The organism is Prosthecobacter vanneervenii, from assembly GCF_014203095.1.
In the GTDB taxonomy this organism is placed as follows: domain Bacteria; phylum Verrucomicrobiota; class Verrucomicrobiia; order Verrucomicrobiales; family Verrucomicrobiaceae; genus Prosthecobacter; species Prosthecobacter vanneervenii.
Genome location: NZ_JACHIG010000008.1, coordinates 1 through 57,671, shown reverse-complemented (window position 1 = coordinate 57,671; position 57,671 = coordinate 1). Strand labels below are relative to the sequence as shown.

The following is a 57,671-nucleotide window of genomic DNA, read 5'->3' as shown; positions in this document are numbered from 1 at the left end:
GGCCCTGTCCTGCACGCATGTGGGCATTTCCTCCATCCGTGTGGAGCCCACATGGATGATCCTCGGGCAGAGTGCGGGCATCGCCGCTGCGCTGACTGCGAAGCAGGGGCTCACGGTGCAAAGGCTGCCCTATCCTGCGCTGCGTGAGCGGCTGCTGGCGCAGAAGCAGGTGCTGGATCTGCCGGTGCTGCCTGAGGTGAGGCCGGAGCCGCAGGGCGCGATGAGCATCGATCCCAAAACTCTGCCGGGCATCGTGCTCGATGACACGCAGGCCGAACTCCAGGGCCAGTGGAGCCATTCCTCGGGATTCAAGCCGCACATCGGCACCGGCTATCTGCATGACGAGAAACGTGGCGACGGTCAATCGGCAGCCATCTTCCGCTGCAAGGTGCCCAAGGCCGGGCGCTATGAGCTGCGCATGGCCTATTCACCCCATGAGACGCGTGCCACGAAGGTGCCCGTGACGGTAGAGTGTGGTGGGCGTAAGACCGAGCTGACTGTGGACCAGACTCAGCCGCTGGCAGCAGGCGAGGCGTTCCGCAGCATCGGCCATGTGGAACTGGATACTGCGGCTGAAACGGTCATTACCATCCGCAATGCACGCACCGATGGGTTCGTGATTCTGGATGCACTGCAACTTATCGACGCTAACAAATGACCCACCAGCCATGAAGTCACTCTTTCTCACCCTTTTGCTCTGTTCCGCTCATGTCAGCGCGGCGGATTCCATCACCTCTGACATCGTGGTTTACAGCGGTGTTCCCTGCGGTATTGCCGCCTCCATCATGGCGGCGCGGGAAGGCGCGAAGGTGGTCCTCATTGAGCCGACGAAACACGTCGGCGGCCTGAGCACCAGCGGAATCAACACCGCCGAGAGCGAGCACATGCTGAAATGGACCATCGGCGGCTTCGCGGATGAATTTTACCGTCGCCTGGGAGCCGTCTATCAGATCGACGGGCCGGAATATTTCTTTGAATCCAGCGTGGCTGAAAAAATCTATCTCGACATGCTGCGTGAAGCGGGCGTGCAAGTGCGCTTTAGCGCTTCGGTGGATGCGGTGGCCAAAGACGGCGCACGCATCACTTCAATAACGCTCACCGATGGCACCCAGTTGAAGGCGAAAGTGTTTATTGATGCAGGCTATGAGGGGGACCTGATGGCGCGTGCCGGAGTGAAATATGCCGTGGGGAGGGAGTCGAAGGCGGAATTTGGAGAAGAGGCTGCGGGAGTGCGCTTTGACAAAACACCGCGTCAGGCACGGACAGTGGATGAGGCCGGCAAGCTGCTGCCCGGCATCAGCGCGTGGGCCAAGGATTTGCATGAGGGCGACGCTCATCGTGCTCCGATGAACTACAATTTCCGTCTTACCGTGGCTAAGGACCCCAAGCTGCAGGTGCCCATTCCCGCACCGCGGCATTACGGCGCAAAACGTTATGCTCTTCTCGCAGGTTGGTTTCGCGATCAGGCACAGCAGAAAAAGCCGGTGAAGCTCGCGGACATTCTGGACCTCTACAAACGGCGCAATGGCAAATTCGAGCTGAACAACAAGCAATCCGCCATTTACTCCCTGGGACATTTCGGCGGTCAGTTTGACTGGCCCGATGCCAGCTACGCACAGCGCGCGCTCATTTATCAGGACCACATGGATTACACACTCGGCCTGCTGCACTTCCTGGCTTCAGACGAAGCCGTGCCGGCGAATGTGAGGGACGAAATGAAAGCCCTGGGGCTGCACAAAGAGGAATTCGCCGACAACGGCAACCTGCCTTATCAGCTCTACGTGCGTGAAGCACGGCGGATGCGCGGCGAGTATGTCGTGACACAGCAGGATGTGCAGGATGACCGTCGCAAGCCGGACAGCATTGGCATGAGCAGCCACTTTATCGACTGCCATCATGTGCAGCGCATGGCCTTGAATGAAAACGAGTTCGTCAATGAAGGGCGCATCTGGCGCATGGGCCATGCTTACCAGATACCTTATCGTGCGCTCACACCCAAGGCCGCCGAGTGCACGAACCTGCTGGTGCCTGGTGCAGCGAGCTACAGCCATGTGGCCTTCTGCACCCTGCGGCTGGAGAGCGTGTGGATGATCACCGGGCACGCGGCGGGTGTCGCCGCTGTGATGGCTCTGAAGGCCGATGCCGAGGTTCAGAAAGTGCCGCTGGCTCCTTTGCAGGACAAACTGCGCAGTCAGAAGCAGGTGGTCGATTTCGTTCCCGGCATGCCGGAAAAGTGCGAACACCTGAACGGCCCGCCGGAGTTTTGATATCTCCCCGATCTTTAAAAGTAAAACCGACCGACCCATCACCCCATGACCACACGCCGCCACTTCATCTCCTCCATCACCGCCGCGCTTGGCGGTTCTGTTTTTGCCGCAGACGGCAGGCCCAAGACCATTTTGCTGCAGTCAGCCTGGGACACGGTGAACATCGGAGACATCGGCCACACGCCAGGGACGCTGCGAGTTATTGAAGAGCACCTGCCGGAGGTGAAGGTGGTGCTGTGGGCCATGAAGCTGGACGAACGCGTTACCGCCATGCTCAAGAAGCGGTTCCCTAAAGTGGAGATTCTGCAAGGCAGCCTGACGGGCAAAGGTGAAAGAGATGAGACCTTGCGACAGGCGATTTCAAACTGCGACCTCTACATCCGCAATTCGGGCATGGGGCAGGACATCAGCTTCATGCAGTTCTGCCAGAAAGCGGGCAAGCCCTACGGTCTCTTTGGCCAGTCGTATTTTGCCAGCATGGTGGAGGGCAAGGGGGCGGAAGAACGCACCGCCCTGCTGAACAACGCCTCATTTATCTACACCCGAGAAACAAAGACGCTGAATATCCTAAAAAGCCATGGCATCAAGACGCCCGTGCTCGAGTTCGGTCCGGACGGCTGCTTTGGCATCGACGTGCGCGATGACGAGCGCGGGCTGGCGACCATGAAAAAGCTTGGGCTTGAGGAGCGCAAGTTCATCACGATCCAACTGCGCACCAACACCGCCAAGCTCCCCGGTGTGGACGATACCCGCACACCCAAGCTCAATCCGCTGCATCCCACACCCGAGCAGGTCGCTGATGATGAGCGGCGCGCGGCGAAGTATCGGGAACTCGTGACGATGTGGGTCAAGAAGACCGGGCACAAGGTCCTCATCGCTCCTGAAGTGAAGAAGGAAATGGGGCACAACAAGCGGCTTATCCATGATCTGCTGCCTCCTGAGATTCAAAAGCATGTGGTGAATCTGGAGGAGTTCTGGAACGCCGATGAGGCTGCCTCCATTTTTGCCCGGGCACACACCATTGTCTGTCACGAGCCGCACTCACCCATCATCGCGCTGGCCAATGGCACTCCGATCATCCACACCTACTCCGAGTTTCATTCCCCCAAATGCTGGATGTTCAAAGACATCGGCCTCGGAGACTGGCTGCTGGAGATGGACGAGACGCCGGTGGAGAAGATGGCCGAGACGCTGTTTGCCATTGATGCCGACTACCCCGCCGCGCAGGCCAAGGTGAAGAAGGCCATGGCTTATGTGAATGAATGCTTTGGCAAATCCATGCAGCATGTGAAGGGCGTTTTGGCCAAAGCTAGATGAATAGGGCGGCAAAAAGGAAAAGCAGCAGCCGTTTACACGCCATGTCTTCGATTTCCCGCCGTGTCTTCATCCAGCGCAGCACCCTGTGCCTCGCCGGCTTCGGGGGTGGCAGACTTCTCGCTGCTGATGCCGAAGCCAGGCCGCTGTTCCGTGCGGGCCTGATGACAGATCTGCATTATGCGGACAAAGAGCCCACCAAAACCCGCTTTTACCGCGAGGCCCTGGCCAAGCTGGATGAAGCGGTGGATTTCATGAATCGCGAAAGACCTGCGCTGGTGGTGGAGCTGGGCGATTTCATTGATCAGGCGGACTCGGTGGAACGTGAAATCGAGTGGCTGAAAACGATGGAGTCACATTTCGCGAAGCTGACCATGCCCAGGCATTATGTGCTGGGAAATCACTGCGTCGGCACATTGACGAAGCAGGAGTTTGCCGCCAACACGAAAGCGTCCGGGGGGCATGCGGCTTTTGAAGAAAAGGGCGTGACCTTTCTGATCCTCGATGCCTGCTTTCGTGAAGACGGCACTCCGTATGGAAGAAAGAACTTCAACTGGCAGGATGCCAATCTCCCCAAGGCTGAGCTTGAGTGGCTGGACAGCGCGCTGAAAAAAGCTGGCGGCCCGGTGGTGGTCTTTGCCCATCAACGGCTCGACTTGGACAAGGCGCACGCCGTGCGCAATGCCGCCGAAGTGCGTGCACTGCTAGAGAAGTCCGGCAAGGTGCTCGCGGTCTTTCAAGGGCACTCGCACAAAAATGACTACCAGCAGATCGCTGGAATCCACTACACCACGCTCGTGGCCATGGTGGAGGGCAGCGGCTTGGAAAACAGCGGCTATTCCCTGCTCGATGTCATGGCTGACGGGTCGCTCCGTTTGAATGGATATCGCAGGCAGGCAAACCGCACCTTGAACCACGCATGAAGCACCTCTTCTTTTTTCTACTGCTCACCAGCATCGCTTCTGCAGTGGAGCCCGGCTTTGAATCCCTCTTTGACGGGAAGACGCTCAACGGCTGGAAAAATGACGGCAACTGGGCGGTGGAGAACGGCGAGATCGCGCGTGTGAAGCGCGGCGGCCCGCTCACGTATGAGAAAGCCACGGTGCCGGATGATTTTGAGCTGCGCTTTGACTGGAAAGTCTCCAAAGGCTGCAACAGCGGCGTGTATTACCGGCCAGGTCAGTATGAGTATCAGCTGCTGGACAATGCCAACAGCTCCTATGGCGAGAATCCGCGTTCATGTGCGGCGGCGCTGTACTTCTGCATGGCTCCGACCAAGGATGTGGTGAAGCCTTTCGAGCAGTGGAACGAGGCTCGCATCATCTGCAAGGGCAGCGTCATTCAGCACTGGCTGAACGGCGAGAAGGTGGTGGATTTTGACTATGCCGATCCGCGTTGGAGCGAGGCGGTCAAGCTGGTGAGCTATCGCGGCACCGACCTGACCAAGCGAGGCGGTCATCTCTGGCTGCAGGACCACGGCGCGCCGGTTTGGTTTCGCAACCTGCGCTGGCGTGCCATTCCTGCCGATGAGCCGCTCGTCAGTGAGAATCTGACTCCCATGCCCGTGCCTGAAGCTGCGCTGAGAAAAGAGCAGGCGCGCATTCAGGAGCTGCTGAATGCGAAGGCAAAGCAGGCATGGAAGCATGAGGAGCTGAAACGTTTCAAGGCCGAGGAGGCGCATCAGGGCGTGGCGGTGGATGACACGCATTTTTATGCGATCACGAATTCAGCCATTGGCAAATACCGCAAAGACAACGGCGAGCGTGTCGGCGGATGGCAGGAGGAGAAAGGCGGACACCTCAAGCATCTGAACGCAGGCGTCGTGCTGGATGGCAGGCTCTACTCCGCGCATTCAAACTATCCTGAGATGCCCATGAAAAGCTCCGTGGAAGTCTGGGATCCCAAGACGATGCAGCATCTGGAGTCGATCGATCTCACGACCGCACACGGTTCTCTGACCTGGGTGGATCGTCGGGATGGCGTGTGGTATGCCTGCTTTGCGCAATATGCGAAAACCGGTGATCCCGCAAAAACGAAAGTCGTTACCTTTGACGCTCAGTGGAAGAAGCTCGGCGAGCTGAGGTTCCCACGCCCGTTGGTGCTGAAGTTTGGCAAAAACAGCAGCTCAGGCGGAAGCTTTGGCCCGCAGGGCCATCTCTTCATCACAGGCCATGACGCTCAGGAGCTCTACGTGCTGGATCTGCCAGCCCAGGGCGATGTGCTGGGCTGGCAGACCGCCATCCCGATCAGCGCCCACGGGCAGGCCTTTGCCTGGGATCGCAGCCAGGAGGGCGTGCTGTATTCCATCGACCGCAAGACTCACGAGGTGATCGTGTCGCAAGTACGCTAACGCTTGCACATTCAGTCCTGCGGCTTCGCCCCTGGGAACCATTCGGTGTGCTGATCTCCCTGCCTACCGTAATAGGTCACACGCCGTCCGCGCAGAAATGCGATGTAGCCCTGCACTCCCGCCTGCATGGCACGAATGCTGAAGTCGCGGTAGTGCTGGTTCTTCTGCTGGCTGTCGAGAATGTTGGCGCGGAGTGCCGGGGCATCAAAATCTTCCGACACCGCAGGAAGAGCTTCATAAGAAAGAGGCGTGGTGAAGACGCCGCCGGAACCGTCGTGGAAGCTTTTTTGCAGGGCCAGGTAATCGACATGGTAGGATTCGACCCCGGCCTCCACGAGCATGGCAACGATTTGAGGAAACGGAGTGCCTCCAGCGAGGGTGGCGTTGGCGGCGGCGCTGATGAGAGTGGTGTTCATGAGGATAGATGTGGTTTTGTACCGCCCACAAAACATGGGCGTCCTCTTGTCTGACAGCGCTGGCGACGAGCTGTGACAGTTCGCCGCCATTCTTTTCACTCAACGCTAAAACCGGACTGCTGCACAAGGCTTCGCAGTCTCGCGGCCAGATCGGGGCCGGTCAGCATGGGCTGCGCCCGGTAGAGTTCCGCATGCTCGCGGTCCATGCCCTCAAGTTCGCTCAGGAGAGCAGCGCTTTGCTGCCGCACTGAATGGATGCGGTCCTTGGTAAACTGGAGGTTGGCCGGGTCCAGCCATCCTGCACGCATGAAGCCGCTGGCTTTGCGCGCACAGCGGCAGGGGTTGGCGCGGTTCACCAGTCCGCACTTGTCGTGCATGAACTGATATAAATCCTGCCGGGCACGTGAAAGAAGCTGGCGGAAATTGGCTGGCGTCACCTCCAAGGCTGCCGCCGCAGTCTCGCTGGATTCGCCAAAGACCTCTCCCAGGATGAAGGCCAGCCGCTGTCGGCGCTCCAGGCACATCAGCATGGCGGTGATGCACCCCAGCCTGGCCTCCTCCACCAGCAGATGCGTCTCGACCGGCAAAGCTTTGGAGTCCGGCAGTTCTTCATCCTGGACGCCCTCCAGAGAGGCCGCCATGTCGGTGAAAGTCATCGACTTCTCCTCCATCTCTGATTTTCGCACATTGAGCAGGTGATTGACCGCGATGCGATGCAGCCAGGTGCTGAACTTGCTCCGTCCCTCAAAGCTGCCGAGGTGGGTCACGGCCTTGATTAAAATCTCCTGGGCGGCATCCTCGGCCACGTCGCGACGCCACACCATGCGCAGGGCTAGATTGAAAACCCAGGACTGGTGATTGCGCACCAGGGTGTCCAGCGCTGTCATGTCTCCATTCTGGGCCCGCAAAACCAGCGTCTCATCATTTTCCACCATCATGAAGTATGAGGTGCGAACGCGGCGCTTTTCAAGGCCGCTTCATCACGCCGGCTGTAGCAGGGCCTGCGTTCCTTCTTCCCAGGCCAGTGCCCAGTCTCGCAGAGACTTCAGCACAGGGCGGAGTGCCAGGCCTTTGTCAGTGAGTTCATAGGCCATGCGCTTGCCCCCATCCGAGGCCGGCACCTGGCGGATGATGTCTGCGGTCAGCAGTCGCTCCAGGCGCTCGCTGAGGATGTTGGTGGGGATGCCCTCGGGAGAGCTGATGAAGTCTTTGAAGCGGTTACGGCCCAGAATGAGATCGCGGATGACCAGCAGCGTCCAGCGGTCGCCCAACAGGTCCAGTGCGCAGGACACCGGGCAGGGAGAGCGGCGGGAAGAAGGCGGAGCTTTGCTGGGCGGGCCTTTATGCATGCAGAAGGATGCTTTCAAAAGCTTGCATTTCAAAAGTAAAATACTTGCATAATGCAAGCAAAGTGAAATCATGACCGCGCATGACCTCATCTGTACAACCTGAACTGGCCCCACCCGGCGCGGGACTGCCTCTGCCCGAACTCTGGATCGCGAGGCTGCTGTTCGCCATGAGACGACTGCGAGGCAGCCGCGAAACCTTCCTAACCAAGTTTGAGCAGGAGCGGGCTGCGATCCGTGCGCTGGTGGCCTCGTGTACTGAGGGAATGCGTGGCAGGCAGGTGCTCATTGAGCGCCCTCGCGGGTTGGAGGATAGCAGCCGCAACTGGTCGGTGTGGATGACATTGGACCATCTGCGCATCACCAACACGGCTCTCATCCGTGTCATCACGGCGCTGACTCAAGGCCAGGTGCCGCCTGGCAAGGCGAGCACGGCGGCGGTCAAGCCCTCCATCACAGTGACAGCAGCCGTGGAGGCAGAGTTTGAACGCTCCTGCGATGGCGTCCTGGCCGTGATCGCCGGAGCATCCGATTTGAAAACGGCGGTGTGTTTTGCCCATCCGTGGTTCGGCCCGCTGGATGCCTTTGGCTGGGCGGCCATGGCGGGCACTCATATGGGTGTTCATCGGGTGCAGATGCAAAACATCGTGGCAGAGTTGAACCGATGAAGCAGCCGCTCTCGCTCACCACCGATCCCATTCCACATCTTGTCTGGCGCATCGCGCTGCCCATGAGCGTGGGCATGTTTTTCAACACCATGTTCAACGTGGTGGACACCCTGTGCGCAGGCTGGCTGGGCACGGAGTCACTGGCTGCGCTGTCGCTTTCTTTTCCGCTCTACTTCGTGGTGTTTGCCACCGGCAGCGGCATCAGCCAGGGGACCACCGCGCTGCTGGCAAACGCGTTGGGAGCTGGAGGCAAGGCCGAGGCCCGGCAGGTGTTTGCACAGTCGCTGCTGTTTGCCACGACTGCGGGGCTGCTGCTTTCCTCCATTGGCTGGCTGGTGGCTCCCTCGCTGTTCCGCCTGCTCGGTGCGGAGGGGGCCTATCTGCACACGGTGCTGGCCTACATGAATGTCATCCTCGGCGGCGGAGTGTTCTTTCTGCTGCCCATGATCCTGAACTCTGCTCTGTCCGCACAGGGCACCACGTGGGTGTATCGCAATTTCTTGATCGCGGGCTTTGCGGCCAATGTCGTGCTCAACCCCGTGCTGATGTGGGGCTGGGGCGGGCTGCCAGCCATGGGGGTGGCGGGCATCGCGCTGGCCACGGTGCTGGTGCAGATGGGTGGTGCGGTCTTTCTGTGGTCGCATGCCAGCAGGACAGATTTCGGCCACGGGTTGAAACTGCACGACTTCAGACCAGACGCGCGCACGCTGAGGCGGATCGCCGGGCAGGCGGTGCCTGCGGCACTGAACATGCTGACCATCGCAATGGGTGTGTTTGTCATCACCTGGTTTGTGAAACACTTTGGCAAGGAGGCGGTGGCGGCGGTGGGCATCGCCACACGCATCGAGCAGATCGTGCTCATGCCGGCCATCGGCCTGAATGCCGCGGTGCTGAGCATCGTGGGCCAGAGCCACGGGGCAGGGCTGCCGCAGCGCGTGCGCGAGGCCTGGATGACGAATGTCAAAATCGGCGCAGGCCTCATGCTCGTGGGCGGATTCCTCGTCTGGCTGCTGCGCGGGTACGCCATGCGGCTCTTCACCCAGGATGAAATCGTCATCGGCCACGGACGCGACTACCTGCTCGCGGCATCGCTTACGCTTGCGGCCTATCCGATCCTGTTTGTCACCGTGTTTGCCATGCAGGGCATCAAGCGGCCGTCTTATGGACTGTGGATGGGCATCTACCGTCAGTTTGCGGCGCCGGTGCTGGTGTTCCACACCCTCGCCTTTGCGCTGAGCTGGGGGCTGTGGGGAGTCTGGTGGGGCATCTGCATCGTCAACTGGAGTGGCGCATTGTTTGCGCTCGCATGGGGTGCAAAAAAGTTTTGAGGCATTTCTGTCGCAGCAGTTTATCAGCCCCGGATTGACAAATTCCCGCCACCGGCGACGCATCTGGCATGTCCGCCAAACCTGATCCCGCCACGCTACCCTGCAGTCCTCTCGAGGAAACCGCCGGCCTGAAATACTTCCCGCGCATGTTGGGCAAGATCCGCCTGCACGCCGCCGGTAGACTGTGGGAGGATCTCCATGCCAATCTAGGAAAGGGAAGTGACGGCACCTGCTGTGGATTTCTGCACGTGGACTATGATGCCCTGAAAGCCCGTGTGCTGGAAGGTGGCACAGATGCGGAAATTCTGGAATGGTGCGAGCAACATGGGCGTCAGCTTAATGACACCGACAAGCTCGTGTGGAGCCATTATGTGCTGAAGCTCGGCATCAATGATCACATCACTCCTATTCTCGCGAAGCGGAAAGCCGATGGTGGACTGGGGGATCGTGACGACATTCAGACCATCACGCACTACATCGATGTGGATGAAGGAAGGCTGCCCTGAATGAGCGGAGAGTCTTCACCGTCAGTGTCATTTTGGCAGAGCGTGCGGCAGTCGCTGCGCGGAGAGGAGCACGACTACACCGCGCTGCCGCTGAATCGTGCCGTCATCCTGCTGGCGGTGCCCATGGTGCTGGAGATGATCATGGAGTCCCTCTTCGCCGTGGCGGATGTTTACTGGGTCTCACGGATCGGGAAGGAGGCTGTGGCCGTGGTAGGCCTCACCGAATCGGTGATGACACTCATCTATGCTGTGGCTATTGGCATTTCCATCGCGGCCACCGCTATTGTGTCGCGCCGCATCGGTGAAAAGGAGCCGGAGCTCGCCTCACAGGCGGCAGGGCAGATCGTTCTGCTGGGCGTGCTGCTGGCGGCCGCGCTGGGCATGGCGCTCGGCTTTTTCGCCCCGGAAATTCTGAGGCTGATGGGAGCGGAAGATGACATCGTGACACTCGGATCAGGCTTTGCCCGCATGATGCTGGGCGGCAATGCCACCGTATTTTTGATCTTCCTCATCAATGCCATCTTCCGTGGCGCGGGAGATGCCGTCATCGCCATGCGCACGCTGTGGCTGGCGAATGCGCTGAACATCGTCCTGGGTCCGTGCTTCATCTTTGGCTGGGGGCCTTTTCCAGAGTTGGGCGTCACTGGCGCGGCAGTGGCCACCAACATCGGCCGCGGCATCGGTGTGCTGTATCAGCTCTGGCATCTGGCGGGGCATCACAGCCGGGTGAAAGTGCGATGGGCACATTTCAAGCCGGAGCGGGAGGTGATCAGCTCAGTGCTGCGCAAGTCCGGCAGCGGCATTGTACAGCTTCTCATCAGCACCACGAGCTGGCTGGGTCTCTTTAAAATCCTCGCGCTTTTTGGCAGCGCCGCCCTGGCGGGTTACACGATCGCCATCCGCATCGTGATCTTTGCTCTCATGCCGGCCTGGGGTCTCGCAAACGCTGGCTCCACGCTGGTGGGTCAGAATCTCGGCGCTGGCAAGCCGGAGCGTGCCGAGGCGGCGGTCTGGATCGCCGTGAAGTTCGATGCCCTCGTCCTGAGCGTGATCGGTCTGGGTTTCGTTTTGTGCGCCAATCCGCTGATCCGGCTGTTCACCCTGGATCCTGAAGTGATGGCGTATGGCACCCAGGCTTTGTGGATCGTGAGCCTTGCCTTCCCGCTCTACGCCTGCGGCATGTGCTTTGAGGCTGCGTTCAATGGCTCCGGGGACACCTGGACCCCCGCGGGGCTGAATTTCCTGTGCCTGTGGCTCGGGCAGATTCCGATCGCCTGGGGCTTGGCAAAGTCCTTTGGCTGCGGTCCAGTGGGGGCTTTCATCGCTGTGCCGGTGGCTTACTCGCTTCTTGCTCTCAGCAGCTGGGGCCTCTTCAAACGCGGAAAGTGGAAGACACAGAAAGTCTGACCACCGCACGCCCATCCCGCTTTATGAAATCACTTCTTCTCAGTCTGTTTTCTCTGATCTCTGCGGCGGCCGCTGCTGCCGAACTGCAAACCACCGGAGCCGGCATCGAAATCTCAGCGGGCAGTCTCGGCAGTTTTGTGCTGACGTATCCGGAGTTCGATCCCGGCAGCAAGCAGATCGAAGTCAAAGCCGCAGGTGCGGGCGCGACGGTGCGCTATGACAGCGGTGCGGAGTGCTCAGTGAAGATCAATCAAGGTGAAATCGACCTCGCTTTCAAAGGCGTGCCTTCAGGCGTGAAGTCATGGAAGATGTCCGTGCTGATCGACATCGGCTTTGCCAAAGGCGGCGCCTGGAAGATCGCGGACAAGGAAGGCGCGTTCCCAGCGGAGAAGTCCACGCCGCCGCAGTTCGCCAGCCTGAACGCCACCAGCTTCCTGCTGAAAAACGCCCAGGGCCAGAGCCTCAGCTTCACCACGCCGGACTTCGCTTTTCAGCAGCTCACCGACAACCGCGAGTGGAACTGGGCCATCTACAACTGGTTCTTCATGGTGCCTTTTAATGCAGACAATCCATCAGCCAAAATCCGCGTCACCTCGGATCTCGCCTCAGTGACCAAGCTGATCGACTCGTTCGGACAGAGCATCAAAGACACCTTTCCCAACAAGCTCAAAAGCTTGGAAGAACTCAAGGCCGACGTGGCTTCTGACAAGGCCTACTACAACAGCATCGAAACACCCAGGCTGGATCGCTTCGGCGGCCTTCCCGGCAGCGGTGATACGCTGGGACTGAAGAAGACCGGCTTCTTCCATGTGGAGCAGAAGCAGGGGAAATCCTGGCTCGTGGATCCAGATGGCAATGCCTTCTTCCACCTCGGCATCTGCGGCTTTGCGCCCAGCGATGACTACACCTATGTCAAAGGACGCGAGGGCATCTACGAGTGGCTGCCGAAGGCGGAGGGCGAGTATGCCAGCGCCTTCCGTGCCGGGGATGGAGATGCTCATTTCTCCTTCTATCTCGCCAACACGATCCGCAAATTCGGCGTTCCCTACGATTACGAAACGCACGCCACACGCATGATCGAGCGCGTGCGCAAATGGGGCTTCAACTCCATCGGAGCCTTTAGCCCCACGCCGGACAAAGCGCATGTGAAGGCTGATTTTCCGTATGTGACCAGCCTGCCGATCAACGCCTGGGAAGGCGTGCCCCGCATCCCGGGAGCGCATGAGGTGTGGGACCCGTATGATGCCGGCACAGCGCAGAAGATCGCGGAAAACATGGCGCGTGAACTGCCCGCACATGCCGGCGATCCGCTGCTCATTGGCTACTTCATCGTGAATGAGCCGCGCTACGATGAGCTACCACGCGTGATTCCCTCACTGACTGGCGGCCAGGCCTGCAAGCTGCGCTTGGTGGAGGCCCTGAAGAGCAAGTATCAAACTATCGAAGCCTATAACGTCGCGTGGCAGGCCAAGGCGGCCACGTTTGATGAACTGACTGGCATCGGGCTTGCCGTGGCCACAGATGCCGCCAAGGCGGACGTGAAAGCCTTTGTCGGCGAGTTCATCGAGACCTACTTCGCGCAGATCGAAAAGATCTTCCGCCAGCATGATGCAAACCACATGCTGATCGGAAGCCGCCTGCAGCCCGTGACGATCAATGACGAGCAGCTCTGCCGCATCATGGGCAGGCACCTCGATGTGGTGTCCTACAACTACTACACCTTCGGCGTGGACACCGCCGCGCTGAAACGCTTTCACGAATGGACGGGCAATAAGCCGATGATGCTCAGCGAATTCTTCTGGGCTTCGCCGAAAGACAGCGGACTCATTGGAGGACGCGAGGTCAGCAGTCAGCAAGAGCGCGGACTGGCGTATCGAAACTACGTCGAGCAGAGCGCCGCGCTTGGCTTCGTCATCGGCATCGAATGGTTCACGCTCATTGATCAGGCCACGACGGGCCGCTGGTTTAGCAAATATAACGGCGAGAGCTACAACACCGGCCTCGTCAGCGTGGCGGACCGCCCCTGGAAGGACATGCTGGCGGAGATGATGAAGACGAACCACACGATCTACGATCTCCTGCTCGGGAAGCGCCCGCCCTATGCCTGGGATGATCCGCGGTTTCACGTGCAGGAAAAGTAAAGGCCTCAGGTCAAGGATGGTCATCCAGGTGCCAAGGATGCGCATCCGGCCTGGGTTGTCAGTTGAGCTGGTGCTCGGCCAGTCTGTTGGATAGGATTTATTTTATGCCTGCCCAACCCAAAATCGTCCAGCTCGTGGCCAGCGGTGACCTGCGCCTTTCCGCCAATCAAACCTGCTGGCCCGCTCAGGCCGCCATGGAGAAAGCCCTGGCGGCTGCTCTGAAAGCCGAAGGCTGGAAGATCAAGCGTGCGCATGCGTTGGATCCCGTGAAGAAGCACGGCTTCATCGACTCTCAGCGCATGGGCATCGAGGTGTTTCGCTGCATTGATCCCGACGCCCCGCTGATCGTGGCGGAGGCCGTGTGGCAGTACTCGCATCATGTCCTGGCCGGGCTGACCACGCATCGCGGTCCGATTTTGACCGTCGCCAACTGGAGCGGCCAGTGGCCCGGTCTGGTGGGCATGCTGAACCTGAACGGCTCCCTGACCAAGGCAGGCGTGAAATACTCCACGCTCTGGAGCGAGGACTTCACCGATGCGTTTTTCAAAACGAAGCTGAAGCAGTGGCTGAAGACCGGTCGCATCGCGCACGACCTCAGCCATGCCCGCAAGCTGGAGAAAGTGAAGATGCCCGCAAAGCCAACAGCCCTCGGCAAAAAACTGGCCGCCACGCTCCGTGCCGAGAAGGCCATCATGGGCATCTTTGACGAGGGCTGCATGGGCATGTTCAACGCCATCATCCCTGACCACGCGTTGCATGCCTGCGGTGTGTTCAAGGAGCGGCTGAGCCAGTCGGCGCTCTATCATGAGACGCTTCAGGTGAGCGATGCCGATGCCCTGGCTATCCACACGTGGCTGGAAAAGAAAGGCATGACCTTCCATCTGGGCAGAGATCATACCACGCAGCTCACCCGCGAGCAGGTGCGTCTGCAGTGCAAGATGTACGCGGCGGCACTTCGCATCGCGGATGATTTTGGCTGTGACTCCGTCGGCATCCAGTATCAGCAGGGTCTGAAGGACCTGCTGCCAGCGAGCGATCTCGTCGAAGGCATGCTCAACAACGCAGACCGTCCGCCAGTCAAATCTCGCGATGGTAGGCGCACCCTCTGGGCCGGCCAGCCGCTGCTGCATTTCAATGAGGTGGACGAATGCGCCGGACTGGACGGCATGCTGACGCAGCGCGTGCACCGTGCGCTGCAGCAGCCCGTGGAAAACACCCTCCACGATGTGCGCTGGGGCGAGGCTTTTGGCGGCGACTATGTCTGGGTCTTTCTCATCAGCGGCGCGGCACCACCCGCGCATTTTGTGGGAGGGTGGAAAGGCGCCGAAGGCTTCCGCCAGCCCGCCATGTATTTCCCCAATGGCGGATCCACCCTGCGTGGAAATTCCAAACCGGGCGAGATCATCTGGTCACGCATCTACGTGCAGAATGAGTCGCTGCACATGGACATCGGCCGTGGCTGCGTAGTCGAGCTTCCGCCTGAGGAAACCGAGCGCCGCTGGCAGCTCACCACCCCGCAGTGGCCCATCATGAGCGCCGTAACCTATGGCGTGAGCCGCGACCAGTTCATGGCCAAGCACCAGGCCAATCACGTGCAGGTCGCCTATGCCCATGACGCCAAAGCCGCCAACGACTGCCTCTTTGCCAAGGCCGCCATGGCCCGCGCCCTGGGAATCCAGGTGAATGTGTGCGGAACCTTGTCACGTTGATCTCTTTCCTTTTTCTCTCATGAAGTTTCTCCAACCACTCCTGCTGGCCTGTCTTTGCAGCCAGGCTTTCGCTGCCGACGGACTCACCGCGCTCAAGTACAACAACCCCGGCCTCGTCGTTGATCTCGGTGTCGGCCTCTGGGCCTGGCCCCTGCCCATGGACTTCGATGGCGATGGCGACCTCGATCTCGTGGTGAACTGCCCGGACAAGCCCTACAACGGCACCTACTTCTTTGAGAACGCCAGCGGCGACACCGCAAAAAACAAGATGCCGGTGTTCAAGCCCGCCAGACGCATCAGCTCTGGAAAGCAGAATGTGCAGGTCAGCTATGTGGATGGCAGGCCCGTCGTGCTGTCTCCCGGTCGTGAATATCCCGACTTTCTGAAAACCGGTCTGGAGCATGAGAAAAAACTGCCCGTGGATGCCAAGGTGCATCCCAACAAAATCCGCGCCGACATGTGGCGCATGGTGGACTATGACGGCGATGGCAATCAGGACCTCATCGTCGGCGTGGGCGACTGGACCGAATACGGCTGGGACAATGCCTACAATGAGAACGGCCGCTGGATGAACGGCCCCATCCGCGGCTATGTATATGTGCTGCGCAACACCGGCACCAAGGACAAGCCCGCCTATGACAAGCCGAAGAAGCTCATGGCCACCGACCGTCCAGTGGAAACCTTCGGCTGGCCTTCGCCCAACATGGCCGACTTTGATGGCGATGGCGACCTGGACCTGCTCTGCGGTGAGTTTCTCGATGGCTTCACCTATTTCCAAAACACCGGCACCCGCACACTGCCGAAGTACGCACTCGGCGTGCGCCTGAAGGCAGACACTGGCCGCTACCTCACCATGGATCTGGAAATGATCACGCCCACCGCCATCGACTGGGACAAGGACGGTGATCTCGATCTCATCTGCGGCGATGAAGACGGCCGTGTGGCCTTCATCGAAAACACCGGCAAATTTGAAAACAAGGCGCCTGTGTACGCCGAGCCTCGCTACTTCCAGCAGGAGGCCGATCAGGTGAAATTTGGCGCGCTCGCCACACCCGTGGGTTTTGACTGGGATGGCGATGGCGACATGGACATCATCTGCGGCAACACCGCCGGGTATGTGGGCTTCATTGAAAACCTCAGCGGCAAGGGTGTAGAGCAGCCCAAGTGGGCGGCCCCGGTGCGCCTCGAAGCCGAGGGCAAAGTAATCCGCCCTATGGCAGGGCCAAACGGTTCCATCCAAGGCCCCTGCGAGGCCAAATGGGGCTACACCACGCAGACCGTTGCCGACTGGGATGGTGATGGACTGCCGGACCTCATGCTGAACTCCATTCTCGGCAAAGTCGTGTGGTACAAAAACATCGGCACGCGCTCAAAGCCAAAACTGGCCGCAGCACAGCCCGTCGAGGTGGAGTGGGACGGCCCGCAGCCCACTCTGGCCTACGGCTGGCTGCGTCCGGAAGGCAAGGCCCTGCTCACCCAGTGGCGCACCACACCTGTGGCCGTTGACTGGAACAAGGACGGCCTGACCGATCTCGTCATGCTCGATCAGGAAGGTTATCTCGCCTTCTTTGAGCGGGCGAAACAGAAAGGCAAACTGGTGCTCAAGCATCCGCAGCGCGTACTCTGCGCCGCTTCGGATGCCAAGGCCCCCGGCCTGATCGACAAGGCGCTCGAGCACATGAAGGTCAAGACGCCCGTCGCCATGAAGCCCGGCGAACCTCTCCGCCTCAATGCTGGCCTCGCTGGCAAAAGCGGCCGCCGCAAGATCTGCATCATGGACTGGGACCAGGACGGCAAAATCGACATCCTGCTCAACTCAGCCAACGCCAACTTCCTCCGCCAGACCTCCAGCAGCGATGGCAAATGGTTTTTCGCCGACATGGGCCTCCTCATCGACACCAACATCGAAGGCCACGACGTCAGCCCCACAACTGTCGATTTCAATGCCGACGGCCTGCCAGATTTCGTCGGCGGCGCGGAGGATGGGCACCTCTATTACTTGAAGAACCCGAAGGCAAAATAAGGAGTCATTTTCTCCATGCGCGGCGTCCGGCGCTGAGTAGTGACAAGAAATGACCTTTCTCGAATTTCTCGCTTTGAGCGCCGCCGGCGGCACCGCCGGGGCGATCAATGCGATCGCGGGAGGTGGCACGCTGCTGACGTTTCCTGTGCTGCTCATGTGCGGCACGCCGCCCGTGCTGGCCAATGCCACCAGCACCGTGGGGCTGGTGATCGGCACGGCGGGCAGCATCGTGGGCTTTCGCGGTCATTTGAAGGCCATCCGCACGCGGCTGCTGCAGTTCATCCCGATCTGTCTTGTCGGCGCAGCGGTCGGGAGCTGGCTTCTCACACGCACGAGCGACGACCAGTTTTCAAAGCTCATTCCTTTTCTAGTGCTCTTTGCCACGGTGCTGTTCTTTCTGCAGGGCTTCCTGCGTCGGTCACAGCCAAAGGAGGCAGGCCATTCAAACGCGCTTTGGTTCTCCATCGCCCTGCAGCTTCCGGTGGCTATCTACGGCGCGTTCTTTGGCGCGGGCATCGGCATCCTCATGCTGGCCTCGTTTGGCTTCATGGGCATGACGAACATACACGAGATGAACACGCTCAAAAACGTGCTCGGCTCGCTGATCAATGTCATCGCCGCCTTGTGGTTCATCGCCGTCGGCATGGTCAACTGGCCGCAGGCGCTGGCGCTCACAGCAGGCGCGTTGGTGGGCTACTATTTAGGCGCACGCTGCTCTCAGCGCATCGCGCCACAGCGGGTGAGAAACCTCATCACTCTCATCGGCTTGGTCATCTCGGTGCTGATGTTCTGGAAGCAGTTTGGCTGATCATTCCGCTACACCAGCTGCCACGGACCACGCATCGGCCGCGTTAGCATGGCGGCTGCCTCGGCATCGTCCAGCACCTGCTCTTTCGCTGGATCCCAGCTCAGCTTGGCGCGGTTTAGCCTCAGGGCAATATTGGCCAGATGAGCGATGGTGATGCTGCGATGCGCATACTCAATCGGCGCCGCCGTCTTTGCGCCGTTCTGAATGCCGTCGATGAAGTTGCGGAAGTGGTCCTTGCTCTCGTAAAGACGCACATCGTTTTCGGCCAGCGGCTTGCGCAGGGCATCCGGCTTGATCTCCAGCTTGCCGCGCATGCTTAGCACGCTGCCTTCTTCGCCTTCAAACAGGATGCCCGAGCCAAAGTCTTGCTTGTCCGCCACACATACCGTGGTGCCGTCCTCGTAACGATAGGCAAAGGAGAAGTTCGGTGCCGTGCTGTAGAGACTTCCCGGTGCTGGCCACGTGGCTTTCAGGTCGAAGAACTCCACCGGTCCACTTTCATCCTTCCCCAGCGCCCACTGCACGATGTCGAAATGATGCGCGCCAAAGTCGGTGATGTTGCCGCCGGAGTAGTCAAAGAACCAGCGCCAGTTGGAGTGCAGCCGTGCCGGGCAGAAGGGGGCGTCAGGCGCAGGGCCCAGCCAGAAGTCATAGTTTAGCCCCTCTGGCACAGGCGTGGGGGCCGTTTGTGCGGCACAGCCGTTGTTGTCGCGGTTGTCACTCGCCAGCCCTACTCGGATTTGCTTCAGCTTGCCAATCTTGCCATTGCGCACGTACTCGCAGGCCATGCGGAAATGGATGTCGCTGCGCTGCTGGCTGCCTGTCTGCCACACGACCTTGCTCTGGCGCACCACGTCGCTCATGAAGCGTCCTTGCGCCACCGTGAGGCTCAGCGGTTTTTCGCAGTAGATGTGCTTTCCGGCGCGTGCCGCTGCTACGGCCATGAGTGCATGCCAGTGGTCTGGCGTGGCGATCTGCACGGCATCCACATCCTTGCGCGACAGCACTTCGCGGAAATCCTCGTGCACGGCGCAGCTTTGGGTGCCATAGCTTTTGTCCACCAGCCGGCGTGCAGGTTCGCGGCCCAGTGTGCCTGCCTTTTTGATGATGCCCTTGTTGTAGCGGTCAGACTCTTTCTCCACATCACACACCGCCATGACTTGCACCCGCTCATCATGCAGGAAGTTTTTCACCACATCAGTGCCTCGGCCTCCGCACCCGATCAGTGCCAGCGTTGTCCGGTTGGAGGGGGCCACTGCTCCGTTCTTTCCCAACGCGGTGCCCGGGATGAAGGTGGGGAACCCCAGCGCAGTGCCGACGGCGGAGCATTGCTGGAGAAAGTGACGGCGCGTGGTTTGGGCTGGTGCTGGCATGGTGCCTTTCAAACGTCATTTCTGGCGCGGTTCTTCGATTAAGTGATCACATGTTTAATGATTCAAAATTAGTCACTTGCATCAGTGTCAGGCTTGAGGTTGGGTGGCATGAATATTATTAGGTTTAAAAAATGAGCTTGGAAAAAATTGAAAGAAAATACTATGATGCACGCGTTGCTCACAAATACGATCCGTCATGAAAACGCGCATCTTCTCCTGCTTAGGCCTCTTTGCTGCGGCAATGCCGCTTTCTGCACATGAATTTACTGATCTCCAAGGGCGCAAGCTGGAGGCAGAGATTGTCAGCGCCGCCGCAGGTCAGGTGACTCTCAAGAGGACTGCGGATGGACGAGTCTTCGCCGTGCCCGCGACCACATTTTCCACAGCCGATCAGCAGTTCATCACTGAGTGGGCTGACAATAACACAAAGTACAGCTTTGAGGTAACTTACACCAAAAAGAAACTTAACGAGACACGCACGAAAAGTGGGCCGGTGACTTACGAGGACGAAACGTGGATCTACAAAATCAACATCAGAAACCGTCTGCCCACCACCGTTGGCGACCTGCGTGTCGATTATTGGTGCTTTAGGCGTGAAGACACCGGCAAAGGCAAGGGCTCTGCACGGATTGAAACTTCTGGCAGCAGCAGATTAGCCAGCGTCGTCGGTTCCGGGACAGCGACCGTGGACACCAAGGAGATCATTCTGCACAAGCAGGAGCTTAATGGTGGCTACTACTGGGCTAATGGAGACAGTTCCATTCAATCTGACGGCATGGGAGGGTTGGTCGTGCGCATCTTCGACCGCAAAGGACGTGAAGTTTACCAATGGTCCACCAAAGAGGATCTGATGGCCGCTGCCGTGGGCAAGACACAATCCAACGGCTCTCGTTCCCAATCCTCCAACAGTCCCAAATAGTTTGCTGGCATCCACGGGTTTGAGCGTTACGTAATGCGATGGCTGCGCCGGGCCGCAAACCCGGCACGCTTTGTGTTTTGGACCCCGTCAAGCGCACCCTCAAACCACGCGGCGCCAGAAAGGCTGCGAGCCGTTCACCGACACCCTCTTCCGGGCGTGCTCGGGGGGATGCACTCGCCTTGGTGGACCTGACGCTGAATGCCGCCGAGTTTCAGCGAAAGCTGGATCAGCCAGAGGTGACGCTGGACCACGTCACCCTACAGGCCTTTGGCTTTGCAGCGGCACTGCTGGTGCGGCATGCGGAGAAAAACCGGCCCGGCAGCCGGGTGTGGATTCTCTGCGCGGATGTCAAAACACAGGATCATGTGCATGCCGAGCTTGGTGTCTGGCAATGCCCGGCGCTGTATCTTCCACGCCTTGGTCAGCTCGTGAATGACGCCTTGGTGGACCCGGAACTTTTGGCAGAACGCGCAGGAGTGCTGGGCCGCATGACCGAGGGCGATTCGCCCGTCATGGTATTGTGCGCCGACAGCTTGGAAGAGCCTGCACCTGCGCTGGCGGAAATCTCCAGCCAGCGCCGAGTCCTCAAGGTGGGCGGCACCTTGAACGTGGAGGCGCTGCTGCGGGATCTGGCCGAGGCGGGTTATGAGCGAGTTCCGGTCGTCACAGAGCGCGGCCAGTTCGCCCGTCGTGGCGGCATCGTGGACTTCTTTTCCTGGCAGGCGGAGGAGCCGCTGCGGCTGGAATTTTTCGACGATGAGATCGAGTCCATCCGTGCCTTTGACCTGCACAACCAGTCTTCGGTCAAGCGGCTGGAAAGCGTGGGCGTCATCCTTCAGATGAGCGAGAATGCCGAGGAGGCCTCACGCGTGCGTGAGCACCTGCGCAAGGGCGACTTCGTCATTGCCATCGATTGTGAAGCACAAGCCCATGCCCACATCCTCAGCGGCGCTGCGCCAGTGGAGGGGCTGGAGGACTTTTCTGCGGCCATCCATGAGAACCCGCTTGGGGTCTTTGACGCGTCCGACTTCGTACTGCATGAGGCACGGCGGGAGCACTTTGCCCGGCAGATCCGTGAATGGCATGCGGCCGGGTGGCGCTCGGTCATTTTCTTTCACAATGAGGCCGAGCGTGAGCGCTTTGCCGAGCTGCAGGGCGGTCTGCCATCCTCGCTCGAAACCAAGCTCGGGCTGCTGTATCGCGGCTTCACTGTCCCTGCGGCAAAGCTGGCCGTGCTCACCGGTGCGGAGATTTTCGGCCGCCATCAGCACATCCGCCGTCTGCGCGGTTCCAAGCTGGATGAGGCCGAGGTGCTGCGCAAAGCACGCGATGTCATGCGCGATCTGCGCGAAGGCGACATCGTCGTGCATGCCGAGCACGGCGTGGCCCGCTTTGGCGGCATCGAGGTTCGTGACTCTGGCAAGCGCGAGGAGGTGCTGGTCCTGCATTATGCCGAGGGGGCCAAGCTCTTCGTCCCAGTGGCCCACACACATCTCGTCACCCGCTACGTGGGTGTAGGTGGCAAGGCTCCGGCTCTGAGCAAGCTCAGCGAGGCTCGCTGGCAGAAGACTCGCAAAAGCGCGGAAAAAAGCGTGGAGGACTTCGCCGCGCGCATGCTCAGCGTGGCAGCGGAGCGGCAGACGCTAAAGGCATTTTCACATCCGCCTGACACCAAATGGCAGATGGAGTTCGAGGAGTCGTTTTTATATCACGAGACTCCCGATCAGCTGCGCAGCGTGGAGGAGATCAAGCGGGACATGGAGTCTGCCAAGCCCATGGACCGACTGCTGTGCGCCGACGTGGGCTTTGGCAAGACTGAGGTGGCCATCCGCGCCGCTTTCAAGGCGGTGATGGGTGGGCGTCAGGTGGCCGTCCTTGTGCCCACCACAGTGCTGGCCCGCCAGCACTGGGAAAACATCCGCGAGCGCATGAGCGGCTTTCCAGTCACGGTGGAAATGCTCTGCCGCCTCACTCCTCCCGCCAAGGAGCGCGAAATTTTAAAGGGCATCTCAGATGGCACGGTGGACATCGTCGTGGGCACGCACCGGGTCATCTCCAAGGACGTGAAGTTCAAAAACCTTGGGCTCGCCGTGGTGGATGAGGAGCAGCGCTTCGGCGTGAAGCACAAGGAGAAGTTCAAGGACCTCTTCCGCCTCGTGGACGTGCTCACCCTGAGCGCCACGCCCATCCCACGCACGCTCTACCTCGCGCTCATGGGCATGCGCGACATGAGCACCATCGAGACCCCGCCGCCCAACAAGCAGGCGGTGCAGACCATGATCTGCCCCTACGACGAGCGCACCATCAAGCAGGCGGTGGATGCCGAGATCGAGCGCGGCGGTCAGGTTTTCTTCCTGCACAATCGCGTGATGACCATCGAAAAAGTGGCACAGCGCATCCGCGACCTCTGCCCCAAGGCCCGCGTCATCATCGGGCATGGCCAGATGGACAGCGAGTTGCTGGAGGACGTCATGCACACCTTCGTCGATGGCGGTGCCGATGTGCTGGTCTGCACCACCATCATCGAAAGCGGTGTCGATATTCCCAATGCCAACACCATCATCATCGACCGCGCAGACCGCTTCGGCCTGGCGGATCTCTATCAGCTTCGTGGGCGTGTGGGGCGCGGCGGTGTGCAGGCCCATGCCTACCTGCTGCTGCCACAGGATGCCGTGACCGCTGGCGATGCGCGCAAGCGCGTGAATGCCATCAAGCAGTACGCCGGCCTCGGCAGTGGCTTCAAAATCGCGCTGAGAGATCTGGAGATCCGCGGCGCAGGCAATCTCCTTGGAACCGAGCAGAGCGGCCACATCGCCGCCGTGGGCTTTGATCTCTACTGCCAGATGCTCAAGCAAAGCGTGGCGCGCATGCAGGGCCGCCGCGTGGCTCGCCCGGTCGAGGTCGGCCTGCGTTCGGACTTCCTCGTCATGAGCGAGGCCCAGATGACCCAGGCGGACAAAACAGCCACCCCTGCCTTCATCCCGGCCAGCTTCATCGAGGATCTCAAGCTCCGCATCACTGCCTACCGCCAGGTAGGCGAGATCATGACGCGCAAGGAGCTGGAAGACCTGGAGGAACAGTGGCGCGATCAGTATGGCGAGAAGCTGCCTCATGCCGTGCAGAACCTCCTCACCTGCGCCGCCATCCGCCTCGCGGCCGCACATGCAGGCATCGGCGATGTCGAAATCAAAGACCGCAAGCTCATGCTCAGCCGCAATGGCAAGTTCGTCATGATCCAGGGCAAATTCCCGCGTCTCAATTCCCGCGAGGGTCACAAACAGCTCGCCGAAGCTCTGGCCATGCTTCGCACACTTACATAGACAACGCTGTTTCCAGCAGCTTCCCCGCCGTTGCTTCCCCATGCTCATAATAGTGTTTGAGCCGTTTGGGAGCAAAGGGTGACGGGCGTGGATGCGTCGTCGTGATGAAGGTGAGTTTTTTTCCGTGCAGCCGCGCCAGCTCGATTCGGTCGGCCAGAAGCTGGCGGTTCATGGACTCATGTGTCGCTGCGATGGTGCCTAGCATACGATGCAGCGGCAGACGCGGCGGCCTGCCTTGTGGCTGTACGATGCGGTGCACAATGATGTGGTCGATGCCTTCGTCAGTAAACCATGGGTCGATGGGCGACTCGTGGGCCACGCCGCCGTCGGTGCACAAGCGACCTTCAAATTCCAATGGGGAGAAGAGCATCGGCACGCAGCAGCTGGCGGCCATCGCGGTCGCCAGATGGCCTGTTTGCGCAAAAATGGTTTCCTGGCTGACCAGATCGCTCAAGGCGATCATGAGCTTCGGATTGGAAAGCGACTCGATGGCACGCCTGCCGACGAGCGATTCAAAATGAGAGATGGCTCCCCGCGGATCAAAAAAGCCGGGGTGGCGAAAGAAAAAGCTCCCCACGATCTGATGCCAGATCCAGCGAGTACGCCTGGCAAAGGCAAGGTACATCCAAGGGCTCAGCACCGCTCGTTGGATGGCCTCCTGCTCCAGACCTGAGGCATACAGACCTGCGGCGATGGCCCCTGCCGAAGAGCCTGAGATTGCCACCGGTCGAATCCCTTGCGCATGCAGCCGCGCCATGAAACCAGCATGCGTGGCATAGCCCATGAACGAGGCCCCCAATGAGATGGCGATGCGTGGTGGGGAGCTCATGCGCACTGGGGTTGTGATGAAATATGGACGGTGTGCCTGACACGCAGAAACAACACTCCGCCGATGACTCCCCAGAAGAGATTAAAGATCCATCCGGCCAGGGAGGCGGAGACACCCACGGCTTCGGGCACATGGGCCAGACCTGCCAGCAGCGCCTCAAAGGTGCGCTCACGCACACCCAGCCCGGAGATGGAAACCGGCAGCGATGCCGCAGCATCCACCACAGGCATGGCCGTCAGTACATCCAGCACAGGTGCCGAGCCTCCCACCGCACGCAGTCCGCAGTAGAAGCTCATAAAAAACGCCGTGTGCATTCCGGTGGATACCACGGCGGCTGACAGCGTGCGCCGCCAGAGCAGGGCAAAGACATCGTGCACCTGCTCCGCGCGTGCCAGGATGCCAGCCAGCTTGGGGTGCCCCATGGTGCCTGGAAAAGTGCGCCTTCCCCAGGCCAGCAGGTTCGGTTTAAATGAGATCCAGCTGATGATCAGGCCCGCCAGCCCGCCGCCGACGTATGTGCCGTAACCTGTAAAGAGCATGCGCAGATCATAGCCCAGCTCGCTCCAGTGGGAGGCGCGCAGTAGCATGCAGGTGCCAAAAAGAAACGCCACGGAGATCAGGCCCGTAAGATGATCCAGCACCAGTGCCACGCTTACCGGCATGGTTTGTCCGGGCAGGCGCCGGGAGAGGGACATGATCTTGTACGTGTCTCCACCCACTACACCCACGGAGCTGATGTTGAAAAAGGCGCTGATGAGCTCCGTGTGCAGCACGATGCGGAAGGGCAGATCCGGCACCTGTCCGCGCAGGATGATGTGCCAGCGCATTGCTGCGAGAAAGAGTGCGAGAAACGCAACCGCGATCCCTGCCAGCGTCCATGGCCAGTTGGTCAGCAGGGCGCGCAGGCGTGGTACGATGTCTGCGATCAGGTCATGCTCCCGGAACAGCAGCGCCAGCAGCACGCCACTGATCAGCAGACGCAGGGAGATGGAGATGAGGCGTTTCAAAACGCAGGCCGGGCTGGAAAATCAGGCCGTCGCCTTCTGGTCCACAGCTTCGGCGATCGTATTGACACTGTGCAGGATGCGCTTGGCCTGGTCCTGGTCAGCCATTTTAAAGCCGAAGTGTTTTTCGATCATCACCACCAGCTGTAGGGCGTCCACCGAATCCAGGCCGACACCTGCAGGGCCAAAGAGGGGGGTGTCATCGCCAATTTCATCTGCTGTCATGTCGAGCATGAGTTCGCTGATCATCAGTTCTTTGAGGCGCTGGCGGGTCGGCATGCAGGGGATACGAGTCGTAGGGTGCAGAGGGTAGGCTAAAGGAGGCCTCCGTCAATTTTCAGGGTCGTGCCAGTGATATAGCTCGCATCCGTGCTGGCAAGGAAGAAAACCGCCGCAGCGATCTCCTCCGGCCTTGCAAAACGGCGCATCGGCAGCTGCATTTTCAGCGCTTTGAGGTGCTCTGGAGTCCATTCGGGTGGCAGGCCGCCCTCAATGTAGCCGGGGCAGATGGCATTCACGGTAATCCCCATGCGCGCAGATTCCTTCGCCAGGCTCTGCGTCAGTCCGATCACCCCGGCCTTCGCGGCGGAGTAGTTCGTCTGGCCTGCAGGGGATGAAATGGCGCTCAGGGAGGCGATGTTTACGATCCGCCCCTGCCGTTGCCGCATCATGGCGGGCAGCGCTGCCTGGCACCCGTGAAAGACGGCATTCAGGTTCGCATCCAGCACGCGGGACCATTGGTCCTGCGCCATGTTGGCCAGCAGGGCATCTTCGTGAAAGCCTGCATTGTTCACCAGCACGCTCAGCGGCCCGCCATGCGCCTCGATGTCCGCCACAGCGGCCTTCCAGGCATCGGGGGAGGTGACTTCGAGAGAAATCAAAGCCGTCCTGTCTGGAAGGCGTGCGGCAAGTTCTTCGGCCCTGTCCCGCCGCTCACGCACACCGAGAAACACGCGGCAGTCCCCCTCTCGTGCGAGGAAAAATTCGGCTATGGCCAGGCCCAGTGCACCATTGGCACCAGTGATCAAAATGCTGCGACTCATCGCAGAGCTTTGGAGTCCGCAGCAGCCAGTTGCAAGTCACTTCATCACCCCGCTCCAGACCTTCGGAGAGCGCACCCCTGGGCGTGCTTCGCCTCCAGGAATCACGATCTGCTTCTGCCAGGGCACGACGTTCGTCGTCACGAGGGAAAACGGCACCTCGCCCGCCTGGCTCCAGGTCTGGGTTTTGACATCAAAGGCTAGAATCGAGCGCGGGAAGCCCGGATGTTTCTCCTTGGGCTCAAAGTTCACATTGGCACCGTCATCACCACCAATCACGAGGATCTTGGAACCCATGACCGGCGCAGGAATCGGAGCCGCCACCGCCACGCGTGGCATATCGGGCAGCTTGGTCCATCCGGTGCCCTGCTGGTAGGCCCACGCATCATTCAACCATTCGCGCTCAGCCTTGCCGTCCTTGCCCGCGTGCAGGGCCGCACCGCTGAAAAGGTGGACCACGCCGTTCGCAGCCGCCATGCAGGCCAGGATGCGCGGTTTGCCGGGGCAGGGGGGCAGCTCCTGCCATTTGGCGTCGGCTTGTTTCAGATCCAGTGACCAGAAGGTGTTCATCGCCGTGGTGGCCGTGGGTGTTTCGATCCCCCCGCAGAGATAGATCACATCGTCGCTCGCGCATCCGCACATGAAGGCGCACGCTTTTGGCAGCGGCGGCAGTTGGGCGTTTTTCCCCACCCAGAACACCTCCCGAAAGTGCTCAGTCGCATTCCCACCGCCCAGGATGATCCAGCCTTGCGGGGTCGTGATGCTGACCCCATACCCGTTGGCTTTGGGCAGCTTGCCCGCCACACGCCAGGTGCCGTCCGGCTTGTCCAGGGCATAGACCGTGTCGTACCAGAGCTTGGTGCCGCCTTCCCATGGCATCTTGTCGCGGAAGTGGGTGCCACCGGCCACCATCAGCACGCCATCCACCACCCCGGCAAAGGATCCGGCAAATCCTCTTTCATCAGGCAGGGAGGGCAGGGGAGACCATTTTAAATCAGCGGCGGAGAGGGTGCATGCAAGGGACATGAGGCAGAGCAGCGGGCGAAGCATGGCCGGCATTAAACGCAGGTTTGATGATAGTTCCGGCATATTGAGTGCTTATTTTGGTTTCGATCATGCTCACTCTTTCTGGCAAATCCCACGGCAAATTTTGCGATGGCGTTTCGCGTCGCGACTTCCTGCGCATTGGTGGTCTGGCCATGGGCGGTTTGTCCCTGCCGGAGCTGCTGAAGGCAGAGGCCGAGGCGCGTACCGGGCGCAGCTTCAAGTCGGTGATCATGATCTATCTTTGCGGTGCTCCACCTCATCAGGACATGTATGACCTGAAGATGGACGCTCCGCTGGAAATCCGAGGTCCCTACAAGCCCATCAAGACCGCCGTCCCCGGCATTCACATTTCCGAGCACGCACCAAGGCTGGCCAAGATCATGGACAAGCTGGTGCCGATCCGCAGCATGTACGGCTCTCCAAATGGTGCTCACGACAGCTTCATCTGCTACACCGGCAAGCCCCCGCCTCCCAATGGCGGCGCCGCACCTGTGGGCCGCCTGTCCGATCCGCCCTCCTTCGGCTCTGTCATTTCCAGGCTCAAGGGGCAGGCGGATCCCGCGATGCCTGCATTCGTCGGTCTCGCTCCCAAGGCCGGTCATCCGCCCTACGGCTCTCCCGGACACCCTGGCTTCTGCGGCAACACCCACGCTGCCTTCCGCCCCAATGGCGCAGGCATGGACGATCTACAGCTCAACGGAATCACTCTGGACCGTCTGGAGGATCGCCGTTCGTTGCTCACCGGATTCGACTCCTTCCGTCGCGAGCTCGATGCCAGCGGCCTCGTCGGCAGCATGGATGCCTTCAATCAGCAGGCTCTCAATGTGCTGACTTCCAGCAAGCTCCTCACCGCACTCGATCTGACCAAGGAGAGTGTCAAAACCCGCGAACGTTACGGAAAGGGAGATCCCAAAAATTATGGCGACGGCGCTCCGCTCAATCTTGAGCATTTCCTCCTCGCCCGCCGCCTCGTCGAAGCCGGTGCCCGTGTGGTCACGCTGAACTTCGGTCGCTGGGATTTCCACGACAACAATTACCCGCAGCTCCTGCGCCACCTGCCGCTCTTCGATCAGGGCATGAGCGCCCTCGTGGAAGACCTGCACGAGCGTGGTCTCGACAAAGACGTGGCCGTTGTCGCCTGGGGCGAGTTTGGCCGCACCCCGATCGTAAACAAGGAGGGCGGTCGCGACCACTGGCCTCGCGTCGGCGGTGCCCTTCTGGCTGGTGGCGGACTGCGTACTGGTCAGGTCATCGGCGCTACCGACAAGCTCGGCGGCGAGCCCACCGAACGTCCTGTGCATTTCGGCGAAGTCTTTGCCACGCTCTACAAGCACATGGGCATCGACACGGTGAAAACCACCCTCAACGATCTCACCGGTCGTCCACAATATCTGGTCGATGGCTGGCAGCCGATGCCGGAGCTGATCTGATTCTTGCAGGCTGCTTGCCTGTGCTGTCAGCATGCGTTATGTTTGGAGCATGTATCCTGTCAAAACCACGATTCCTGAAGGGCTGGTTCTGAAAGACGGGGACGAAGCGGATCTTAGAGTGGTAATCCGTGACGGCGCGATCGTGGTGACTAAAATCCTCAGAAAAAAGTCTGCAGCAGAAACAACCGCGCCTGAGCACACCATCACGCTCGGCGTTTGGAACCGGAAATAGACCCTCATGGAAAGGCCCTAGCCCGACAGCGCGTATTTTGGCCCTGCATGTCTTGGTCGCATCCAGCATCCACCGTTTCCCGCCGCGAAGTGATTCAGGCTGGAGCAGTAGGATTGTTGGGGCTTGGCATGAACCACCTGAGTGCCCTTCACGCCATGACTGCGGCCACTCAGCCGCCGCGCGCAAAGTCGGTCATCTACATCTTCCTCTCCGGCGGCCTTGCGCAGCATGAGAGCTTCGACATGAAGCCCGATGCGCCCATGGAAATCCGCGGCGAGTTCAAGCCCATCCGCACCCGCACCCCAGGCCTGCACATCTGCGAGCATCTGCCCGGTCTGGCGCGCATTTCGGAAAAGTGGTCCCTCGTGCGTTCTCTCACGCATGGCAGCAGCGATCACTCGCTCGGTCACCACATCATGCTCACAGGCCGCAGCGATGCGCCGCTGGGCTTTGATCCCTCCAAGCCGAAAAAGTCCGACCACCCCAGCATGGCGGCGCTCGCCACTGCCCTGCTGCCCAAGCGTAAGGATAACCTGCCGCCCGCCATCGTTCTGCCTGACAAGCTCGTGCATCGCGAAGGCCGCACTCTTGCGGGGCAGTTTGCCGGCACTCTCGGTGCACAGCACGAGCCCTGGTTTTTGGAGATGTCGCCCTATCACCCCAAGCACTACGGGGCCTATCCGAAATATCTCTTTCACCACGAGCGTGGTTTTGAAACAGATCCTTCTCTGCGCTTTCAGGCTCCGCATCTCTCGCTGCCGCAGGGCCTCACGCTGGACCGCGTGATGGACCGCGTTTCACTCCGCAATGCCCTGGAGCAGCAGACTGAAAATCTCACCGCTCTGGCCGGAGATGAGGCCTTCGATTCCACCCGCCAGGCAGCCATCGGCCTGCTCAGCAACCGCAAGGTGCATGACGCCTTCAGTTTGGCGAAAGTGGACCCCAAAATGCTGGACCGCTACGGCCGTCACAGCTTCGGCTGGTCTTTGCTCATGGCCCGCAGGCTGGTGGAAAGCGGTGTCCGCATGGTGCAGGTGAATCTGGGCAACAACGAAACCTGGGACACGCATCAGGCCGCCTGGGGCAATCTGAAAAACTACCTTCTGCCGCCGATGGATCAGGCCGTGAGTGCCCTGCTGGAAGATCTCGATGCCAGCGGGCAGTTGGACGAGACCCTCGTCATCATGGGCGGCGAATTCGGCCGCACCCCCAAGATTAAGAGCATCTCAGCCAAGGCCCTGCCCGGACGTGACCACTGGGGCCACGCCCAGAGCATCCTGCTCGCCGGTGGTGGTATCAAGGGAGGCCGGGTCATCGGAGAAACCGACAAGATCGGCGGTTATCCAGTCAGCGATGCCCAGACGCCTGAAAACCTCGCGGCCACCATCTACGAGGCGCTGGGCCTGCCGCGCGAGACCATTTGGAACGACTTCACCGGCAGGCCGCACACCTTGTACATGGGCTCGCCCATTGGCGGGTTGACGTAACCCTCATTTGCCTTTCCGCTCCGTCTTCGCTGTTACGTCTTTTCCATCGGAAGTGATCTCAATGTTCCCATGCCACGCGGTTACAAACACCTGCGTTCCCAGCGGCTCAAACTGCTTGGTCAGCTTCTCGCCTGGCGACGGCACTTCGCTTCCAGCGTAGAAATCCAGGCATGAGGCAATGGCATACTTGGGGTTCGTCGCCGCTGCAAACTCGGGATGCGTGTTGAAGCCGTGGTGTGGCGCTGTGACGACGGCCGCTTTCAGCCTCTCGGCAGGATTCTTTTCCAGTACGTATCGCTGTCCCGTGCCGTAAGCGTCTCCAGGGAAAAAGAGGACGTTTTGGCCGTGCTGCATGCGCAGAAAGAGCGAGTTCGTGTTCAGCAGGCCGTGTTCGGTTATCTTGGCGGGATCCGTGTCCACGTTGTGCATCGTTTTCGGCGGCGAGAGCACCTCGACGGTCAGATCTGGGTCAAAGTCGAGTTTGTCGCCCTCGGTGGCGGCGATGTATATCGCGCCACGCTCCTGCGCATGCTGGCGCACGCGGTTGTAGGCCAAGGTGAAGCCTCGGGCGGAATAGCCGGTGTCTACAAAGGTCTTCACCGGCAGGTGATCCAGCAGCCACATCGCGCCGCCGTAGTGATCACCATGCGGGTGGCTGATGGCGATGCCGTCGAGCTGTGTGATGCCGCGTGCTTTGAGAAAGGGCTCAATGGTGTCGCGTCCGGCATCATATGGCTCCGATTGCGGCCCGGTGTCGATCATCCACGTCCTCCCGCCCGGTGTCTGCACCACTACCGCCAGCCCGTGTTTGGGCATGTTCAGGTAGGTGATGATAAGCTTGCCATCGGCGGCTTGAGCCCATGTCGCAAACAGCAGCCAGAGGAAGGTGAAGAGTTTCATGCGCGTTTGAGCTTGTCCCAGCCTTGGGCCGGCTGTCGAGGCAAATCCCGCCACTCCGGCACCTGCGCAATGGTATGCTCCATCAAATCGGCGCATTGTTCGGCGATGATCACCAGCGTGTTCCGCATGCCTGCGCTCTCGGCCATTTCATTCATTGCTTCAAACTCAAGCCCGCCGCTCACACGTTTCGCCTCCTCGCTGTCGCGTTGAACCACACGCAGCACATCCTCGGTGTGGTGCGGCAGCCAGCGGCGGTTCTCAGCCAGCACAGCGGCCAGCAGCGGCTGCAGCTCCGGCTTCCACCCTGCATCAAACACCTCCGCCAGCTTGCCGCGCTTTGCGTCCACACGCATGTAGTGTGGCTGGATCGTCTCCACCGGCGTGGCCGCCATGTCGCGGAAGGTCTTGACCCAGTCGATGCCCAGCTCTCCTCCAATCGTATGATAGGTAAACTGATCCTGCACGATGCGGTTTCTGGGAGTGTAAACGCCATCCAGCAAATGCATGCGGATGCCGGGCTGGATGGACTTGATCAGCGAATCCCCGACCATGTGCACCATCCAGCCCAGCGCATACGCCAGCCCTCGCTCGGAGCTCATCTCATCGCGAATCGCCAGCGCGCAGTAGTCCGCCAGATGGTCCCACGGCACGCGCAGCGGCATGTCCTCCTTGCTCCAGCCAAACACCAGATGCGCACGGCCATAAAACAGCTCATGAATCTCCTTGGGCCGGTATTTCCGTCCGTCATGCTCCAATGTCCACGGCTTCACGGCACCACCCGTGATCGGGCTCTTGTCCAGAGGCACGGTGCCAAATCCCACCTCGCGTCCAGTGTCCGCACAGACAGCCTCAGGCATCACCTGGATGTCACAGCCGAGATACGCACCACACAGAAAACTCGGCAGATGACGTTCGATCAGTGGTGTGACGGCCAGCCCCCTGCCTTTGGCTGCCTTCAGCGCCAGGATGCCGTACATCGTGTGTCCAATCAGTCCGCTCATGCCTGTCTCTCAACGCCGGATCAGCAAGAGAGCTGTCATCGCCTCCGTAGGTTTACAGCACTCAACCAACCATGCTCTCCATCCACTCCCATTCCGGCGGCGGCTACTGCGATGGCGTGTCGCGTCGAAATTTCCTCAAAATCGGCGGTCTGGCCATGGGTGGGATTTCCCTGAACGATGTCCTGCATGCGGAGGCCGTGCAGAAAACTGGCCGCTCGCACAAGGCGGTGATCATGATCTTCCTGCCCGGCGGCCCTTCTCATCAGGACATGTTTGACATGAAGCCGGACGCGCCGGGCGAGGTTCGCGGCGAGTTCAAGCCCATCTCCACCAACGTCCCCGGCATCCAGATTTGCGAGCACCTGCCTCGTCTGGCCAAAATGATGGACAAGTGCACGCTCATCCGCTCGCTGGCGGACTGCGACTCGCGCCATGACGCCTTTCAGTGCCTCACCGGCCGCAGCACCAAGCAGCAGCCTCCGGGCGGCTGGCCCTCGATGGGGGCTGTCGTTTCCCGCCTGCAAGGTGTCACAAATCCAGCCATGCCGCCGTTTGTCGGTCTGTCACCCAAGATGGGCCACATGGAGTGGGCACGCACCGGAGAGCCGGGTTTCCTCGGCGTTGCGCACGCGCCCTTCCAGCCCAATCGCGGCGGCGGCACGGAGGACATGTCTCTGCACGGCATCACCCTGGATCGCCTGCGTGATCGCAAGACGCTGCTTTCCAGCTTCGACACCTTCCGCCGCGACATTGATGCGACTGGTCTCATGGGCGGCGTGGATGTCTTCAATGAGCAGGCGCTCAATGTGCTGGCCAGCCCCCGTCTGCTTGAGGCGCTCGATCTCAGCCGTGAGGACCCGCGCATCGTCGAGCGCTACGGCAAAGGCGAAAACCGCAACCGCGATGACGGCGGCCCGCGCCTGCCCGAGCACTTTCTCGCCGCGCGTCGTCTTGTCGAGGCCGGCGCTCGTGTCGTCACGCTCGCCTTCAGCCGCTGGGACTACCACTCCAACAACTTCGGCCAGTTGCGCGAGGATCTGCCGCTGCTCGACAGCGGACTCACCGCGCTCATCTCGGACCTGCACGAGCGTGGCCTCGACCAGGATGTCTCCGTGGTCGTGTGGGGAGAGTTTGGCCGCACTCCGATCATCAATAACAAAGGCGGTCGCGACCACTGGCCGCGCGTCGCTTCAGCGCTCCTGGCATGCGGTGGCATGCGCCATGGGCAGGTCATTGGCGCCACGGACAAGCTCGCTGGCGAGCCCACCGAGCGGCCCGTCGCCTTTGGTGAGGTCTTCGCTACCCTCTATCACCAGATGGGCATTGATGTCACCAAGGCCACGCTGACTGACCTCACCGGCCGGCCTCAGTACCTCGTGGATGGGCACCTGCCCATGCCTGAGCTCGTGTGATCCAGCCCGCCGAAACGGTTGGGATGGCAAAGAGACATATTTTGGCACGACAAAATGTGTCCCCAGCTCCCGTAGGTTCCCTCTGTCATGAATCTGCCCCGTCTCACCCTCATCGCCGCCTTGTCTGCCGCCGCGCCCTCTTTCGCAGCGGACGCCCCTCGGCCGTTGAACTTTGCCAACGACATCGTGCCCATTCTCACCAAGGGCAGTTGCAACTCTGGCGGTTGCCACGGCAAGTCCGGTGGGCAGAATGGTTTCAAGCTCTCTCTACTCGGCTTCGAGCCCCAGGAAGATTACGAGCACATCGTCAAAGAGGCGCGTGGTCGCCGCGTCTTTCCCGCAGCGGCGGAGCAGAGCCTGCTCCTGACCAAGGGCACCGCCCAGCTCCCGCATGGTGGTGGCAAAAAGCTCGACCCTAATTCCGAAGATTACGCCGATCTGGCACGCTGGATCCGCGAGGGCATGCCCTACGGCAAAGACACCGACCCCAAGATGGCCAGCATCAGCGTCGAGCCAGCCAAGCTCACCATGCCGCTCAAAGGTGCGCAGCAGCTCAAAGTCACCGCCCATTACACCGATGGCAGCACACGCGATGTCACCAAGCGCGCTCTTTATGAAGCCAATGAGAAAGCCATGGCTGAAACCAACGAAACCGGCCGCGTGCAGCTTTTTGACCTGCCCGGTGACGTTGCTGTGATGGTGCGCTATCAGGGCAAGGTGGCCACCTTCCGCGCCACCGTGCCGCTCGGCGCTCCTGTGGAAAAACTTCCCGCCTCTCGCGGTTTTGTCGACGACCTGGTTTTTGCCAAGCTGAAGACCATCGGCATGCCGCCTTCTGATATCGCTGACGACGGCACCTTCATCCGCCGCGTCACCCTCGACATCGCCGGCCGCCTCCCCACAGCGGCTGAGATGAAGGACTTCATCGCCTCCAAGGACGCCGGCAAGCGCAGCGCTCTCGTCGACCGCCTGCTGGACAGTCCCGAATACGCCGAATACTTCGCCAACAAATGGAGTGCCCTCCTCCGCAATCAGCGCACTCAGCCCATCTTTGCCCGCGGCAGTTACCTCTTTTATTCCTGGATTCGCGACAGCATTGCCGACAACAAACCCTACGATCAGTTCGTTCGTGAAGTCGTCGCTGCAGCTGGAGACATCGACCAAAATCCTCCCGTCGCCTGGTATCGTCAGGTAAAGGAGATGAAGCAGCAGATGGAGGACGTCGCGCAGCTCTTCCTCGGCACCCGCATGCAGTGCGCGCAGTGCCACCATCACCCCTTTGAGAAGTGGAGCCAGCAGGACTACTACGGCTTCGCCGCCTTCTTCAGCAATGTCAGCCGCAAACCTTCGACGTTTGTGGGCGAGGAGATGATCTTTAGCAAACGTGGCGTGGCGCAGACCACCAACATCCGCACCAAGGAGGCCGTGACTCCCACCAGCCTCGGCGGGCAGGCCCTCAAGCTCAAGCCTGAGCAGGATCCCCGGCTGGCTCTGGCCGACTGGATGAGCAGCAAGGACAACCCCTTCTTTGCCCACACGCTGGTCAATCGCTACTGGAAGCACTTTTTCAACCGCGGCCTCGTCGAGCCTGAGGACGACATGCGCGAGACCAACCCTCCAGTGAATCCTGAACTGCTCAGCGCTCTCGCGACTGACTTCGTAAAGAGCGGCTACGATTTGAAGCACCTCATCCGCACCATCACCAATTCCACCACCTACCAGCTCAGCGCCGTCCCAAACGCCCACAACGCCAAGGACCGCCAGAACTTCAGCCGCTACTACCCCAAGCGCCTGAACGCCGAAGTGCTCTACGACTCCGTCAACACACTGCTCGATGTGGAGAGCAACTTTGCCGGTCAGGCTCCTGGCACGCGTGCCGTCGCGCTGCCGGACAACAGCTACAATCAGAGCACTTACTTCCTCAGTGTCTTTGGCCGGCCCGACTCCTCCAGCGCCTGCGAGTGCGAACGCACCCAGGAGGCCAGCCTCGCGCAGAGCCTCCACCTGCTGAACGCCGCAGAGATCCAAACCCAGCTCTCCCGTGGCAATGGCCGCGCCGATTCGCTCACCAAAGACACACGTCCTGACGACGACAAAATCTCCGACCTCTACCACATCGCCCTCAGCCGCGATCCCAACGCCGCCGAGATCAAATTTGCCCGCACTCATCTCGACAAGAAAACCACAGGCAAAACCGGCGACGAAGCCTTCAAGGGCAAAAAAGAAGCCTATGAGGACATCCTCTGGGCGCTGCTGAACACCAAGGAGTTCCTGTTCAATCACTAAGCGCCCTCGTCATGCCTCTTCCCAAATTTCAGTTTTCAGTTCTCCGTTTCCAATTTTCAGTCCTGCTGGCATTCGCCTCTCCGGCCTTCTCCCAGGCCACCTTTCCGTCTCCTACGCTCACCAGTATCTCTTCCCTGGGCGGAAAGCCAGGTTCCACAGTCGAAATCACCATCAAAGGTGCGGATCTCGAAGGACCTCAATTTCTGCTGCTGAATGAGCACCTCATCCCGCTGAAAAGCACCAAGCCAAATCTTTTCACCCTGGCCCTGCCTGCGGATCTCAAGCCCGCCCTCTACGACTGCCGCTTCGTCGGCCGCTATGGCGTCTCCAATCCGCGGGTGTTTGAAATCAGTGCGCTCGATGCCGTCACCTCTCCCGGCACCAACATCAAGCCCGACAAGGCAGTCAAAGTGGCACTTAATTCCGTTATCGAAGGCAGCTTCAAATCCTCCTCGCCACACTGGTTCACCCTGGATTTGAAAAAAGGGCAGCACCTCACAGCCACCTTTGACGGGCGGCGTTTTGACACTCGCACAGAGCTGATGGGCATGCTCACAGCTCCCACCGGGCGTGAGCTGGCGCACATGCGTGGCGGCGTTCTGCATTTCACCGCGCAGGCAGATGGCACCTACCGCCTGCGTTTCAATGAGCTCATGTATCGCTCCGGCGACGACTACGGTTATCGCATCACGCTCACTTCGGCTGCGCCGCCTGCGGTCGCAGTCAAACCAGCGGCAGTGCGGCCCATTCAAATCGGGCAGACAATCCGTGATTCCTTCCTCCCGCACGGCTTGGCCCAGACCTTCGACCTTGCCTTCAAGGCAGGTGAAAAATTCATCATCGAGGTGCACTCCCACCAGCTCGGCCATGCCACCGACCCCCATCTGGTCATCGAAAATCTCTCCAAGGATGCCGAGGGCAAGGAAACGCTCAAAGCACAGGCCGAGGTCGCAGATGCGCCAGCCATCATCCCTGCGCCCACCATCAATCTCCCCAGCCGCGACCCCTCCTATGCCTATGAGGCGAAGGCAGATGGCATCTTCCGCATCACTCTCAGCGACAACTTCCAGACCACGCTGCCGTTCGAGCTTCGTGTCTTGAAAGAGGCTCCAAAGCCAGCGCCGCTCATCGCGCTGAATGCCATTCTTCCCGGAGCCAAAACCAAAGGCGGTGAAATCGGCAGCAGCAATGTCCTGCGTAGTGGCATCGCCGCTTTGGAAATCATCGCCCCCAATCGCAATGCTCTCAGCGACCCCATCGAGCTGAAAGCCGACAAGCTGCCCCCCGGCCTCACCTGCCTGGGTGGTTTCATCGGCAAAGGCCAGTCACTCGGCTACATCGCCTTCCAGGCCACCGCAGACGCTCCATCAGGAGCTGTTGCTCTCACCAGCATTCCGCAGAGCCGCTACGTCATGTTTGCCGTGCCGGATGCCGCCCGGGAAAATATCCTCTACCGAACCGCCGGTTCACCAGCTTTGGGAGTCAGCACTCAGGCAGCTCCCGCACTCGTGCAGACGGAGAAGAATGACATCTACGAAGTCGCTGCAGACGCCAAGCTCGAAATCACCCTCAAAGTCACGCGTCACGCTGATTTCACCGACGCGCTGAAACTCAAAGTCCTCGGCCTCATCGACCCCGCCAAAGCCCCCGAAGCCGACATCCCTGCCAAAGCTGCCGCAGGCAAGCTCACGCTGGACATGAAAGCTCTCAAGCTCGCCCCCGGAGACTACGGCTGCATCCTGCAAGGCCCCGCCAAAATGAAGTACCGTCGCGGTCTCGAAGAACTCACATCTGCCGAAGCCGACGCCAAAAAAGCGGCGGAAGCGCAGACCGCTGCCAAGAAGCAGCTCGACACCGCCAAAACCGACACCACACCCGGCAAAGACGCACTCATTAAAACTGCCACCGAGGCACTCAAGAAAGCCGACACCGCCAAGGCTGCTGCCGACAAGCTCGTCAAAGATCTCACCGCCAAGGCCGCGCCCAAAGAGGCCACCTTCATCGTCTGTTCCAACCCCATCCGCATCCGCGTGAAGGAGGTCGCCAAAAAATGAGATTCGTCGTCCCATTCGTCATTGCTTCGCTTCGCTCACCCCTCCGGGGCAGCATCCGCTTCGCGGTGCTGGCTGTCTCGCTTTGCTCGGCTTTGCATTCGTCATTCGTCGTCGCGGCGGCTCCCGCCACCATCGACTACGACCAGCAGGTTCGTCCCTTCCTGAAGGACAACTGCATCGCCTGCCATAATAAGACCACCACCAAAGGCGGGCTTAACATGGAGACGCCCGAACTCATGGTGAAGGGCGGCGAGAGCGACAAAGGCATCGTTCCCGGCAAGGGGGCAGACAGCATCATCTATCAGGCCGCCGCACACTCCTGGGACTCCGAGATGCCGCCCAAGGGCAACAAAGTTGGTGCCGTGAATCTCACTCCGGCCCAGCTCGCTTTGCTCAAGACCTGGATCGATCAAGGCGCCAAGGCTTCGCCGAAAAAAGTGCAGGTCATCGCCTGGGAGCCGCTCCCAGCCGGATTGCAGCCCATCTATGCTGTCGCCGTCGCACCCCAGGGAGATTTTGCCGCCGCAGCGCGTGCCAATCAGATCAGCATCTACCACCTGCCCACACAAAGCCTCGTCACCAAGCTCACCGATGAGGCTCTCCTGAAATCCGGCCTCTACAAGCAGCCTGGCGTTGCCCACCGCGATCTGGTGCAGTCCGTGGCCTTCAGTCCTGATGGCACACGCCTGGCCACCGGCAGCTTCCGCGAGGTCAAGCTCTGGAAGCGCACCATCCCAGCCTCTCCCGCGCTCGCACCATCCACCAAGTTCACCGCCACTCAGGAGGCTGACAATTCCATCAAGCTGACCGAGACAGCCGGCGGCAAGCTGGTCGCTCACATCAAGTCCGACCTCGCAGCCGAGCAGGCGCTGGCTCAGCGCGATCTCTCCTCCGTCCGTGCGGCACTTGAGGTGACGTATCAAAACGAGGCCATCAAAAAAGCCGAAGCCGACGCCACCGAACAGGCCAACCGGCTCAAGAAAGCCAACGAACTCGCAGAGCTTGCCAAAAAGGCCCTCGAAGAAAAAAAGAAAGACATCAAGCCCAAGGAGGACGCCAAGACCGCTGCTGAGAAAGCCGCCGCAGAGCTGGCTGCACAGGTGGCCAAAGTCCCTGCCGACAAGCCGGATGCAGCCCTTGCCAAAAAGAACACCGAGGCTCAGGAGAAAGCCACCAAAGCAGCCTCCGACCTCAAGCTGGCCCAGGAGGCCCTGACCCGGGCCGAAGCCGCCATTACGGACACAGCCAATGAAATCACCCTCGTCACCGAAAATGAAAAGAAGGCCAAGCAGGCTGTGGTCGATGCCAAGGCACGCCTTGAGGTGGTGAAGAAGGAGGCCGAGAAGGCCAAGACAGAGCGCGATCTCCTCGCCAAAACGCCCGCAGCTTTGAAGAAGGCCAAGGCACTGCAGTTCTCGGCCAATGGTCTTGAACTCATCGCCGAGCAGGAGGGCGGCCCGCCGCTGGCCTGGAGCACCGTGAATGGCAGGCCCATCGTCCCCGGCAGCACCGCAGCCACCTGGTCCCTTGAGCGCGTGATAGGCACTGGCGATGGCAGGTCTGAGATCACCGACCGCGCCAACAGCCTCGCCTTCAGCCCCGATGGCAAAATGCTCGCCATCGGCAGCGGCGAGCCTTCCCGCAGCGGCGACATCACTTTGTGGGAAGTCGCCACCGGCAAGCTTCAAAAGACCTACGCAGAGCGCCATCTCGACAGCGTCTTCGCGCTCGATTTCTCTCCCGATGGCAAAATGCTCGCTTCAGGTGGTGCAGACAAAGCCCTGCGCATTACTGATCTGAGCACCGGAAAAGTGGTCAAGGTCTTCGAAGGCCACACCCACCACGTGCTCGGCGTCTCATGGCGTGCAGACGGTCGTTTGCTCGCCAGCAGCGGCGCGGACAATGTCGTCAAAGTCTGGGACTGGACTACCGGCGATCGTCGCAAGAGCGTCGATGGCTGGGACAAGGAAGTCACCGGCATCCACTACCTCGGAGCCGCAGACCAGATCGCCACCAGCGCCGGAGACAGCAAGCTTCGCCTTATCACCAGCGACGGTGGCGAGGTGAAAAAGATCACCGGCATCACCTCGTTCCTGCAATCTCTCGCCACCAGCAAATTCGGCGATGTGGTGCTAGGCGGCGACCAGGACGGCAACCTCCGCGCCTGGGACGTCGCCACCGCAAAAGAGATTGCCATGTTCAAGCCCTGACCGTAGGAGCGCGGAATTCATTCCGCAGCACTCCACCAGCGAGAGGTGTTGCCGCATTGCCATCCCGCCATCCATGAGCATGAAAACATTTCTATTCACCACCCTGCTGCTGGCACCGCTGGCAGCATCGTCCGCCGACTCCGCCACACCGCGCAACGATGCCGCATGGCTGCGCGAAAACGGACAGATGATCTTCCACGACGCCTTCGAGCGTGAAGAAGACGGAAATCTCGCCAAGGCCATTGGCAACGGCTGGAACAGCGCCACCGCAGACCGCGTGCCCCAGATCAAGATGGCCGATCTCGACGGCGGCATCTTGAAAATCGCCAGCGCTACCAAGGAAGCAAAGCACGCAGCACATATCCACCATGAGGCCGGATTCACCGATGGCGGTGCCGTGGTGCGCTTCCGCTTTCCCGGCCTCAATCCCGCCGAATCACTCCAGCTTGGCTTTGTGGATCGCGAGCTGAAAGGCGTCCACGCCGGACATCTCTGCTACGGCATCCTCAGCCAGAGCAGCATCACCCTCATCGACCACAAGACCGGTGTCATGAATCTGGAGATCCGCAAAAAGCGGGAGGAAGCCCAGGCAAAGAAGGAAAAGCTGCCTGCGGATCTCGAAGCATTGCTCAAAACCAAACAAGTCGTCATTCCATGGAAAGCCGACCACGAATGGCACGAACTCGTTCTCGTCACCGAAGGAGACGAAATGCGGCTCAGCATCGATGGCAAAGTCCTTGCCAGTCATCACTCCGAAGGCTTTGCCCATCCCATGAAACGCTGGTTCAGCTTCCTCGTGCCCAGCACAGTCTGGATCGACGATGTGAAAATCTGGAAAGTGAAGTGATCCGCTCATGAAGCCCGCCCATCTTGCCATCGCTGCCCTCCTGCTCACGATCACATTCGCATGGCGCGCCATCGCCGTGGAACCCGCTGCGGAACGTCTCGTCGTCCTCACCTTCGACGACTCCGTCGCCAGTCACGCCACCTTTGTCGCCCCTCTGCTGAAAAAACACGGTTTCGGTGCCACCTTCTTCATCACCGAAGGCTTTGAGTTCCTCGTGGACAAGGAACACTACATGACCTGGGGGCAGATCAAAGCCCTCGACAATGACGGTTTCGAAATCGGCAACCACACCCGCAAGCACGCCGGCGTCGCCAAACAAAAGCCTGAGCAACTCGCGGCAGACGTGGAGTTCATTGAGCAGCAGTGCGCCACCTACGGCATCCCCAAACCGGTCAGCTTCTGCTATCCCGGCTACCAGACCAGTGAGCCCGCAGTAAAACTCCTTCGCGAGCGTGGCTACCAGTTTGCCCGCGCTGGTGGTGCCAGAGCCTACGATCCCGCCACTGACGATCCCCTCACCATGCCCCAGGCATTCGACGGCAAACCCGACAGCACACTCGAGCAGTTCAAAGCCGCCGTCGCGCAGGCAAAGGATGGCAAAATCGCCGTCATGACCTTCCACGGCGTTCCCGACATCAAGCACCCCTGGGTCAACACCGACCCCGCCAAATTCGAAGCCTACATGCAGCACCTCAAGGAGTCCGGCTGCAAAGTCATCGCCATGCGCGATCTGGCCAAAGTTGCTCAGTTGCGCCGCAACTGAGGCTTAAGCTCAGCTATCTGTTTCCACTATATTATGAAACTCATCGTTCTCTCATTCCTGGCTTTGGCCGCCACCGCTCTCGCTCAAAACGTAAAATTAAACATCCCCTACGCCGAATACGGCCACGCACGGCACGTGCTCGACATCTACTCCCCGGCAAACGCAAAAAACCTCCCCGTCGTCTTCTGGATCCACGGCGGTGGCTGGCAGCAGGGAAGCAAAGAAGATGTCAAGCTCAAGCCCCAATGGTTCATGGACAAAGGCTTCGTCTTCGTCTCCACCAACTACCGCCTCCTTCCCGAAGTGGACATGGGCACGCTCACGCGTGACGTCGCCAATGCCTTCGGCTGGATGGAAAAACACATCGCTGAATACGGCGGCGATCCAAAACGCGTGCTCGTGGGCGGCCACTCCGCTGGTGCCGAACTCGCCGCGCTCATCTGCACCGACGACCGCTATCTGAAGGCCGAAGGCACCACCTTCGACTGCCTCATCGGCTGCGTTCCTGTGGATGGAGACACCTACGACGTCCCCGCCATCATCGAGACAGCCGAGACCCGCCTTCGTGTCCACCACCTTCCACCTCGCGTGAACGGCCATCGCGAAAAATTCGGCGGCACTCCCGAGAAGCATATCGACTTCTCCGCCGTCACCCACATCGCCAAAGGCAAGAGCATCCCGCCCTTCCTTATCCTGCACGTCTCTGCCCATCCAGACACCAGCGCCCAGGCCGCCCGCTTGGGGAATAGTCTAAAGGAAGCCGGCATACCTACCACCGTTTTCGGAGCCAAGGACACCAGTCACGTAAAACTCAACGACGACCTCGGCCTCCCAAATGATCCTGCCACAAAAGCCCTGGATACATTTGTGAACAGCCTGCTGAAAAAGTAACGCCAATGGCCGATTCGGCCAAAATCATGTCTGCATCATACGGAGGCCCGTGGTTGTATAAGCAGGTTAGCCAACCGTGCCCCAACCACCATGAAACTCCTCTGCGCCCTCCTGCTCGTTGCGCCGCTGCTTCACGCTGAATCGATCTTTGACGGCAATACGCTCGCACACTGGTCCGGCAAAGCCGAGCACTGGCGTGTGGAAGACAGAGCCATCACCGGCGAGATTCCCTCGGGCCAGCAGCTCAAAAGCAACGAATGGATCTTCTGGGACGGCGAGGTGCACGATTTCGATCTCACCGTCGAGTTCCGCATCACTGGCGGTCCCAGCGCAAACTCCGGCATCCAGTACCGCTGCCAGCAGAGCCCCGATGGTCACGCCAGCGGCTATCAGGCCGATCTTGATCAAGGCGCCGTCTGGCTTGGCCGCATCTACGATGAGCACGGCCGCGCCCTGCTCGTAGAGCGCGGCTCACGCGTCAGCATCGCCCCCGATGGCCGCCGCTGGGCCGATGTCTTCGCCGAGCCCAAGAGCCTCACCAGCGTCATCAAAGCTGGCGACTGGAACAAATACCAGATCACCGCCACCGCCTCCCACGTGGAGGTCCGGGTGAACGACATCCTCATGAGCGTGCTTGATGACCACGAGGCCAAAACCGCCGAGTGGAGCGGCAAAATCGCCTTCCAGCTCCACAGCGGCCCCGGCCCTGCCAAAGTGCAGTTCCGCAACATCCAGCTCACCCACCTCGGCAAAACCACCATGCCGCTCCGAAGTGATGCAGGCACTCCTGCCCGCAATCTTAGCACCACCGACGTCCCCTCCATCCCGCCACCTACCGAGCTCAACCTCGGCTTCGAAACCGGCACCCTCGCAGGCTGGAAGGCCGAAGGCGACGCTTGGGAAAAGCAGCCCGTCGAAGGCGACACCGTCGCCATCCGCAAACGTGGCAACTCCCAGCACGCGGGCAAGTTCTGGCTCGGCGGCTACGAGCGCAGCGGAGACAAAGGCACCGGCACTCTTACTTCCGCGAGCTTCGTCGCCACTCACCCCTGGGCCAGCTTCCTTCTCGGAGCCGCACCGGATGCCAACACCGAGCGCGTCGAGATCATCGAGGAAGCCACCGGCAAAATCATCCAGAGCAGCAGCGCCGCCCAGCAGGAAAACATGAAGCGCGTCGCCGTTAATTTGGAAGCAGTCGTCGGCAAACGCATCTTCATCCGCATCGTCGATCAATCCAAATCCGGCTGGGGACACGTGAATTTCGACGACTTCGTCTTCCACGCTCAAAAGCCCACCTTCGCCGTGGCTTCCTTCAGCGTCAGCTCAGACCGCAATAAACGTGGCGATGAAAGCCCCGTTCTCTGGCACCTCCTGCCCAATACCGCTAAACCATCGCCCGTTAAAAACGAAGCCGCACAAAAACTCGTCGCTGGTATGAAATTGCAGGACGGCTTCCAGGTCGAGCTCATCGCCGCCGAGCCCGATGTGCGCCAGCCCATCGCCTTCTGCTTCGATGAGCGCGGCCGCATGTGGGTGGCAGAAGCCTTTAGTTATCCCAACCGTCAGCCGGAAGGGCAGGGGAAAGATCGCATCAGCATCTTCGAAGACACCGATGGCGACGGCTCCTTCGAAACCAAAAAAGTCTTCTGCGAAGGCCTCAATCTCGTCAGCGGCATCGAAGTCGGATTCGGCGGCGTATGGGTCGGCGCAGCCCCTTATCTGCTCTTCATTCCCCGAAACGGCGACAAGACCCTGCCCAGTAACCGGGCCATTCCTGGCCCGAGTGGCTCGGTTGCACAAGTCCCCAGCCTACCCTTCACTGCCCACATCCTCCTCGATGGCTGGGGCTACCAGGACACTCACGAAACGCTCAACAGCTTCACCTGGGGCCCCGACGGCTGGCTCTACGGCAATCAAGGCGTCTTCACTCAGTCCCACATCGGCAAGCCCGGCACACCCGATGACAAGCGTACCACGCTCAACGCAGGTGTCTGGCGCTACCACCCCGTGCGGCACGTCTTCGAAATCTTCTGCAGCGGTGGCAGCAACCAGTGGGGCCTCGACTACAACAGCAACGGCCACTTCTTCATGACCCACTGCCGCAGCTTCTGGGGCAAAGGCGGCACCACCCATGCCATCCGCAACGGCCACTTTTGGAATCAGGCCAACAGCAAATACGCCCCCTTCATCTCCGCCACCGCACCAGACTTCGCACCCGATCTCCAAAACTACCTCCCCGCCTCCGCCCGTTATGACAGCGGCGAAGGCGGCGCAGGCAAACCCGGCACCACAGCCGTTTATGGCGGCCATTCGCACGTCGGCACCATAATCTACAACGGCGACAACTGGCCCGCCATCTATCGCGACCACCTCTTCACCCACAATCTCCACGGCCATCAGATCAATCAGCAGCACATGGTCCGCACCGGCAGCGGCTACGAAACCTTCCACGCCGGCTACGATCTCCTCTACAGCCCCGCCCCCGACTACATCCCCGTCGATCTCCAGACCGGCCCCGACGGCGCCGTCTATGTCATCGACTGGACCGACACGCAGCACTGCCACAACCCCGAAGACGAAAAATGGGACCGCTCCAACGGCCGCATCTACCGCATCTCCTGGAAGGAAACCTACAAGCCGGTGAAGGTGGATTTGGAAAGAATGAGCGGTTCGCAGCTTGTGGAATTGCAACTGATAGGAACCGATTGGGAGGCACGAATGGCTCGCAAAAGGCTTCAGGAAACACCGGCTGCAGATGTAACCAAAATTTATGACTTAGAGTACAAGGGCGATCTTTTTTGGCTGCGTGCATTGTGGACGCTCGCATCTCAAAACCAGTTTGATGCGCCGATAGCACAGCAAGGCGTGGAGCATCCTAACGACATCGTTCGCTCCTGGGCCATCCAGCTCGCCACCGAAGAAGCCGGCAAACCCAAGCTCAGCGCCACCACTCTCCTCAAGCTCGCCCAAACCGATCCCTCACCCACCGTCCGCCTCGCTCTCGCCTCCGCACTTCCAAATCTAGCCCCCCAGACTGTCTGGGAAGTTTCCTCCGCACTCGCCATGCACGCCGAGGACAAAGACGACCGCTTCCTCCCCAAGATGATCTGGTTCGGCCTCGCCCGCGTGATCGCAGAAGATTGGCCCCGCGGCCTCGCACTCGCAGCGAAAACACCCCTCCCATCCCTGGCCGATTCCATCCGTTGGTACGCTGCCACCACTCCCGCAGGGCGCGAGGCCTTGATTCCCACCATCCAGACCGAGCGTGATCTCAAAATCCTTGCCTTCGGCATGAAGGACGAAGCGAAGGCCGCGATGCCCAAAGCTTGGCCGCAACTGCAAGCCAAGTTCCCCGGCGCCACCGCCGATCAGCTCTCCGCTCTCTTTGGAGATAAAACCGTCCTCGCGAAGATGCGCGGCATCCTCGCCGATGCCTCTCAGCCGCTCCCGCAGCGTCGTAGTGCCTTCGATCTCCTCAAACGCGTTAGCGATCCCGAAGCCACCCCCATCTTCGCAACCTTGCTCGATCACCCCGACTTCACCAGCGCAGTCATCCCTCTTCTCTCTCGCTCCAGCGATCCCGTCACAGCCACTGCCCTCATCAGCCGCTTCCCCAAACTCAACGACACAGATCGCGCCGCCGCCCTCGGCACCCTCACTAGCCGTGCCGAACTTGCCCAGCCTCTGCTTGCCGCCGTCAAAGCAGGCACCTTCGACAAAAAATACCTCAGCTCCCTGCAAATCCGCCAGATGCGCAGCCTGAACAACACCGAGATCAACTCCCTCCTCGATGTCACCTGGGGCAAAGTGAACGAATCAAACGAAGCCGCCAAAGCCAGCATCGCCAAATTAAAGAAGGCCTATCAATCAGCCCCTCTCTGGGCCTTCAACGCAAAGTCAGGCGAAGAAACTTTCAAGCAGGTCTGCGCCATCTGCCACGCCATGGGTGGAGTCGGCGGCAAACTCGGTCCCGATCTAGCCGGTTCCTGGCGCAATGGCCTCGACTACTTCCTCGAAAACATCATCGACCCCAACGCTGTCGTCGGAGACAACTTCCAGCTCCACGTCCTCACCAAAAAAGACGGCAGCGTCGTATCTGGCGTCATCGAGCAGGAAACCGCCACCGCCATCACAGCCCGCACCGTCACAGACTCCGTTATCATCTCCAAGGCCGATCTCAAAAGCCGCCAGAAAATGCCCGTCTCCCTCATGCCCCCCGGCCTCCTCGAATCCATGCCCGAACGCAAGGCCCTGGAGCTGCTCAAGTATCTCCTGAGCAAACGGGACTGATCGCTCAGTCAGATTTTCTCCCGGCTGCATTAGAAGTGAACCAATGTCACTCCAAAGCTGGATTGGCATATCCACACTGCTCAGTGCGTATGTCTCCGATCATGAATCCTGTTCTCCCGATCCTGGCCTTCGCCTTCGCATCCTTTCTACAGACGTCGGCACAGACACCAGAATGGAAAGCAGCAGCCGCCAGGACGATCATCACACCCACAGATCCGATGTATCTCGCCGGTTTCGCAAACCGCGAGGTGCCAGCCGAAGGCACGGCGATGGAACTCCACGCAAAGGCGCTCGCGCTCCAGGACGCGCAGGGGCAGCGCTTTGTCATGGTCACCCTCGATCTCGTCGAGGTGACAGCCCAGCTCCGTGCCGCCGTGGCTGAGGCCGTGAAGACCAAGTTCAGTCTGCCGGAGAAGGCGCTTCTTTTGAATTGCTCGCACACACATTGCGGTCCGGAGCTGCGCTACACGGAGCTGGAATTCATGAGCTTCACCGATCCCCTCCGCAAGGAGCGCTGCCTGCGCTACAACGCATGGCTCAAGGACAAAATCGTCGGCATCGTCGGTGATGCCTTGCAGCAGCTGGAGCCCGCGACGGTCAGTTATGGCCACGCACGTTGCGGCTTTGCCATGAACCGCAGACTGAAAAACGACAAGCCTTCGGGCGAACCCTTCTTGAACAGCCCGAATCCCGAGGGCGTGGTGGATCATGATGTGCCCGTGCTCACGGTTCAAACGGCCGCTGGAAAGCTGAGCGCCATCGTCTTTGGCTACGCCTGCCACAACACATCCATGAGCATTAAGCAATGGCACGGTGACTATGCAGGTCATGCGCAGCAGTTTATCGAAGAGGCGCATCCAGGCGCGATCGCATTATTCATGATGGGCTGCGGTGGTGATCAGAACGCGTATCCCCGTTTCAGTCCCATCTTCAGCCTCCGCCACGGCCAGAGCCTCGCCACAGCGGTGGAGGCCGCGCTGGATGCAAAACCGAAACCGATCCATGGCCCGCTGCGCATTGACTGGCAGACCACGCGACTCGACTACCAGTCCATTCCTACGGCAGCCCAGATCGAAAAACGGCTGAGCACAGGCGAAGGCTATGAAAAAAGCTACGAGATCTATCAGCGCAAGTGGGATGAAAAGCGCTTGTATGCGATCAAGCACACCGGCCTGCGCGACCACTACGACTGCCCGCTTCAAGTGGTGCACTTTGGCCATGATCTCACCTTCGTGGCGCTCAGCGGTGAGACCTGCGTGGACTATTCCCTGCGCCTGAAGCGCGAATTCACTGGGCCGGGGGCCTTGTGGGTCGCAGGCTACAGCAACGACATCCTCGCCTACATTCCGAGCAGGCGCGTTCTGCTGGAAGGTGGCTATGAGGCCTTTCGTTCGCTGATGTACTGGTCCAACCCCCTGCACCCTGATAAGTTCGCGGACACCCTTGAGGAACGCATCATCTCCACGGCGCAGAAGATGATGAAATAAAGGTTCGCCTCGGCAGGCGACGATCAGGCCTTCGCTACAAATACTTTCTTGCGTCTGCGCCGCATTTTTCGTCATGCTGTGCGCATGATTCGTTTTCTCCTTGTTCTCAGTCTCTGCGTGGCCGCCACCCTCCACGCCGAGGAAAAGCGCCCCAACATCCTCTGGCTCATCGCCGAGGACTTTGGTCCTCATCTAGGCTGTTACGGTGCCAAGGAAGTCTCCACGCCCGTGCTGGATGCTCTCGCCGCCAAAGGCATGCGCTTCACCCGCTACTACACCACGGCCCCCGTCTGTTCCGCCAGCCGCTCCGCCTTCAATACCGGCATGTATCAGACCACCATCGGCGCGCACAATCACCGCTCCCATCGCGATGACGGCTTCACCCTGCCCGCAGGCGTGAAGGTCATCAGCGAGCGCATGCGCGAGGCTGGCTACTTCACCGCCAATGTCAAAGACCTGCCACCCGAAGCAGGCTTCAAGGGCAGCGGCAAGACCGACTGGAATTTCCAAGGGCCCGCCAAGCCCTTCGACTCCGCCAATTGGGACGACCTCAAGCAGCACCAGCCTTTCTACGCGCAGCTCAATTTTCAGGAAACCCACCGCACCTTCCACGCCCCACCCCACGCCGACCCTGCCAAGGTGGAAATCCCGCCCTACTACCCCGATTACGAAATCACCCGAAAAGACATGGCGCAGTACCTCGACGCCGCCACCGAGCTGGACCGCAAGATCGGCAAAGTCATGGAACTCCTGAAACGCGACGGCCTCATGGAAAACACCGTGATCTGCTTCATGGGCGACCACGGTGCCGCCCACGTCCGCGCCAAGCAGTTCTGCTACGAGGAAGGGCTCCACACCCCGCTCATCCTCAGCTGGCCCTCCGCTTTGAATCCGCCCGCTGGATACGAAGCAGGAAAAGTCAGCGACCGCCTCCTCTTGTCCATCGACCTCACCGCCACCACCCTCGGATGGGCGGGTATCGCCAAACCCGAGGGCATGCAGGGCAGGGTGTTCATGGGCGCAAATGCAGAGCCGCCTCGCGAGTACGTCTTTGGCGCGCGCGATCGCTGCGACGAGACCGTATTCCGCTTCCGCACCGTGCGCGATGCGCGCTACCGTTACATCCGCAACTTCACCCCCGACCGCCCCTTCCTCCAGCACAATGCCTACAAGGAGAAGCAGTATCCCGTGTGGAACCTCATCAAGGAACTCGCCGCTCAGGACAAGCTGACCCCTGCCCAGGCCTCTCTTGCCGCCCCCACCATGCCGGAAGAAGAGCTCTATGATCTGCAGGAAGACCCCCATGAGATCCACAACCTCGCCAAATCAAACAGCCCCGAGCACCGTGCTGCCCGCGAGCGCCTAAGTTCAGTCCTCAGTGAATGGATCGAGCGCACCAATGACCAGGGAAGAATCCCCGAGCCTGAAGAGGTGGCCAAAAACGAAGGCCGTACCAAGGAGGCGCCTCCGGAGAAGAAAGGAAAGCCAAAGAAGAAAAAGGACTGAATGCGGAATTCAGAATGACGAACGCCCCGGCTCTGCCATGCTGCGCGCCGTGAAGCTGCTCCCCAACCACCGTGCGCATGACGCACAGCACCTCATCCAGCGTTGGCGCATGCTCGCGCGCAGCGCGGGCTGCCTTGTGAAGATCCTTTGCGTGGTGAAGGACATTCCCGTTATCGTTCTCGAATCAAAGGCCGCGCAGGCAGGAGAGCCAGCCATCTATCTCTCCACCGGTGTTCATGGCGACGAGGCCGGCTCTGCCTGGGGCCTGCTCACTTGGGCGGAAAAGCATGTCGCCACCATCAAGACCGGCTCATTCTTGATCGCTCCCTGCCTCAATCCAGTAGGCCTCATTTTAAACACGCGTATCGATCATCGCGGATTCGACATCAACCGCCGCTTCCACATGGCCGACGATGAAATCTGCGGCCCCTGGCAGCAGTGGGTCACCGGCCGTGCCCTGCGCTTCGGCCTCTGCCTTCATGAAGACTACGATGCCCAGGGCATCTATCTCTATGAGCTCAATCAAGCTCGCCAGACAATTGGCCATCAGATCATCGAGCGTTGCGCACGCGTCATCAGTCCTGATCCACGCAAAAGCATCGAGGGCACCCGTGCCGACAGGGGTGTCATTCGCCGCCGCACTCTACCCACCCATCTTCCCGGCATGCCCGAGGCCGTGGAGCTTCACGTGCGCGGCTGTCCGGTCACCCTCACCTTCGAGTCCCCCTCGGAGTTTGCCCTCGACAAGCGTGTGCAGGTTCAGGTGCGCTTCGTGGAGGCGGCGCTGGACATTTTAGCCTGAGGCCATGCACATCCCTCTGCTCCAGCGACTTTTGCTGCTGACGCTTCTTGTCGTCATCAGCAGTTGCGCCTCGGTGAAAAAAATCACCTCAGGCCGCGGTGCCCTCAACACGGAAAACTGGGTCAGCTACGATGGCAAGACCATGCCATGGAAAGCCTGGCCCGTTCCTGCAGGCACCAAACCTCGCGGCGTGGTCATCGCAGTGCACGGCCTCAGCGGGGCCAAGTCAGACTTCTGGTATCTCGGAGAGCAGCTTCCCCTGCGCGGCTACACCGTGTACTCCTACGATCTGCGCGGGCAGGGAAATGACCCCGTCATCGCTGAGCGGGGAGACATCCAGAGCGCCCAAATCTGGCAGAAAGACCTCGCCACCTTCCATGCGCTCATCAAGCGCAGGCACCCGCGCACCCCGGTCTTTTGGTATGGCGAGAGCCTCGGCAGCCTCATCGCTTTGCACACCGCCGCAGATCTTCTCGGCAACTGGTCCGATCCCGATGGCATCATTCTCGCCTCGCCTGTGGCCGGGCTTCGCATGACGCTCACCGGTTTCCAGCGCTTTGTTCTCGAAACTGCCGCCCGGCTTGCCCCGCGCTCGCGCTACACCCTCGGAGAGCTGGCGGGTGTGGACGAGTCCAAGATCCAGGTCACCTCACACTCTACCCATGGTGGTCAGATGGCCGTCACACCCCATCACGTCAGCGCCTTCTCCCTGCGCCTGCTTTCCGCCATCGGCGGCATGCTGGATGCCAACACAGACTCAGCCCACCGTCTGAAGATGCCCGTATTGTTTGTCGCCTCACCTAATGATGTGATGTCTTCCGCAGACCAGATTCAGGGGCTCTTCGCGCAGATGCGCAGCCGCGACAAAAAGCTCCTCTGGTACACTCGTTCCTACCATCTCCTGCTGCACGATGTTCAGCGCGAGGAGGTCGTGCATGATGTGACCCGCTGGCTCGACCACCATCTTGAGGACTAAACCATCGCCGCAGAATTTTCATGACGCTCGAAACCGCCATCCTCGACGCGCTTGCCCGCAGTGAGCTGCCGCTAAAAGCAGCTGAAATCGCCAAGCTCATCAAGCCCACGCTCGGCAAAGCCGCCTCCCCCAAAGCCGTGGCAGCCGCACTTGACGCTCTGGCCTCCACGGGCCCGCTTACTCGCATCCTCGCTGGTACGGCCGCCAAGCCGCAGCCTTTTTTCACTCCTCAAAGTCCTGAGGCAGCCACCGCCGCCTACTTGAAAAGCTGGGTGCAGGCATCTGCCAAAGAGCAGTCAGCTGCAAAGCTCCAGACTAAGCTGCCCTTAACACTTCGACCCTTCTTTGAGACCGCCCTGGCTCAGCTCGTTTCTTCAGGAGAAGCATTCTTGCAGTCTGGTGCCAAAAGGCTGGTTTACGCACACAGGCCGCGCCCAACGCAGGCTCTCACGACAGCCCAGCGCACCGCTTTGCAGAAAATCCTCCTGATAGTAAATGGCGCACGCTCTCAGCCTGCATCGTTGGAGGAGTTGCTCGCCTGGCTCGATCAGGAGCCGTCCTCCCCGCCTGCTCCTCCCTCCACCTCAGTCATCGCGCCATCAGAGGTCGAGCTCCAGGCTTGGTACGAGCTCGACCGCATCCGCTCTTCCACCATGATGATCCCCATACCCAGCACCTTCGCCCGTTACCAGACCTGGGCTGCGGAACGTGGCGGCATGCCTGATATTCAGCTTTTCCGAAGGTTTATCGAGAAGCTTTACAATGACGGTCGCCTCCTGTTAGAACCCTGTGAACGACCGCAAGACCTCCCGGAACATGAACGCGCCCTGCTTGTTCCGATGTCTCTCGGTCCTCCCGGCTACTCCTGGTGCTGGCTCTCCTGATCCAGCCCTTTTTCCTCCCGAATCTTAAACCGACTCCCGAGACCATGTCCCCGTATGCTGCTCTAAATCCCTTCACATCCACCAGTGTGGGCGAAAACGACTTGTGGAACGCCGCCGCTTTTGTGGACGTGCCCTACATCCATTCAGTGCCGTTTGGCGCGCTCCGTGTGGTGGTGGATCAGGTGCGCGCCCAGCATCGCAGCCAGGTGCGCTTTGTGCGTGGAGCCGGTGGTTCTGGGAAGTCGCACCTCTTTTCGCGTCTGCGTCATGAGTGTGCAGACAGCATCTTTTACGCCTATGCGCCCAATCCGCCGCTGCAGCCCGAGGCCCTGGAAAACTTCATCCTCTCCCGTTTCGTCAGCAGCCTGCGCCATCCCGCCCGTAGCAAGGAGGGCAAAGAGACCCCCTACAGCCAGTTGCGCTTGCTCGCCTATGCCCTGCTCAAGCCCGTCGTAGAGCAGGACTTCACCTTTCCCCAGCTTCATGACGCTTGGGCGGAGATCAGCTTGGAGACACGCAAGGAGATGATCCATCAAGCCGTCCAGCTCCTGGAGGCCGAGCATCCCATGGTCCCTCGCAGTGTTCTGCGTTGCCTGCTCAATATCCTCAGAGACGACAAGGAGCACCTCGCCGCCCAGTGGCTCTCCGGCGCCGCTTACCTCACTGAGGCCGAGCTGAAATACCTCGGCGTCGTCGAGCCTCTCGCTCGCTCAGAGATGGGCATCGTCATCCAGCTTTTTGGAAAACTCGCCTCGCAGGCTGGCGCACCCGTTGTGCTCGTCCTCGACCAGCTAGACCTCGTCATCACCCAGCCGCAGCTCGATGAAATGCAGCGCCTGCTCTTTGCTCTCATCGACCAGAGTCAGAACTGGGTCGTTCTCATCGGGCTCGTGGCCGAGCGCTATGCCGCTTGGGACGCCTCACTCACTCAGGCTCTGCGTGGCCGTGTGGGCGTACCAGACACCAATGCCCCGCTCGGCTTCCGCCTGCCGGTCATCGACATGCTGCCCATCGCCAATGAGCAGAAGCGTCTGCTTCTCAATTGTCGCCTCGACAGCCCCGCTCTCGCGGCTCAGCGCCAGAAAGATGGCATCACTTCCGCCATTCATCCTTTGCAGGAGGAAGACATCGCCCGTCTCACCGCAGGCGGGGCCATCTTCCCGCGCCATCTGCTCGCCGCAGCGGCAGAGTTGTACGCCATGCGCACATCGTCTTCGGCGCTGCCGCCAGAGATTGTGGCCGCAGTCAGTGCGCAGCCCGTTGTTCCGCCACCCATGCCGCCCCCTGTGCCACAGCAGGTCATTCCCGTTCAGGTCCCGGTACCAGCGGCAGTCGCAGTGCCCGTGGCCGCCATTCCACTGGACGAGGTCAAACCCGCTGCGGTTGCCTCAGCCATTCCCGCGCCATCCGTGGCACAGCCACCGCCTCCACCATCTGGCCTTGCCGTTCCTTCTCTGCCACGTCAGAGCCTCGCGGAGAAAGTGGACTCCCTTTTCCAGGAAGCCGTCACAGCTGCAAAGTCCGAAGCAGATGCCCCCAGCGCCATCGACCTCGGCGAGCGCACCCGCGATCTCATCCAGCTCATGGTTGCTCCGCCAGTCACCATCAGCGAGGGCGACATCCGCAAAACCTATGACAACTTCGACGGCTCCGACCGCTGGTTCGAGTGGGGCGGCAGCAAGGTCCGCGTCGTCACCAGCAATTCCATGCGTGGCAGCTTCATCGCTGTGCTAGAGCGGCTCAAGGAATCTGCGGGCGACACACTGCTGCTGCGCAATGACATCGCACCTGTCTCCGGTCAGCTCACCATGGAGCTGCTCAATGCCTTCAAGGCAAAGAACACCTTCCATCATATCCCCGCTTCGGAGGCCGCGGTGCTCTCGGCGCTCGGTCGCATGCTCGCCGCTCAGCGGGAGGGCTCCTACGACCAGCTCGCCACCGAGCCGCCTGCCTCCAGGGACAACGTGCTCGCCGCCCTGCGCGGACACCCCCTGCTTCGCGGGCTCAGACTCTGGGACATGATTCAGAAAGCGCATGCTCCCAAGGCCGCTCCGCCAGGGCCTCCTCCCACCTCCGTGCTCTCCTCCATCATCCGGCAGCCCGCATCCGTCGCCGCCGTAGCTCCAGTGCCCCAGCCACCTCCCATGCCAGCTGTGACACCACCTGCTTTCCCTGTGGCCAAGCCTGCGCCCCCGCCCATGCCCGCAGGTGTGGTCAAGCCCGTGGCCAAACCACCAGGAATGCCCATGGCAAAGCCCGTTGCAAAGCCGCCGGCACCTCCTGTGGCCAAGCCCCCCGCAGCCGTCGCACGCCCTCCCATGGCCAAGCTCCCGCCTCCTTCGCAGGGCACGGCAGCCTGAGTCAGTTTGCATGCTTTTGCGGCTACAAAGCCATGGTGCGCTACGTTAATCGCGCACCATGAAGGCTTTTATCGTCACATTGCTCTGCACGTTTGCGCTCCAGATGCTCGCGGCCGAGGCCAAGCGACCCAACATCCTCTTCATCTACGCCGACGATCAATCCACCAAAACGGTGGGCTGCTATCCCGGCTCTTGGCCCTGGGTCAAGACGCCCAACATCGATGCCCTCGCCAGCAACGGCGTGCGCTTCCACGCCGCCTACCTCGGCTCTTGGTGCATGCCCTCCCGCGCCACCATGCTCACCGGGCGCTTCCCGCATGGCATCGAGTCCATGTCCATGGAGGGCAAATACCCCGGCAGCACCTACGATCCCAAGCAATGCCCCTTCATCCCCGCAGAGATGCGCAGGCAGGGTTACCACACAGCGCAGATCGGCAAATGGCACACCGGCACCGACACCGGCTGGGGCCGCGACTGGGACCACCAGATCGTCTGGAATCGTCCCCTCCATCCCGAAAACGCAGGTGCCTACTACGAAACGCAGATCATGAGCGTGGACGGCAAGGAGCAGACCATCGAAGGCTATCCGGCAGACAACTACACCCAGTGGTCCCTCGATTACATCCGTGGCAAAAACCGCGATACTGCCAAGCCCTGGTACCTCTGGGTCTGCTACGGCAGTGTCCACGGCCCCTCCATCCCCGCCAAACGCCACAAGGGTGCTTATAAAAATGCCGAGGTCCCAGTCCCCGCCGACATCTTTCCCCCACGCGCAGACAAGCCCGGCTACCTCAATAAAACGCAGGCATGGACCAAAGGCCCCGATGGCCACCCCATGGCCGGAAAAGGCGGCGAAGCCTTTGGCGAAAGCAAACGGGGCAAACGCTTCGACGACTGGGTCCGCCAAGTCAACGAATGCGTCCCCGCCATCGATGAAGGCGTCGGCCAGCTCATCGCCGCGCTCAAAGAATCAGGGCAGTACGACAACACCCTCATCATCTACACCGCCGACCAGGGCTTCTCCATGGGAGAGCACGGTTTCCGCACCAAGCTAGCGCCGTATGACGCCAATTACCGCTCTCCGCTCATCATCAGCATGCCCTCGCGTTTCCCCACTGGCAAAGTCTGCGCCGCCTCCGTCAATGCTCCCGATCTCGCTGCCACCTTCCTCTCCATCACCGGCGTCAAAGTCCCCTGGCAGACCCACGGCCGCGATCTGATCCCCCTTCTCGAAAAACCCGAAACCGCATGGCCGCACCCCTGCTACTACGAGCACATGGGCAACGAATACGGCTCCAAAGTCAGCCAGACCATTCTTACAGGCGCCAAGCAGGACAACCACCAAGGTGTCCCCCTCTACAGCGCCGTCGTGCAGGGTCAGTTCAAGCTCGTCCACTACCTCGACGGCGTGTCTGGCGAAGAACTTTACGATCTCAAAAACGACCCCGAAGAACTCAAAAACCTCATCAATGATCCTTCTCAAGTCAGCCGCATCAGTGAACTTCGCACCGCAATGAAGGCTGAGCTCAAACGCACAGAGTCCGGCTTCACCGACTTCGTCAAATAAGCGTTGCCCCACACTGGAATGTAGGATGGGTGTGGCGACAGCCCGCCCGTCCATCAGCGTGTGGCAAACACCCTGCCCCTCAGTCATCCCAGCGTGAAGTGGTCCGCACTCTCCGAGTGCGGTTCTGGAAAGTCGCCCCCGCAGCAAACCAGCTCAAACCCATAGCTGCACACCACACTCTGCGAAATACGGTTCTATTCTCTTCGCCCCCCAAACTCTCACCAGCCCCAACGGGCTGAGGATTTAGGGTGACAGACATAAAATCCGAGGCAGCAAACCCAGCGCTCTGCCGCACCACGGCGGGTTCCAGCAGCGTCTGCACCGGGTTCCGCCGCGTGCTTTTGCCGCGGACATCCATGCGCACATGATATGATCTTAGGTCGTGTTTGAAAACCTGTCGATTGGCAAATTGGGTGCATCGAGGCAAGAAGACATGTCGATGAAAACCCAACGCTTTGCATGGTGGGAGCC

Annotated in this window: 44 protein-coding genes (1 of these 44 running past the window's edge); 33 read left to right on the top strand and 11 right to left on the bottom strand. The window is 60.3% G+C overall.

The features are described 5' to 3' along the window. The 5 genes in view from HNQ65_RS17675 to HNQ65_RS17655 are tightly spaced (at most 45 nt apart) and all read left to right on the top strand, a layout consistent with a single transcriptional unit that may run on beyond the window. A protein-coding gene (locus HNQ65_RS17675) for an FAD-dependent oxidoreductase (RefSeq protein ID WP_184341377.1) crosses the window boundary here: on the top strand, positions 1 to 658 show its 3' end. The gene continues 1,388 nt to the left of window position 1, outside the view; only the last 658 of its 2,046 coding nucleotides appear in the window; its start codon lies off the left edge, out of view; its stop codon occupies positions 656 to 658. Between the two features lie 10 nt (positions 659 to 668). Continuing rightward, complete coding sequence (locus HNQ65_RS17670; RefSeq protein WP_184341375.1) at positions 669 to 2,267, top strand: FAD-dependent oxidoreductase; 1,599 nt, start codon at positions 669 to 671, stop codon at positions 2,265 to 2,267. A 45-nt stretch (positions 2,268 to 2,312) separates the two neighbouring features. Then, on the top strand, positions 2,313 to 3,584 hold the full coding sequence (locus HNQ65_RS17665) for a polysaccharide pyruvyl transferase family protein (protein WP_184341373.1): 1,272 nt from the start codon (positions 2,313 to 2,315) through the stop codon (positions 3,582 to 3,584). 41 nt (positions 3,585 to 3,625) lie between these two features. Continuing rightward, on the top strand, positions 3,626 to 4,504 hold the full coding sequence (locus tag HNQ65_RS17660) for a metallophosphoesterase (RefSeq protein WP_184341371.1): 879 nt from the start codon (positions 3,626 to 3,628) through the stop codon (positions 4,502 to 4,504). Next, a complete protein-coding gene (locus HNQ65_RS17655; RefSeq protein ID WP_184341369.1) occupies positions 4,501 to 5,931 on the top strand; it encodes a 3-keto-disaccharide hydrolase in 1,431 nt (476 codons plus the stop codon). The genes HNQ65_RS17660 and HNQ65_RS17655 overlap by 4 nt, the downstream gene beginning before the upstream one ends. 11 nt (positions 5,932 to 5,942) lie before the next feature. Here HNQ65_RS17655 and HNQ65_RS17650 read toward each other — a convergent pair whose 3' ends face one another. The 3 genes from HNQ65_RS17650 to HNQ65_RS17640 form a co-directional block, all read right to left on the bottom strand. Then, positions 5,943 to 6,347: a DUF1398 domain-containing protein gene (locus HNQ65_RS17650; RefSeq protein ID WP_184341367.1), complete on the bottom strand. Its 405-nt coding sequence runs from the start codon at positions 6,345 to 6,347 to the stop codon at positions 5,943 to 5,945. A 95-nt stretch (positions 6,348 to 6,442) separates the two neighbouring features. Then, entirely contained in the window at positions 6,443 to 7,285 is an 843-nt protein-coding gene (locus tag HNQ65_RS17645) for an RNA polymerase sigma factor (RefSeq protein ID WP_184341365.1), read from the bottom strand. A 42-nt stretch (positions 7,286 to 7,327) separates the two neighbouring features. After that, positions 7,328 to 7,696 (bottom strand): winged helix-turn-helix transcriptional regulator, encoded by a 369-nt coding sequence (locus HNQ65_RS17640; RefSeq protein WP_184341363.1) that lies wholly within the window; start codon positions 7,694 to 7,696, stop codon positions 7,328 to 7,330. Positions 7,697 to 7,776: 80 nt separating this feature from the next. On the opposite strand from HNQ65_RS17640, the gene HNQ65_RS17635 reads away from it, so the two are divergent. The 8 genes from HNQ65_RS17635 to HNQ65_RS17600 all read left to right on the top strand — a co-directional run bounded on the left by HNQ65_RS17635 (position 7,777) and on the right by HNQ65_RS17600 (position 18,283). Continuing rightward, positions 7,777 to 8,361, top strand: coding sequence for a DinB family protein (locus tag HNQ65_RS17635; protein WP_184341361.1), 585 nt, complete (start codon positions 7,777 to 7,779; stop codon positions 8,359 to 8,361). Beyond that, a complete protein-coding gene (locus HNQ65_RS17630; protein ID WP_184341359.1) occupies positions 8,358 to 9,689 on the top strand; it encodes an MATE family efflux transporter in 1,332 nt (443 codons plus the stop codon). Before HNQ65_RS17635 ends, HNQ65_RS17630 begins: the two co-directional genes overlap by 4 nt. A gap of 68 nt (positions 9,690 to 9,757) precedes the next feature. After that, positions 9,758 to 10,195: a DUF5069 domain-containing protein gene (locus tag HNQ65_RS17625; RefSeq protein ID WP_184341357.1), complete on the top strand. Its 438-nt coding sequence runs from the start codon at positions 9,758 to 9,760 to the stop codon at positions 10,193 to 10,195. A 24-nt stretch (positions 10,196 to 10,219) separates the two neighbouring features. Beyond that, on the top strand, positions 10,220 to 11,602 hold the full coding sequence (locus HNQ65_RS17620) for an MATE family efflux transporter (protein ID WP_221306206.1): 1,383 nt from the start codon (positions 10,220 to 10,222) through the stop codon (positions 11,600 to 11,602). A gap of 23 nt (positions 11,603 to 11,625) precedes the next feature. After that, a complete protein-coding gene (locus HNQ65_RS17615; protein WP_184341353.1) occupies positions 11,626 to 13,743 on the top strand; it encodes a hypothetical protein in 2,118 nt (705 codons plus the stop codon). Between the two features lie 104 nt (positions 13,744 to 13,847). After that, positions 13,848 to 15,452 carry a fucose isomerase gene (locus HNQ65_RS17610; RefSeq protein ID WP_184341351.1) on the top strand — a complete coding sequence of 535 codons (1,605 nt, stop codon included), beginning with the start codon at positions 13,848 to 13,850 and terminating at the stop codon, positions 15,450 to 15,452. A gap of 19 nt (positions 15,453 to 15,471) precedes the next feature. Further along, positions 15,472 to 17,475 carry an FG-GAP repeat domain-containing protein gene (locus tag HNQ65_RS17605; protein ID WP_184341349.1) on the top strand — a complete coding sequence of 668 codons (2,004 nt, stop codon included), beginning with the start codon at positions 15,472 to 15,474 and terminating at the stop codon, positions 17,473 to 17,475. A 49-nt stretch (positions 17,476 to 17,524) separates the two neighbouring features. Then, on the top strand, positions 17,525 to 18,283 hold the full coding sequence (locus HNQ65_RS17600) for a sulfite exporter TauE/SafE family protein (RefSeq protein WP_184341347.1): 759 nt from the start codon (positions 17,525 to 17,527) through the stop codon (positions 18,281 to 18,283). 8 nt (positions 18,284 to 18,291) lie between these two features. Here the strand turns inward: HNQ65_RS17600 and HNQ65_RS17595 are convergent, their stop codons facing one another. After that, positions 18,292 to 19,656, bottom strand: a complete 1,365-nt coding sequence (locus HNQ65_RS17595) for a Gfo/Idh/MocA family protein (RefSeq protein WP_184341345.1) — start codon at positions 19,654 to 19,656, stop codon at positions 18,292 to 18,294. Between the two features lie 196 nt (positions 19,657 to 19,852). Here HNQ65_RS17595 and HNQ65_RS17590 point away from each other — a divergent pair, with 196 nt between their 5' ends. Together HNQ65_RS17590 and mfd are read left to right on the top strand one after the other, a co-directional pair. Beyond that, positions 19,853 to 20,575: a hypothetical protein gene (locus HNQ65_RS17590; RefSeq protein WP_184341343.1), complete on the top strand. Its 723-nt coding sequence runs from the start codon at positions 19,853 to 19,855 to the stop codon at positions 20,573 to 20,575. Between the two features lie 38 nt (positions 20,576 to 20,613). After that, complete coding sequence (mfd, locus tag HNQ65_RS17585; protein WP_184341341.1) at positions 20,614 to 23,895, top strand: transcription-repair coupling factor; 3,282 nt, start codon at positions 20,614 to 20,616, stop codon at positions 23,893 to 23,895. Here mfd and HNQ65_RS17580 read toward each other — a convergent pair. The 5 genes from HNQ65_RS17580 to HNQ65_RS17560 are packed head-to-tail and all read right to left on the bottom strand — an operon-like array spanning position 23,888 to position 27,818. After that, on the bottom strand, positions 23,888 to 24,724 hold the full coding sequence (locus HNQ65_RS17580; RefSeq protein WP_184341339.1) for a patatin-like phospholipase family protein: 837 nt from the start codon (positions 24,722 to 24,724) through the stop codon (positions 23,888 to 23,890). The two genes, mfd and HNQ65_RS17580, sit on opposite strands and share 8 nt — an antisense overlap. Continuing rightward, the gene (locus tag HNQ65_RS17575) at positions 24,721 to 25,731 is read right to left on the bottom strand and encodes a lysylphosphatidylglycerol synthase transmembrane domain-containing protein (RefSeq protein WP_184341337.1); all 1,011 of its coding nucleotides are present in this window, start codon (positions 25,729 to 25,731) and stop codon (positions 24,721 to 24,723) included. Before HNQ65_RS17575 ends, HNQ65_RS17580 begins: the two co-directional genes overlap by 4 nt. A gap of 21 nt (positions 25,732 to 25,752) precedes the next feature. Continuing rightward, positions 25,753 to 26,007: a phosphopantetheine-binding protein gene (locus HNQ65_RS17570; protein ID WP_184341335.1), complete on the bottom strand. Its 255-nt coding sequence runs from the start codon at positions 26,005 to 26,007 to the stop codon at positions 25,753 to 25,755. A gap of 35 nt (positions 26,008 to 26,042) precedes the next feature. Next, positions 26,043 to 26,771, bottom strand: a complete 729-nt coding sequence (fabG, locus tag HNQ65_RS17565) for a 3-oxoacyl-ACP reductase FabG (protein WP_184341332.1) — start codon at positions 26,769 to 26,771, stop codon at positions 26,043 to 26,045. 36 nt (positions 26,772 to 26,807) lie between these two features. Then, positions 26,808 to 27,818, bottom strand: a complete 1,011-nt coding sequence (locus tag HNQ65_RS17560) for a galactose oxidase (RefSeq protein ID WP_184341331.1) — start codon at positions 27,816 to 27,818, stop codon at positions 26,808 to 26,810. Positions 27,819 to 27,883: 65 nt separating this feature from the next. On the opposite strand from HNQ65_RS17560, the gene HNQ65_RS17555 reads away from it, so the two are divergent. From HNQ65_RS17555 to HNQ65_RS17545, 3 genes are all read left to right on the top strand, one after another. Beyond that, positions 27,884 to 29,245, top strand: a complete 1,362-nt coding sequence (locus HNQ65_RS17555; RefSeq protein WP_184341329.1) for a DUF1501 domain-containing protein — start codon at positions 27,884 to 27,886, stop codon at positions 29,243 to 29,245. Between the two features lie 49 nt (positions 29,246 to 29,294). Next, entirely contained in the window at positions 29,295 to 29,477 is a 183-nt protein-coding gene (locus tag HNQ65_RS17550; RefSeq protein ID WP_184341327.1) for a hypothetical protein, read from the top strand. 155 nt (positions 29,478 to 29,632) lie between these two features. Further along, complete coding sequence (locus tag HNQ65_RS17545; RefSeq protein WP_221306205.1) at positions 29,633 to 30,964, top strand: DUF1501 domain-containing protein; 1,332 nt, start codon at positions 29,633 to 29,635, stop codon at positions 30,962 to 30,964. Between the two features lie 3 nt (positions 30,965 to 30,967). Here the strand turns inward: HNQ65_RS17545 and HNQ65_RS17540 are convergent, their stop codons facing one another. After that, complete coding sequence (locus tag HNQ65_RS17540; RefSeq protein WP_184341323.1) at positions 30,968 to 31,864, bottom strand: ComEC/Rec2 family competence protein; 897 nt, start codon at positions 31,862 to 31,864, stop codon at positions 30,968 to 30,970. Next, positions 31,861 to 32,865 carry a hypothetical protein gene (locus HNQ65_RS17535; RefSeq protein ID WP_184341321.1) on the bottom strand — a complete coding sequence of 335 codons (1,005 nt, stop codon included), beginning with the start codon at positions 32,863 to 32,865 and terminating at the stop codon, positions 31,861 to 31,863. The genes HNQ65_RS17540 and HNQ65_RS17535 overlap by 4 nt, the downstream gene beginning before the upstream one ends. Before the next feature lie 71 nt (positions 32,866 to 32,936). On the opposite strand from HNQ65_RS17535, the gene HNQ65_RS17530 reads away from it, so the two are divergent. The 15 genes from HNQ65_RS17530 to HNQ65_RS17460 all read left to right on the top strand — a co-directional run bounded on the left by HNQ65_RS17530 (position 32,937) and on the right by HNQ65_RS17460 (position 57,200). After that, a complete protein-coding gene (locus HNQ65_RS17530) occupies positions 32,937 to 34,277 on the top strand; it encodes a DUF1501 domain-containing protein (RefSeq protein WP_184341319.1) in 1,341 nt (446 codons plus the stop codon). A gap of 87 nt (positions 34,278 to 34,364) precedes the next feature. Then, positions 34,365 to 36,563, top strand: a complete 2,199-nt coding sequence (locus tag HNQ65_RS17525) for a DUF1549 domain-containing protein (protein WP_184341317.1) — start codon at positions 34,365 to 34,367, stop codon at positions 36,561 to 36,563. Positions 36,564 to 36,574: 11 nt separating this feature from the next. Continuing rightward, positions 36,575 to 38,617: a hypothetical protein gene (locus tag HNQ65_RS17520; RefSeq protein WP_184341315.1), complete on the top strand. Its 2,043-nt coding sequence runs from the start codon at positions 36,575 to 36,577 to the stop codon at positions 38,615 to 38,617. Next, a complete protein-coding gene (locus tag HNQ65_RS17515) occupies positions 38,614 to 40,827 on the top strand; it encodes a c-type cytochrome domain-containing protein (RefSeq protein ID WP_184341312.1) in 2,214 nt (737 codons plus the stop codon). The genes HNQ65_RS17520 and HNQ65_RS17515 overlap by 4 nt, the downstream gene beginning before the upstream one ends. 79 nt (positions 40,828 to 40,906) lie before the next feature. Next, positions 40,907 to 41,674: a hypothetical protein gene (locus HNQ65_RS17510; RefSeq protein ID WP_184341310.1), complete on the top strand. Its 768-nt coding sequence runs from the start codon at positions 40,907 to 40,909 to the stop codon at positions 41,672 to 41,674. A 7-nt stretch (positions 41,675 to 41,681) separates the two neighbouring features. Beyond that, on the top strand, positions 41,682 to 42,437 hold the full coding sequence (locus HNQ65_RS17505; protein WP_184341308.1) for a polysaccharide deacetylase family protein: 756 nt from the start codon (positions 41,682 to 41,684) through the stop codon (positions 42,435 to 42,437). 33 nt (positions 42,438 to 42,470) lie between these two features. Continuing rightward, positions 42,471 to 43,328, top strand: a complete 858-nt coding sequence (locus tag HNQ65_RS17500; protein WP_184341306.1) for an alpha/beta hydrolase — start codon at positions 42,471 to 42,473, stop codon at positions 43,326 to 43,328. Between the two features lie 90 nt (positions 43,329 to 43,418). Then, a complete protein-coding gene (locus HNQ65_RS17495; protein WP_184341304.1) occupies positions 43,419 to 47,618 on the top strand; it encodes a PVC-type heme-binding CxxCH protein in 4,200 nt (1,399 codons plus the stop codon). Positions 47,619 to 47,719: 101 nt separating this feature from the next. After that, positions 47,720 to 49,105: a neutral/alkaline non-lysosomal ceramidase N-terminal domain-containing protein gene (locus tag HNQ65_RS17490; RefSeq protein WP_184341302.1), complete on the top strand. Its 1,386-nt coding sequence runs from the start codon at positions 47,720 to 47,722 to the stop codon at positions 49,103 to 49,105. An 84-nt stretch (positions 49,106 to 49,189) separates the two neighbouring features. Next, complete coding sequence (locus tag HNQ65_RS17485; RefSeq protein ID WP_184341300.1) at positions 49,190 to 50,611, top strand: sulfatase family protein; 1,422 nt, start codon at positions 49,190 to 49,192, stop codon at positions 50,609 to 50,611. Positions 50,612 to 50,660: 49 nt separating this feature from the next. Further along, the gene (locus HNQ65_RS17480; protein WP_184341298.1) at positions 50,661 to 51,413 is read left to right on the top strand and encodes a M14 family metallopeptidase; all 753 of its coding nucleotides are present in this window, start codon (positions 50,661 to 50,663) and stop codon (positions 51,411 to 51,413) included. Between the two features lie 4 nt (positions 51,414 to 51,417). Continuing rightward, positions 51,418 to 52,389 (top strand): alpha/beta fold hydrolase, encoded by a 972-nt coding sequence (locus HNQ65_RS17475; protein WP_184341296.1) that lies wholly within the window; start codon positions 51,418 to 51,420, stop codon positions 52,387 to 52,389. A 20-nt stretch (positions 52,390 to 52,409) separates the two neighbouring features. After that, positions 52,410 to 53,273 (top strand): hypothetical protein, encoded by an 864-nt coding sequence (locus HNQ65_RS17470; RefSeq protein ID WP_184341294.1) that lies wholly within the window; start codon positions 52,410 to 52,412, stop codon positions 53,271 to 53,273. 44 nt (positions 53,274 to 53,317) lie between these two features. Next, positions 53,318 to 55,633 (top strand): hypothetical protein, encoded by a 2,316-nt coding sequence (locus tag HNQ65_RS17465; protein ID WP_184341292.1) that lies wholly within the window; start codon positions 53,318 to 53,320, stop codon positions 55,631 to 55,633. A gap of 58 nt (positions 55,634 to 55,691) precedes the next feature. Beyond that, on the top strand, positions 55,692 to 57,200 hold the full coding sequence (locus HNQ65_RS17460) for a sulfatase-like hydrolase/transferase (protein WP_184341289.1): 1,509 nt from the start codon (positions 55,692 to 55,694) through the stop codon (positions 57,198 to 57,200). Positions 57,201 to 57,671: the final 471 nt, after the last annotated feature.

Excerpts from the sequence above, each read along its gene's own strand:
- HNQ65_RS17635 (WP_184341361.1), top strand. The coding sequence starts at position 7,777 with ATGACCTCATCTGTACAACCTGAACTGGCCCCACCCGGCGCGGGACTG.
- HNQ65_RS17600 (WP_184341347.1), top strand. The coding sequence starts at position 17,525 with ATGACCTTTCTCGAATTTCTCGCTTTGAGCGCCGCCGGCGGCACCGCC.
- HNQ65_RS17505 (WP_184341308.1), top strand. The coding sequence starts at position 41,682 with ATGAAGCCCGCCCATCTTGCCATCGCTGCCCTCCTGCTCACGATCACA.
- HNQ65_RS17640 (WP_184341363.1), bottom strand. The coding sequence starts at position 7,696 with ATGCATAAAGGCCCGCCCAGCAAAGCTCCGCCTTCTTCCCGCCGCTCT.
- HNQ65_RS17500 (WP_184341306.1), top strand. The coding sequence starts at position 42,471 with ATGAAACTCATCGTTCTCTCATTCCTGGCTTTGGCCGCCACCGCTCTC.
- HNQ65_RS17665 (WP_184341373.1), top strand. The coding sequence starts at position 2,313 with ATGACCACACGCCGCCACTTCATCTCCTCCATCACCGCCGCGCTTGGC.
- HNQ65_RS17530 (WP_184341319.1), top strand. The coding sequence starts at position 32,937 with ATGCTCTCCATCCACTCCCATTCCGGCGGCGGCTACTGCGATGGCGTG.
- HNQ65_RS17545 (WP_221306205.1), top strand. The coding sequence starts at position 29,633 with ATGACTGCGGCCACTCAGCCGCCGCGCGCAAAGTCGGTCATCTACATC.
- HNQ65_RS17615 (WP_184341353.1), top strand. The coding sequence starts at position 11,626 with ATGAAATCACTTCTTCTCAGTCTGTTTTCTCTGATCTCTGCGGCGGCC.
- HNQ65_RS17625 (WP_184341357.1), top strand. The coding sequence starts at position 9,758 with ATGTCCGCCAAACCTGATCCCGCCACGCTACCCTGCAGTCCTCTCGAG.
- HNQ65_RS17630 (WP_184341359.1), top strand. The coding sequence starts at position 8,358 with ATGAAGCAGCCGCTCTCGCTCACCACCGATCCCATTCCACATCTTGTC.
- HNQ65_RS17495 (WP_184341304.1), top strand. The coding sequence starts at position 43,419 with ATGAAACTCCTCTGCGCCCTCCTGCTCGTTGCGCCGCTGCTTCACGCT.
- fabG (WP_184341332.1), bottom strand. The coding sequence starts at position 26,771 with ATGAGTCGCAGCATTTTGATCACTGGTGCCAATGGTGCACTGGGCCTG.
- HNQ65_RS17660 (WP_184341371.1), top strand. The coding sequence starts at position 3,626 with ATGTCTTCGATTTCCCGCCGTGTCTTCATCCAGCGCAGCACCCTGTGC.
- HNQ65_RS17540 (WP_184341323.1), bottom strand. The coding sequence starts at position 31,864 with ATGAAACTCTTCACCTTCCTCTGGCTGCTGTTTGCGACATGGGCTCAA.
- HNQ65_RS17550 (WP_184341327.1), top strand. The coding sequence starts at position 29,295 with ATGTATCCTGTCAAAACCACGATTCCTGAAGGGCTGGTTCTGAAAGAC.
- HNQ65_RS17525 (WP_184341317.1), top strand. The coding sequence starts at position 34,365 with ATGAATCTGCCCCGTCTCACCCTCATCGCCGCCTTGTCTGCCGCCGCG.
- HNQ65_RS17520 (WP_184341315.1), top strand. The coding sequence starts at position 36,575 with ATGCCTCTTCCCAAATTTCAGTTTTCAGTTCTCCGTTTCCAATTTTCA.
- mfd (WP_184341341.1), top strand. The coding sequence starts at position 20,614 with ATGGCTGCGCCGGGCCGCAAACCCGGCACGCTTTGTGTTTTGGACCCC.
- HNQ65_RS17555 (WP_184341329.1), top strand. The coding sequence starts at position 27,884 with ATGCTCACTCTTTCTGGCAAATCCCACGGCAAATTTTGCGATGGCGTT.
- HNQ65_RS17485 (WP_184341300.1), top strand. The coding sequence starts at position 49,190 with ATGATTCGTTTTCTCCTTGTTCTCAGTCTCTGCGTGGCCGCCACCCTC.
- HNQ65_RS17460 (WP_184341289.1), top strand. The coding sequence starts at position 55,692 with ATGAAGGCTTTTATCGTCACATTGCTCTGCACGTTTGCGCTCCAGATG.
- HNQ65_RS17655 (WP_184341369.1), top strand. The coding sequence starts at position 4,501 with ATGAAGCACCTCTTCTTTTTTCTACTGCTCACCAGCATCGCTTCTGCA.
- HNQ65_RS17470 (WP_184341294.1), top strand. The coding sequence starts at position 52,410 with ATGACGCTCGAAACCGCCATCCTCGACGCGCTTGCCCGCAGTGAGCTG.
- HNQ65_RS17595 (WP_184341345.1), bottom strand. The coding sequence starts at position 19,656 with ATGCCAGCACCAGCCCAAACCACGCGCCGTCACTTTCTCCAGCAATGC.
- HNQ65_RS17645 (WP_184341365.1), bottom strand. The coding sequence starts at position 7,285 with ATGATGGTGGAAAATGATGAGACGCTGGTTTTGCGGGCCCAGAATGGA.
- HNQ65_RS17580 (WP_184341339.1), bottom strand. The coding sequence starts at position 24,724 with ATGAGCTCCCCACCACGCATCGCCATCTCATTGGGGGCCTCGTTCATG.
- HNQ65_RS17560 (WP_184341331.1), bottom strand. The coding sequence starts at position 27,818 with ATGCTTCGCCCGCTGCTCTGCCTCATGTCCCTTGCATGCACCCTCTCC.
- HNQ65_RS17475 (WP_184341296.1), top strand. The coding sequence starts at position 51,418 with ATGCACATCCCTCTGCTCCAGCGACTTTTGCTGCTGACGCTTCTTGTC.
- HNQ65_RS17515 (WP_184341312.1), top strand. The coding sequence starts at position 38,614 with ATGAGATTCGTCGTCCCATTCGTCATTGCTTCGCTTCGCTCACCCCTC.
- HNQ65_RS17570 (WP_184341335.1), bottom strand. The coding sequence starts at position 26,007 with ATGCCGACCCGCCAGCGCCTCAAAGAACTGATGATCAGCGAACTCATG.
- HNQ65_RS17605 (WP_184341349.1), top strand. The coding sequence starts at position 15,472 with ATGAAGTTTCTCCAACCACTCCTGCTGGCCTGTCTTTGCAGCCAGGCT.
- HNQ65_RS17535 (WP_184341321.1), bottom strand. The coding sequence starts at position 32,865 with ATGAGCGGACTGATTGGACACACGATGTACGGCATCCTGGCGCTGAAG.
- HNQ65_RS17510 (WP_184341310.1), top strand. The coding sequence starts at position 40,907 with ATGAAAACATTTCTATTCACCACCCTGCTGCTGGCACCGCTGGCAGCA.
- HNQ65_RS17670 (WP_184341375.1), top strand. The coding sequence starts at position 669 with ATGAAGTCACTCTTTCTCACCCTTTTGCTCTGTTCCGCTCATGTCAGC.
- HNQ65_RS17465 (WP_184341292.1), top strand. The coding sequence starts at position 53,318 with ATGTCCCCGTATGCTGCTCTAAATCCCTTCACATCCACCAGTGTGGGC.
- HNQ65_RS17650 (WP_184341367.1), bottom strand. The coding sequence starts at position 6,347 with ATGAACACCACTCTCATCAGCGCCGCCGCCAACGCCACCCTCGCTGGA.
- HNQ65_RS17610 (WP_184341351.1), top strand. The coding sequence starts at position 13,848 with ATGCCTGCCCAACCCAAAATCGTCCAGCTCGTGGCCAGCGGTGACCTG.
- HNQ65_RS17490 (WP_184341302.1), top strand. The coding sequence starts at position 47,720 with ATGAATCCTGTTCTCCCGATCCTGGCCTTCGCCTTCGCATCCTTTCTA.
- HNQ65_RS17590 (WP_184341343.1), top strand. The coding sequence starts at position 19,853 with ATGAAAACGCGCATCTTCTCCTGCTTAGGCCTCTTTGCTGCGGCAATG.